The following is a 57,671-nucleotide window of genomic DNA, read 5'->3' as shown; positions in this document are numbered from 1 at the left end:
AACCAAGATTAAAAAAAGAAATAAAACAGATTCCAATTAAAGTCAGTAGTGGTGAGTCATAAAAGTTAAGGCGTAAAGGAACCGTGAAATGGGAGAACATAAACAAAACTTATCGTTTCAGAACACAGCCTACTCTGATGCGGGACAGATTGCCTATTTAAAAAAAGTTTGTACAGATGACTTGGCTAAAAACTTTCCAGATCTTCCACCAATGACCCCAGGCATTACCATATGGGCTCTCTTTGGTGAAACAGGTTATCCTATCATTTTATCCGATGAACGCTCTATCGCTCTTGCTGGAGCCAATGAGCATGAACTACAAATTGTAACTCTGCACTAGATTTCCTTACGAGAAAAACGGAGTTCTTTATAAATTCTATTCGTTTTTCTCATAAAGGGTATAATGATATAAGACATTGATTTATATTCATAATTAATTTTTTACAACTGGAATGAGAGTCCCGAAAATCATAAGGTTCTCTCATTTGAGATCTTCTTATGTTAAAACAATTAAAGTCACTTGATGTCATAAGCAAGGAGAGCCATGTGGATAAAAACACTTGAAGAAAGGAATAAAAATCTCTCTTTTTAATTGTCTTAATTGCCAAGGACTTCGCAACATTGGGGATGAGTAAAATGTATGATGGTGTTTGTTTTCTTCTTCATAAGTGGTGAGGATGCTTCTCATAAGTTTATATTATTCACGAGGGCTGTTATACCTTTATGGGCGCTGTCATGAACTGAGTTCGAGCGCAGTGAGAAATGTTTCTTTAAAACGAATGCGTAAATTGGCAATACAAGTGTATTTTGTTTGGTGTGTTTTGTTCTTCCTAAGGGGGTAACTCCATTGAAGAGTGTGAAAAACAAAAGTATGAGACAGCGCCTCATCATTATTTAAAAGATATTACTATGGAAGCTTTTGAAAGGTGTAAAGCTGAATTGTAAGGAGATGATAGATTTTTACCACGATGCCTTTATATTCTTTCCAATTTCAGAAATTACGCAAATAGATAGACGCAATATAGCCATCAAATCTGGCATACAAAAATCTAGAACAGTTCATACTGCACTGAATCGTCTTGACATTTTTCTCAAATATAGAGTTATGCAGAGATGAGATGTTGATTGATAAGGAATAGAAAAAACAAAAGCTTTATGAGGAAGTTGATGCAAATCTTTTAATTTTGTGCTTCAAATGTCTCAGTCCAAGGTATTTTTCTCTTTTGAATACTAAAGCTCTTGTTTTTATAATGAAGTTACAGCACAACAAGAAAAATGGAATTATTTGAGGGGAAAAAAATAATGCCTTCTTACCGTTCAAGAATATCGACTCACGGGCGTAATATGGCAGGAGCCCGCGGTCTTTGGCGTGCAACAGGGATGAAAGATGCAGATTTTGGTAAACCCATTATTGCGATTGCGAATTCTTTTACACAATTTGTACCAGGACATGTCCATTTAAAGGATCTTGGGCAATTGGTTGCACAACAGATAGCCGTTGCTGGTGGTGTTGCGAAAGAGTTTAACACTATTGCTGTAGATGATGGAATTGCGATGGGGCATGATGGAATGCTTTATTCTTTGCCTTCACGCGAAATTATTGCTGATTCTGTAGAGTATATGGTTAATGCACATTGTGCGGATGCACTTGTCTGTATTTCTAATTGTGACAAAATTACGCCTGGTATGTTAATGGCTGCTTTACGGTTGAATATTCCAACAATCTTTGTTTCAGGCGGTCCTATGGAAGCAGGTAAGATTAAATGGAAAGATCAAGATCTAATGGTTGATTTGGTTGATGCCATGGTCGCAGCAGCTTCAGAACAGAATTCAGAAGAAGAAGTTGCTGAAATGGAGCGCGCTGCTTGTCCTACATGTGGTTCTTGTTCAGGAATGTTTACGGCCAACTCTATGAATTGTTTAACGGAAGCATTGGGGCTTTCGCTTCCCGGAAATGGATCAATGCTAGCAACACATGCAGATCGACGGATGCTTTTTGAAGAAGCTGGAAAACAGATTGTTACATTGGTTAAGCGTTATTATGAAGAAGATGATGAAACAGTTTTGCCACGCTCTATTGCTTCACGCAAGGCTTTTGAAAATGCAATGACCGTTGATATTGCCATGGGAGGATCAACCAATACAGTACTGCATCTTTTAGCAGCGGCGCAAGAAGGTGAGGTGGATTTTACCATGGCGGATATTGATCATCTTTCACGTCGTGTTCCTGTTTTATGCAAGGTTGCTCCTTCTGTTGCGAATGTGCATATGGAAGATGTTCATCGTGCCGGTGGTATTATGGGGCTTTTAGGCGAATTGGATGCGGCGGGACTCATTGATACGTCAACTTATACGGTTCACGCAAAAACGATGAAAGAAGCTTTGTACCGTTGGGATGTAAAACAAACCAATGAACCAACAGTTCGTGCATTTTATCGTGCTGCTCCAGGTGGCATTCCAACCCAAACCGCTTTTAGCCAATCTAGTCGCTATGAGACTCTTGATCTTGATCGTGAAAAAGGTGTGATTCGCGATAGGAAACATGCTTATTCACAAGATGGAGGATTGGCAGTTCTTTATGGAAATCTTGCAAAAGATGGCTGTATTGTAAAGACAGCAGGTGTTGATCAGTCAATTTTAACCTTTAAAGGTCCAGCAAGAATTTTTGAAAGCCAAGATTCAGCTGTTTCAGCTATATTAACGGATAAGATTAAAACAGGTGAAATTGTTTTAATCCGTTATGAAGGTCCTCGTGGTGGACCTGGAATGCAAGAAATGCTCTATCCAACGAGTTATCTCAAATCTAAAGGATTGGGCAAGGTTTGTGCACTTGTTACGGATGGACGTTTTTCAGGGGGGAGCTCAGGGCTCTCGATAGGACATATTTCACCAGAAGCTGCTGAAGGAGGAGAAATTGCGTTGGTAGAAGAGGGGGATATCATAGAAATTGATATTCCAAATCGTAGCATTCATATATTGGTTGATGACATTGAAATGAGGCAGCGTCGTGCTAAGATGGAAGCAAAAGGAAAAGGTGCTTGGCAACCGGTTGAGAAGCGTCAGCGTAAAATTTCAAAGGCTCTCAAAGCTTATGCAGCGATGACCACATCTGCTTCAAAGGGTGCAGTTCGTAATATTTGATGAGATAAAGGATGCGTTTTAAGAGACATCTCTCAATGCTCCCAAGCGCATTTTGCGACGGTACCTATGAATGGTATAACGATAAATCCATTGAACAGCCCCATCTTTACGCTTGAGAAGAAGCAAGCCGGCACCATCACACACTTTGCCAGCTCATGGATGTTGCTACAATCCTTGGGGTTCATAAGAGGCATTTGTATTATAGTTTTTCCCACACACTCATCCCGCTTGTGATGTGCAAGCAAGTGATTTTGATTGGTTTAAGATAAACAGGCTTGAAATGAAAGAATCTTACGATATTTGGGGGGGCTAATTCAAGTTCAATAACGCTAAACTTTAATTATAAATCAATGTATTGACTTATAAAAGAAAGATAGTCCTCTAAGAGATTTTTTGGTATCTTTTGCACGATATTCTAAGCGGATAAGTTTATGAGCTTATCAGGATATTTTGAGTTATCGTAAGTATGATTAAAAGGCGATGCATAAAATTTATAAAAGCTGCTGCGGATTTTTTTTAGTAGTTGTGTAAGACAGGTGAGGTCGTATCAAGCGCTTTTCATATCATATTCTAGTTTTATGCAAGGTTATGATCTCTTATTACTCATCTTATGAAAGATATTTATTGTACTGGTGATATTATTTTGTTGGGCTATAAAACACTGTCATTGAGACGTGGGATATAAGAAAGCTTTCAACATTTAAGTGTTTTTAACGTGAGTTGTGAATATTCTTAGGCTTGTTTGTCAAGTCCTTGTGTAAGTTAATTACATGAGTGGGAAGCTTAAGAGGAAGCCGCTAGAATTGGGACTGTTTACAGATCAAATTCGAGTGGAAATCTTCGTCGTTTAAGGTTGGGAAGGATTTCAAAAGCTTTTTTTAGGAAAATAAAATGCAATTAGAATATCATTGATATACTTAATTATATGATTCATGTGGAAACAGTAAAAGAGTTCTTTATCATTTGAAATATAAAGAAAAAGCGTAATTCATTAGACATGCATGTTGGCAAGGTGGAGGAGAATTCAAGATAATCGTTGCAAAAAATGATTGTCTTGTAAAAAGAATCGATGTGGATCAATTTTTTTGTATAAACGTCAAGATTGATCTAAGGAAATATGAAATATAATGCATAGGATTTTTCCTCTAGATGCATTCTACTTATCAAAATATATTGCGTAGAAAAGCAATAGGAATAAGGTAAACAAATATTTGTACCAAAACATATCAAAAAAGGACACTTTATTTCCTATTAAGAAAGCTTATTTAATAAAAAATAACATCTGTTTTCTATAGGGGGGTACTCTCTTCAAGCTGTTTGAGGTGGTAAATTGTTTCTAAAGCTTGCTTAGGAGAGAGTTCATCAGGATGGATATTTTTTAAAGCTTCGTGAAGAACACAATGTTTGTTTCTTTCTTCATTGACGGGAGATGTTGCTTTAAGAGAAAAGAGGGGTAAATCATCAATGAGTTTATGCCCTTTTCCAGCCATTTCACCTTGTTCTAGTTGATGGAGGACATCTGTCGCTCGTGTAATAACGGCTGGGGGAAGTCCAGCAAGCTTTGCAACTTGTACACCATAGGAACGGTCAGCAGCTCCTGGTATGACCTCATGAAGGAAAACCACATCACCATCCCAATTTTTGACTTTCATGGTTACATTATGCAGTCTATCAAGTTTTTCGGTAAGCGCAGTCATTTCATGAAAATGGGTAGCAAGAATAGCACGACAATGGTTAACTTCATGGAGATATTCAACGGCTGCCCAAGCAATAGATAGTCCATCAAAGGTTGATGTTCCACGTCCTATTTCATCAAGAATAACAAGGGAGTGGTGACTTGCATGGTTGAGAATCGTTGCTGTTTCCACCATTTCCATCATAAAGGTTGAGCGCCCTCGTGCAAGATCATCGGAAGCACCAACACGGCTAAACAGGCGATCAACGACGCCAATATGCGCTGAAGTTGCTGGAACAAAGGACCCCATTTGTGCCATAATAGCAATGAGAGCATTTTGCCGCAAAAAAGTTGATTTTCCTCCCATATTAGGTCCAGTTAAAAGCCAGATTGCTGCATACTGTTGATTTTTTTGTACAGAGAGATCACAATTATTGGCAATAAAGGGTTCTGCGGCTTGTTTGCGGAGTGCTTGCTCGACGACAGGGTGGCGTCCTGCTGTAATATGAAAGGTCAGTGAATGATCAATTTTAGGGCGGCAATATCCTTGTTCTTCAGCAAGATGTGCTAGAGCGACAGAGACATCTAAAATGGCAATTGCTTCAGAGGCTTTACGAATAAAGTCAACTTGTTCGGTAATTTCCTGAACGAGAATATCAAAGATTTCTAATTCAAGCGTCAATGCATGGTTGGCAGCATGGGCAATACGGCTTTCAAGGTCAGCAAGCTCTGTTGTCGTAAAACGCATAGCGTTTGCCATTGTTTGGCGATGAATAAAACGTGCTTTAGCCTGTGGATTATTTGTGAGAGCAGATGCTTGTGTACTGGTTACTTCAATGAAATAGCCTAGAATATTATTATGCTTTATTTTAAGCGTCTTAATATCTGTTTCTTGGGCATATTGCGCTTGAAGTTCAGCGATAACGCGGCGAGATTCGTCACGTAAAGCCCGCATTTCATCGAGCTCTTTATGATAATTGGAGCGAATAAATCCCCCATCACGTTTAAGCAGTGGGAGATCATCAGCTAATGCTTGCTCTAAATGAATGTATAAAGCTGTGGGTAAGTTTGAGAATATCTGCTGTACATCACTTATTTCTTGAGGTAGGAGCTCATTATTAAGGAGTTGATGCAGTTCACGAATGATTTCAAAACCGCGTTGGATTGTCGCCATATCACGGGGGCCTCCTCGTCCAAGAGCCAAACGTGAAACGGCGCGGGGCATATCTGGTCCCCCTTTTAAAATAAGCTTTATCGCTTCTGCAAGAGAAGGATTACGTAGAAAAAAATCGATAGAATCCAAACGCGTATCAATCGCTGAAGGAGTGGTGAGGGGAGCAATAAGGCGGTCAATAAGAAGGCGTGACCCTCCTCCTGTTACAGTGCGATCAATCGCTTTTAATAAACTTCCATCCCGTTGACCTGATGTCGTACGAATAAGTTCAAGGCTTAATCTGGTTGCAGCATCAATAAAAAGAGTCGCACTTTCATTTTGGCGCTCAGGCTGCATGAGGGGAGGACGATGCGTGATTTGTGTTTTTTCGATATAACGAATAGCCGCCACAATTGCAGAGAGTTCGGAACGTGAATAATCGGCAACACCCTCAAGAGTTGAGAGTTTAAAATAATTGCAAATATCGCGTTCAGCGGTGAGTGCATCAAAGAGACAAGCAGGTTGAGGTGAAACGATACGATCAAGAACATTAAAAAGCGATTTGTGAGATTTATCATGAAAAAAGGAATCAGCAACAATGATTTCTTGTGGATCCACACGCATAATATCTGCCAAAAGTTTTTCTTGGCGGCTTTCTGTTACACGAAATATGCCTGTTGAGATATCAATCCAAGAAAGAGCAAACTCTTCTCCATCACTGGTTTTTATACGGGAAAGCGTCATCAAATAATTTGCACGCGTTGGATCAAGGAGTTTTTCTTCTGTTATTGTTCCAGGTGTTACAAGACGAACAACATCACGCCGAACAACAGACTTTGAGCCACGTTTTTTCGCTTCAGCAGGATCTTCTATTTGTTCACAAACAGCAACACGATAACCACAAGCAATGAGTTTTTGCAAATAATCATCTGCCGCATGAACGGGAACACCACACATAGGAATATCTTGTCCTAAATGTTTTCCGCGTGCTGTGAGTGTGATTCCTAAAGCCTGAGCCGCTTCAATTGCATCATTAAAAAATAATTCATAGAAATCCCCCATCCTGTAAAAGAGAAGGGAATCATGATTGATGGCTTTGATTTCTATGTACTGCTCCATCATAGGTGTAAGACGTTCTTGAGAGGAAGCAGATGAGGAGGCAGGCTGTGGAATTAAATTATTTTTATGATTGTTTTTTTTATCCATTTGTACGAGGCCTGTTTCCTTTAAGTGAAGTTTTTACTCTTTTTTGTTTACTTCGATATTTATTTATCTCTAAATTGCAACGTATCATCAGATTTGCTAAGGCAAGAATAGCGATTTCTAACATATGAATCAAATTTAATAACTATACGCATTATCAAGCAAAATTTACACTGTTTTTGGAGAAAATAAAGTGAGATGAAAAAGAGCGAGCAGGATCAGAAAATGTCTCAAACTGTTTACAGTGCGAGCGAAAGAGAAGCTCTAGATTTTCATAGTCGTGGTCGACCAGGAAAGCTTGAGATTGTTGCAACAAAGTCTATGGCAACACAGCATGATTTAGCACTTGCTTATTCACCAGGTGTTGCAGTTCCAGTTAAGGCAATTGCTCAAAATCCAGCACTCGCTTACGATTATACAGCAAAAGGCAATCTTGTTGCTGTTATTTCAAATGGTACAGCTATTTTAGGGTTAGGCAATTTAGGTGCCCTTGCCTCTAAGCCGGTCATGGAAGGCAAAGCAGTGCTGTTTAAGCGTTTTGCGGATATTGATTCCATTGATTTAGAAATTGATATAAATGATACGGAAAGTTTTATCAATTTGGTGCGTCATTTAGAACCTTCTTTTGGTGGAATCAATCTTGAAGACATTAAGGCACCTGAGTGCTTTATGATTGAAAGCCGCCTACGCGAGGTGATGAATATTCCTGTTTTTCACGATGATCAACATGGTACAGCGATTATTGTTGCTGCGGGTGTTCTCAATGCTTTGACTTTAACAGGGCGCGATATGCAAAACACGCGGTTAGTCTGTAATGGTGCTGGTTCTGCTGGGATTGCTTGTATTGAACTGATTAAAGCAATGGGCTTTCGTTCTGAAAATATCATATTATGTGATACAAAGGGCGTGGTCTATGAAGGTCGTAAAGAGGGAATGAATCAGTGGAAATCTGCGCATGCTATTCGAACGGATAAACGTACGCTTATGGAAGCAATGGAAGGAGCAGATATATTTTTCGGGGTTTCTGCTAAAGGTGCTCTTACCCCTGAAATGGTAAAATCCATGGCGCCGCAGCCGATCATTTTTGCTATGGCCAATCCCGATCCAGAAATTACGCCGGAAGAGGTTATGCAAGTGCGTCATGATGCTATTGTTGCAACAGGGCGTTCCGATTATCCAAATCAGATTAATAATGTTCTCTGTTTTCCTTATATATTTCGTGGTGCGCTTGATGTGCGTGCAACAGTTATTAATGAAGACATGAAGATTGCTGCGGCAAGAGCTCTTGCTGATTTAGCGCATGAGGAAGTACCTGACAGCGTTGCAGAAGCTTATCGTGGAAAGCGATTAAAATTTGGTCCTAATTATATCATTCCCGTTCCTTTTGATCCGCGTTTGTTCACAGTTGTTTCAATAGCGGTAGCAAAAGCAGCAATGGAAAGCGGTGTTGCACAAAAGAACATAGATGATTTAGAGGCCTATGAGCGTGATTTAAATGCGAGGCGTGATCCTACTTCTTCGATAATGCGTGGGGTTTATAACCACGTTCGTCAAGCGCCAAAACAAATTGTTTTTGCAGAAGGTGAAGAAGAACAAGTTATGCGGGCAGCCGTTTCTTATGTTCATCAAAAATTAGGACAAGCGATTTTGGTTGGTCGGGAAGAGCAAATAAGAGAAGCAGCTGTTATCGCTGGAATTGATTTGGAGCGTGAAGGTATTTCTATTATAAATGCCAAGCTTTCTTGCCGTACAGATGCTTATGCGAATTATCTTTATAAAAAGATGCAGCGTCAAGGCTGGCTGTTGCGTGACTGTCATCGTCGTATCAATAATGATCGCAATTATTTTGCTGCGTGTATGGTGGCACTAGGAGATGCTGATGCAATGGTTACAGGGGTGACACGCAATTATGAAACAGCGTTGATCGATATACGTCGGGCAATTGATGAAAAACCAAAAGAACGATTGATTGGTATTTCAATGGCCATTTGCCGTGGCCGAACTGTGTTTATTGCCGATACAGCTGTTTATGAAAATCCTAATGCTGAAGAATTTGCTGATATAGCGGAACAAACAGCTTCGTTTGTGCGTGGATTTGGATATCAACCACGGGTAGCATTTTTAGCATTTTCTACGTTTGGCTACATGAAAGGGCAGACGACGCAGCAAATTCAGGATGCAATTAATATTTTGCACGAACGCAAGGTTGATTTTGAGTTTGATGGAGAAATAAGCGCTGATGTGGCGCTCAATTCCAAATTGATGCAGCAATACCCATTTATGGGATTAACAGAGACTGCTAATATTTTAGTTATGCCTGGATATCACGCGTCTTCCATTGCCAGCAAAATGTTACAAGAACTTGGTGAAGCAACCATCATTGGTCCTATTTTAATTGGATTGGAAAAATCTGTCCAAATTGTACCATTTAGTGGAAGCGATACAGATGTTGTCAATATTGCAATGCTTGCGGCTTATCATGCCGAAAAAGTCATCTAAAGGAAAAAAAGCCCCTAATATACCAATAATATATCAAGGGGCTTTTTGATAGCAAAAAAAATAAATTTTTTAAGAGGGCTGTATTTGACTGTCCTTTTGTTCTTCAGAAAGACGCTTTTGGAAGAGTGCTGCAAAATCAATAGGGTCAATCCACAAAGGTGGAAAACCACCACTTTGAGTAGCATCAGATATAATTTGGCGAGCAAATGGAAATAAAAGACGGGGACATTCAATAAAGACCAGTGGCATAACATGTTCTTGTGGAATGTTTTTAAGGTGGAAAACACCACCGTAAATCAGTTCTACATGAAATAAGGTTTCAGTGTCATCATTGGCTTTAACGGAGAGAGACAAAACGACATCATAATTATCATCACCAATTGGGTTAGCATTGACGTTAATATTGATATCAATTTGTGGTGACTTTTCACGTGCACGCAATGAACGAGGAGCACCAGGGTTTTCGAATGATAAATCTTTTAAATATTGAGTTAATACAGCAAAAACCGGCTCTCCACCACTGTTATTCATTTCACCTTCGGCCATACGACGAACCTCTCTCATTATAATATGTATATTTATTTTAGATCTAAAGACCAGATTGGTTATCACGCCTTGCAAAAGGTTGCAAGAAATGCGCTCTTTATCTTGAATATTTTTTTAGTTTGTTACAGATTTTTTAGGCATTTCAATGGTTATCATCATTTTTGCGCCATGGAGATTCTGTCGTATCATGAATTGTGTAATCTTCTGCGTTAAGGTCAATTATTTTTTCAGAGTCATTTTTTCTTTTAGTATTTTGATTCATTTTGTTTTTTAATGATGAAAAGAAATGCCAAACAACAGAGCGAATTGGTTTAATAAGAAGTAATATTCCCAAGAGATCAGTTATAAAGCCGGGAAGAATAAGTAAAATCGCACTGAACATAATGAAAGCATCATTGATAATATTATTTTCTAATGTGCGTCCTTGGATAAGTTCAGTTTGTATGTTTTTTAAAAGGCTAATCCCTTGAATTCGCAATAAAACAACCCCAACTATGGTTGTGAGAATAACCAGACTCAAGGTTGCTAAAATACCAATTTCTTGACCAACAAAGATAAAACCAGCAATCTCGATTAAAAGAATGCAAAGAAAGATAACAACAAAAAAACGAGGATTTATAGAATAAAGTTTTATCACATGAAAATTTCCTTCTGGATGAGTAGGGGGAGAAATTCTTAAGAGAACTCCGTTTAAATATAAAATCTATAAAAATATTTGAATGATAAGATTCCTTATTTTACATATTTATTGATAAATGGTATTGACTGCAATGTTTATTAGAGACTTAATCTTTGGAGATTGACAGCGCCTATGGAATTTGACGTTATACTTGTCATCGCTCTTGTTATTATGGTTGTTATTTTTGTGCAACTCCGTAATGTATTAGGGAAACGAATTGGGTTTGAAAAGCCACCCTTTGATCCTTATTCACGACGTTCTAAAAAACAAGATGAGACAGAAACGACAGATAATATTGTTTCGTTCCCTCATCAGAAAAATTCAGAAAAAGGCAATTTTAGTGAAATTGATGAAATTGCACCAGAGGGAAGTATTTTGAATAAAAATTTGCGAGCACTGCGTAAAATTGACCCGCATTTTTCTCCTCAATTTTTTATAAAAGGTGCACAAATTGCTTATGAAATGATTGTAACAGCTTTTGCCAAAGGTGATCGCAGTCAACTAAAAAGCTTGCTTTGTCAGAATGTTTTTGAAAACTTTTGTACAGCGATTGAACAACGAGAAAAAAACAAAGAAAGAATAGAGTTTACTTTTGTTGGAATTAATAAGATCGAGTTTGTCTCGGCGGCAATACAAGAAAAAGACGAACTTTTAACGATACGTATTGTCAGTGAGATGATTTCTGTTACTTATAATGAACAGGGCGAGCGTATAGACGGTGATCCTGATGCTATTGTAGAAATCAGGGATATTTGGACTTTTGTTCGCAATAGTTTATCATCAGATCCCAACTGGAAGCTTTTTGCTACAGAAAATGAAAATTAAAATACTTTTTGTTTTTCTTCCATAAGCATTCAATGATTTATGAGAAATTAAAATGTCCTCAAATAAATGGAGACAAAAAAGAGATTTATTGGCTTCACAAGATCGCCTTTTATGGGAGATGGTTTGTCGTACGATAACACCGCTTCATGGTAAGATTCTCTCTTCTACTTCAGAAACTATTGCAAATATTAATGATAAAAAACAGCCTGTAACTCAAATCTCCTTATTGTCTCAGGAAAATCAACAACCCTCGACAATTATTAAAAGAGAAAAGAGGGCAGTTACACAAGCACAAAAGGATCATTTCTTTGATCATGTTGCACATCGTAAAATTTCCCAAGGTCGTTATCCTCTTGAGGCGCGTCTTGATCTCCACGGTTATATGCAGGAAGAAGCTTATTTTTTCTTAAAAAAATTTTTACAATCCTCTCAGCAGAGAGGATTGCGTTATGTTCTTGTGATTACAGGAAAAGGACGATCCGTTGGGAGCGATGGAGCTTTGTATAGATTTGTTCCGTATTGGTTATCAACACCAGCTTTTCGATATTATGTCCATGCGTTTGAAAAAGCAGCGCGTCAACATGGCGGTGAAGGTGCGCTTTATGTTTGGTTGCGCCGTTCCGTATTGTGAAAAGCAATGTGATGTTATTGTGGTCGTTTTAGGTTCAATATTGATTTTATAAGATATCGTATATTACAGGTTATAGAAAAGACGTGATAATATACTGATTAATAATGATAATTAATTATTTTCATATATTGCGCAAAAGCCTTAAATACAATATCCCTTTATTTTTTAATTTTCTTATAAAGGCTTATAAAGACCATTGTTTTACACTCTCTCATTGCCTCATGCTTTTGTTTTTACAGATTTAATGTGATAACAGCACTCACGAAAAACAGAATGTTTCAGGCAGAACATACTTATACTACATATTCACATGCTTATTAAAAAAATATCTCCTAATATTTTCAAATTCATTTTATGGAAGGGCGTGTAAAAAGTAATCTCCGTGAGGTGTACAAAATTCATTGTACACCACCATCTTTACACTTACATATAAAGTGCAAGGTTGGATATTCTAACGTGATTTACCACTTCCCAATATGGCGATAGCCCTTGAATCCTCCTTAGTACTTGAGAAAGTTTATAAGCGGTGTGTCTTTCTTTAAGTGTTTTTACTCTACACGGCTCTCGTCTCGTTTGTGATGTGCAAACGAAAGATTTTTATTAATTCAATATAAGAAGACTTAAAATGAGAGAGTCTTATCATATTTGCGGATCTAATTCAGGATGTAAAATGATAAATTGTTTTATAAATCAATGCATTAATCTATTAAGTATATGAAAAATAAAAACATGAGAAATTAAGAAACTACGTTCTTCAAAAGATATTGCTACTATGGATAGTTTTAAAAACTGTATAACTGAATTAAAGAGAATCGTGAAAATAAACAACAATAGACATTTTACAACACATAGCCACACACTCGCATCAAAAGATACAATTTACGATGAATGCTTTCATGAAGAAATTTTTTCATTCATTAAAGAACAAATTTCTTTCTCATAATAATTCAATAATTAAAATTTAATAACGAAGCGCAGAAGGCGTAGAATACGAGATTCAATCGGAGGATATTACACTCTTATCCGACGTCTTTCAGATATTGGTTGAAATGCTAGCTTAGCGTGAAAGGCACAATAAGGGCTATTTTCATCAGAATCTGCACCACAAAAATGAAAATCTGCTGATAATGGATCGCCAACCGGCCATCTACATGTATTTTCACTCAATTGTAGAAGATTAAGTTGACGTGATATAGGCACAACTACATTGGATTTTGTGGATATATCAACTTCTTTTACATCTTCCACTACAAATTCTGTCTTTAAAGCGGTTTCTTCAATACTTACAGCTGATGTGTTTATTGGCGATACCGTGGATGTGTTGCGACGCACACGTGGAGATGATGGGCTGCTGCTTCCCACGGGAGTTTTTTGCGCACGCGTGCTTCCTTGTGCTGTCTTACCACGTCCTGGTAACTTTAATCGATGTACTTTGCCGATGACTGCATTTCTGCTGACCCCACCTAATTGAGCAGCAATTTGACTTGCACTTAATCCTTCACTCCAAAGCTTTTTAAGAAGCTCAACGCGTTCACATGTCCAACCCATACCAGCACTCCATTCCGATTACGTCACTAAGATGCTCTCCCCCGTTGCATCTTCAAATGTTTAAATAATGTTTTCATTACGCTGAATGAAAGAACTTTACACTCTACGTGAGCATAAAAAAATCATCCAACCTGTGGATTTACAAATCAAAACACATCATCTTGCTTATTATATTGTAAATTACAATATGCACTCACTCTATGACAAGAGTCTTTACCTCTTGAAGAGTTTATTTAGAATGTTTTCCCCAACTTGCAAATCAATCATAGGTTAAACTTTCATTTTTGTTTAAGGTTTTTTCCAAAATGCTTATTTGTAGAACCTTCATTGACTTTTTTTCAATTGGTGTAATGATCTATTCCATAGGTGTAATCATTAATCGCAATGAAAGTTGAAAGCACCGTAACGAAATGTACCATGTTGTTTTATTTATAGTGTCGCTTTGTATATATATTGAAAAGGTTAAAATATAAAGGAAATTATGATGGACACCATCTCTGTACAACCACTTTATGAATGCTTCGCACGACGAAATTTGCATTTTGAACAAGGGCATGGTGTATGGCTTATTTCCGATAAAGGAGAACATTATCTTGATTTCACATCTGGCATTGCTGTTAATGCATTAGGGTATTCACATCCAAAATTGGTTGATACACTCAAAATACAAGCTGAAAAGCTTTGGCATGTTTCCAATCTTTTTCAATCTCCTGAACAAGCAGCTCTTGCTACGCGGCTTTGTGCAAATAGTTTTGCAGATAAGGTTTTTTTCTGCAATTCAGGCACTGAAGCATTAGAATGCGCATTTAAAACAGCGCGTCATTATTACTATGCCGCTGGTCATTCAACACGCATTGAAATAATTACTTTTGAAGGGGCATTTCATGGACGTACACTTGCAGCACTTGCTGCGACTGGGCATGAAAAATATCTTGAAGGCTTTGGACCTAAAGCTGGTGGATTTATTCAAGTCCCTTTTTGTGATGAAACCGCTTTGCGTAACGTTATTAATAAAAATACCGCCGCTATTCTTATTGAACCTATTCAAGGAGAAGGAGGAATACGAACGGTCCCTCATGAATATTTAAGATTTTTGCGCAAAATATGCGATGATAATGGTCTGTTATTGATTTTAGATGAAGTCCAAACGGGTGTAGGACGAACAGGAAAGCTTTTTGCCTATGAATGGAGTGATGTCACGCCTGATATTCTTACCCTTGCAAAAGGACTAGGAGGTGGATTTCCATTAGGTGCTTGCCTTGCAACGGATAAAGTTGCAAAAAGTATGACACCTGGGACGCATGGATCAACCTTTGGAGGCAATTTGCTTGGAATGGCTGTAGGAAATAGTATTCTTGATATTTTGTTAGAGCCAAGTTTTCTCAACCATGTTCAGCGTATGGGGGATAAATTAAAAAATGGACTTTTGCACATTCTCAATATCTATCCTGATATTATCTGCGCTGTTCAGGGGATGGGGCTTATGATGGGCATTCAGTGTGTTGTGCCTTCAAATCTCGTTGTTAATGCCTTGGAAAGTGAATATCTCTTAAGTGTTGCTGCCAACAATAACGTTGTGCGCTTATTGCCTCCTCTTATTATCAAGGAAGAAGAAATAGATGAAAGTTTGCGTCGTATTGAAAAAGCAATTTCTTATCTTTCGAAAATAAATAAGGACAGACAAATATCACACACATGACAAATGCTCTTCGTCATTTCACGGATTTATCCATTTTAACGCCAGCAATGGCACGTGCATTAATCGATTATGCAAAAATCCTTAAAGCATCTTTTAAAGCAGGAAAAGGTTCAAAACCTTTTATAGGTAAAACGCTCGCGATGATTTTTGAAAAACCATCCACACGAACCCGTATTTCATTCGATATCAGTATGCGCCAGCTTGGGGGAGATACAATCATGCTCACGGGCTCAGAGATGCAGCTTGGTCACAGTGAAACTATAGCTGACACGGCTCGAGTTTTATCCCGTTTTGTGGATATCGTGATATTACGAACAACAAAACATCAACGTATGCTCGAATTGGCACAATATGCACAAATTCCTGTCATTAATGCCCTTACAGATGATACACATCCTTGCCAAATTTTAGCAGATATCTTAACCTATGAGGAACATAGAGGGCCAATTGCTGGCAAAATATTTGCATGGATGGGAGATGGTAATAATGTGCTCCATTCCTTAATTGAAGCTGCAGCTCTTTTTGGTTTTCATTTGCGTGTTGCCACACCAAAGGGCAGTGAACCACAAGAACAATTTGTACATTGGGCACGTGAGCGGGGAGCGCATCTTATGCTAACCCATAATCCCCAAGAAGCGGCTCAAGATGCTGATTGTATTATGACCGATACATGGGTCTCCATGGGACAAGAGTTTCGTGCTCGCAGTCATTCTATTTTTCAGCCTTATCAAGTAAATGAAGCTCTCATGAAATTAGCAAAACCGGATGCTCTTTTTATGCATTGTCTTCCTGCTCATCGTGGTGAAGAAGTGGTTGATTCTGTGATTGATGGACCGCACTCCGTTGTCTTCGATGAGGCTGAAAATCGTCTTCATGCTCAAAAAGCAATTCTTTCTTGGTGTTTACAAGATGCATTTTTCTCTCCACAATAGCCTCCCTACAACAAATTATATAAAAAAGGTAAAGCTATGAGTGAACAAGCTAAGGATGAAGCCTCTCTCAACAACAACTTCTTGCATGAAGATGATAGTGTTATTCCCTTTCAAGTTGAAGAACTTGATATCCGTGGACGTGCCGTACAACTTGGGGAAACTTTAAATTCTATTCTCACAAGACATCAATACCCTGAACCGGTTTCTTATCTTCTAGCAGAAGCTTTACTTTTAACGGTTCTGATTGGAACTTCTCTAAAACTTACGGGAAAATTTATTCTACAAACCCATTCCGATGGACCGGTTAATATGTTGGTGTGCGATTTTTCGCCTCCTTCCAGTTTACGTGGATATGCTCGTTTTGATAAGGAACAGCTTAAACAAGCCATAGACAATGGTCAAACCTCTTCAGAAATACTTTTAGGAAAAGGAACTTTAGCTTTCACAATTGATCAAGGTCCCCACATGCAACCCTATCAAGGGATAGTTGCATTAGAGGGATCAAATTTACAAGAAGCTTCTCGTATTTATTTTGATCAATCAGAGCAAATTCCTACCGATATTCGTTTGGCTGTTGCCATATTAATTAATCGTGATCAACAAGGAAAACCGCAGAAAAGTTGGCGAGCTGGAGGTATTTTGACCCAACTTTTACCCCAAGAATCGTCTCATCATAAAATAGATGCTCCTCATCAAAAGCGAGAAGAAACGAAAACTCATACCCAATTGGATAACCAATGGCAGGAAGCTAAAATACTCATGAAAACGATTGAAAGTTCAGAATTAACAGATCCCCAAGTGGGTAGTAAACAGTTATTGTTTCGTCTTTTTCATGAACAAGGTGTTAGAGTTTTTAATTCTTTTTCTCTTGTCGATCAATGTTCTTGTTCATGCGAAAAAATTAAAGGAATCCTAGAAGGATTTCCTATTGATGAACGCAATAAAATGGTTAAAGATAACCATATTTCAGTCACATGTGAATTTTGCTCAAAAACGTATCGTTTTACACCGCAAGAATTTCTAGAAGAAAAAACATAATCAAATATTTTTCATAAAAAATGATGATTGCAACAAAAGCCTATTTTATTTGCGTCATAAAAGTTTACGCATAAGCTCATATGAACTTCTAGAATATTTCTTGTTTTAGAGTTTTTTTAGTGTATACGAGTGATCTTTCTGTTGAAATCAGTAATTATGTCATAGAGTGCTTAAAAAAGAGTTCTCTGTAAAATATATTTCCTCTTCTCGAAAAAGCTTCTTTTGTACTTTTTACATCTCAAAAGTTTATTTCTTACAATGAATTCTTTTATAATGTTCATTGATAAATTGATTATGTACTCATAACTTATCTTCTCTGTTAAATGAGACTTTTTGATTGTAGTCATATTTTCTTACTCGAATTTATCTTATTAAGACTCAATAAAGCTTATTAGTTATAATCATAAGGGAAATTATCGAGAGAATAAGAATGTATAGATTCAATATAGGCTTTATGGAGTCTATTACGAACAGATAAGTGTAATGGGAATAAATATAACAATGACGCTGCAAAAAAGCAGATTTATTATTTTATAAAGATGAGAATAGTGGTGAAGTCCCCTCATAACAATGTGTATTTCAGATAAAAAAGCGGAGAAAAAATACTATATGATTTTGAAAACAATAGTTTGTTGCTGTCACTAAGCTAACGATGGTTCTATAGCAATATTGTTTTGTCCAAATAATCAAAACTAAAGCTCCCAAACAGATATTTAATCGCTAAGGAAAAATGAAAACTACTTAAAATTTTTGTCATATTTTGGAGGTTTGTTCTACAGATATTTCTTTACATATGTTTTTGAATCAACAATGATAATACTCTTGTCAAATTTTTCTAAGAAGAATAAGTGGCCGTATAAATAAAATAGCAATACATAGCATGATAAAACGTTATGTTTTTACAAACCTCCATTATTTTTCTTCTGTCATAATCGCTTGTTCAATTTTTGGTAGAATTTTTTTTTGATAAATTTGCCATGTTAAGGGACCAACATGTTTGGCAATAATAATACTCTCTTTATTCAAGAGAAAGGTTTCTGGTGGTCCATACACCCCCCAGTCAATAGCTGTATATCCTGAATCATCAAAGCCAATAAATTTAAAAGGATTACCAAAACTGTTTAAAAAGCGCAGGGCATTTGCTTTGTTATCTTTATAATTAATGCCAATTAGATCAAAACGTTTATCTTGTGCAATTTTCATAAGAAGAGGATGCTCTTCGCGACAGGGTAAACACCAAGAACCCCAAAAATTGACCAATGTGACACGTCCTTTAAACTGTTTTGAATTGAGATAACTTTCTTTATCAAGAAGAGGAAGATAAATATTGGGAGCAGGTTTTTCAGCTAATGCGTTTGGGAGAAGAGAAGAATCTTGAAGGTGTTTTTTATCCATAAAGTTGAAAAAAAACATCATGAGAAGAAGAAAAAGCACAAATGGTCCAAAAAAAACAAGCAGAACAGGCAAAGATATATTTTTTTTAAGTTTTGGAGGGATGTTTTTCATTATACTTTATCTTTTTGTGACAGCTCTTTTTTGTTTAGCTGTTGGAGAATTTTTTTTTGGTAGAGGGCTTTGCAAAGAATATATCCAATAAGACATAAGAGGGATATTGCAGAAAGCACATAGCTTAAAACAACAATTTGCTCGTGTTTAAGGGTGCTCAGGAAAAAATCAATTTTCTGAGATAGATTTCCTAAAAGTCCGCTGTGGATGCCATTTAGGTCGAGCATAATGAAGCGCCTATTGTTGTGCACGACGGGATTTTTTTATCTGAAGTATTTGGATATAACGATGATTGATTTCATTTCGCATAGCCATCAAATAGAGCGTAATAAACATAAAGATGAAACAAAAGAGCATTGTTATAAGGGGCCATAACATAGCATTGTCGATTGTTGGTCCTCCAGCGCGTAACAATGATGCGGGTTGATGCAATGTATTCCACCAATTAACAGAAAATTTAATAATAGGGATATTAACAAATCCAACAAGTGTAAGAATTGCAGTAGCGCGCGCGGCTTTTATTGGGTTGTCGAAAGCTCGTCCAAGCAGGATAATAGCAAGATAGATAAAAAGCAGAATTAAAACTGATGTTAACCGAGCATCCCAGACCCACCATGTTCCCCATGTAGGTCGTCCCCAAAGTGCTCCTGTCATAAGAGCCAAGACGGTGAAAATTGCTCCAATGGGCGCCCCACATTTGAGTGCCACATCAGCAAGATGATATTTCCAAATCAAATTTCCTAATGCCGCGGCACTCATCGTTATATAACAGAATGTAGACAACCACGCAAAGGGTACATGAAGGTACATAATCTTAACAGTAATCCCTTGTTGATAGTCATCAGGGGAATGCATCACAAGAATCAATCCAAAGATAAGAAAACACAATGTTATGCTGGCTAACCAAGGCAAAATCATTTTGCTTATTTTCATGAAATGGGTAAAACTTATAGGGAGTGATCTCATTTTATATGTGCGCATTATTTCATTCATAAAATTCATAATAGGCAGAGTTTTGCTATGCGGCAATCAACTTTTATTATTCTGATAAAAGTTTAAGCGTTATCGCAGCAACAAAAGAGCTAAAGAGACTCAAAAGAAGTGAAAAAGCGCTGAGAAGAGCTAGGGAAGTGAGAAAAGAGGTATTTGGGTTTATTGGGGCTGTAGCAGCGGAAACACCAAAAATCATAATTGGAATGATCCACGGCAAGATAATGATAAAAATAAGCAAAGTACTGTGCAACAATGAGGTTGCGAGTGCAGCGCCTATAGCACCAATAAAAATAATAGCTGGTGTTCCGCATAAAAGGGTAAGTATTGTTGTAAAAGTTATTACTACATCTAAATGAAGCATGAGGGCTAAAATAGGTGTAGCAAAAATAAGAGGAAGCATTGTTCCTACCCAATGGGCAAGACATTTGGTAAAGACAATTAGTGTAAAACTTTGTCTTTGTTCTGAAAGGATAAATTGGTCGAGATTACCATCATCGCGATCGATTTGGAAAAGTTTGTTCAGATTGAGGAGCCCTGCAAGAAGGGCTCCAAACCACAATATACCCGGTCCTATTTGTGCAAGAGTTTTGGGATCTGGTCCAATGGCAAAGGGGGTTATGACAACAACAGCGATGAAAAACAATAATCCTGTTAGTGAAGTAGCTTGTAGCGCTAATAATAGTTTAAGATCACGCCAGAACAGTGCTTTCATTTTATTCTCTTTATTCTCTCCTAGAGAGGTAAAAATTTTTCCAGAGCGATGGTATGGTTTTCTGGAATACCTAGGGAATTATGAGTCGCGGCGATAATCATACCACCTTGATTGAGATGACGCTGGAAAATACGGGCAAGGAGTTTCTGAGCATGGTTATCGAGACCAGATATTGGTTCATCCAAAATCCAAATAGGACGATAGGAGAGTAAAAGACGGGCAATAGCGACACGTCTTTGTTGTCCAGTTGACAGAGTGTTAAAGGGTAAATGTTCAAGATCAGAAAGACCAATATCGGCAAGGGCTTCATGCACAAAGCGTAAATGTTGACCATAAAATTCTGCCCAAAATTGCAAATTATCAATGACAGATAAAAGAGGTTTCATAGCGTTTTGAGGACCAAGGTAATGACAGGCAGTTGCAACAGGGTATGTTTGATTATGGTCTTTAAGGATTATATGACCTTCAGCAGCTTCAAGAAGACCGACAATGATTCGGAGTAATGTAGACTTTCCGATACCATTAGGACCGGTGATTGTCATAAGTTGCTGTGAAAATAAACAAAAAGAAAGACCTTGAAACAGAATTTCCTCGTTTCTGTAAGCAGCTAGATCTTTGCCTGATAACACCATGTGATTGCCTATTTTGTTTTTATTTTCATATTCTTTAGTGCATTATAGAATAAAAAACACATTTTTTATGCAATTGTACCTAGAATAGTTCTAGAAATAGTTCTATAAGGGGTACCTTACATCAATATCTGGTGTAAAATGGTTTCTGGCGCTGATTTCCGCATTTGCCTATGAGCGGGTGGAGGGGGAAATGGATAGCGGAGGTAATTGCGTCTGCGCTCAAGCTGCGACCTTGACTCGTAGTTTGTGTTGTTCATTCCTGGAAATTGGGTGGTTATAGTATGAGGGTGGACAGTCATGACTCAAATTGATAGCTTTAATTGTCGCAGAGTATTAAATGTTGGTGGCAAAGAATATACTTATTATAGCTTGATCGAAGCGGAGAAGAACGGACTTGAAGGTGTTTCTCGTTTACCGTTTTCGATGAAAGTTATTCTCGAAAATTTATTGCGATTTGAAGATGGTCGCACGGTTAAAAAAGAGGATATCCTCAATGTTGCTAAGTGGTTAAGTGACAAAGGAAGTGCCGGGGCAGAAATTGCCTACCGTCCTGCACGTGTTCTTATGCAGGATTTTACAGGTGTTCCAGCAGTTGTTGATCTTTCTGCAATGCGTGATGCTATGGTTAAACTTGGCGGTAACGCTGAAAAAATCAATCCTCTCATTCCCGTTGATCTCGTCATTGATCACTCAGTTATTGTTGATGCTTTTGGCAATTCCATGGCTTTTAAGGAAAACGTTGAGCATGAATATGATCGCAATGGTGAGCGCTATCGTTTCCTTAAATGGGGGCAGCAAGCTTTTCAAAATTTTCGTGTTGTTCCTCCAGGAACAGGGATTTGTCATCAGGTTAACCTAGAATATTTAGCACAATGCGTGTGGACGAAGAAGGAAGAGGGATGTGAGACGGTTTATCCTGACACCTGTGTGGGAACTGATTCGCATACGACTATGGTAAATGGTTTAGGGGTCTTAGGTTGGGGGGTTGGTGGTATTGAAGCAGAAGCAGCAATGTTAGGCCAACCTGTTTCTATGTTGTTACCTGAAGTGATTGGTTTTCGTCTAACAGGGAAACTTAAAGAAGGTGTAACCGCCACCGATCTCGTGTTGACGGTGACCCAAGTGTTACGCCAAAAGGGTGTTGTTGGTAAATTTGTTGAGTTTTTTGGTCCTGGTTTGGAGCATATGACGCTTGCTGATCGGGCAACGATTGGGAATATGGCTCCTGAATATGGAGCAACGTGTGGTTTTTTCCCAATTGATAAGGAGACAGTGCGTTATCTCAATATGACAGGGCGTGATGAAGATCGGATTGCCTTAGTGGAGGCTTATACCAAAGCACAAGGGATGTGGCATGATGAAATGGTGGCTCATCCCATTTTTAGTGATACAATTGAATTAGATATGGGAACCGTTGTCCCTTCTATGGCTGGTCCTAAACGTCCTGAAGGACGTATTGCATTGGAAAATGTTGGGCAGGGTTTTGAGAAGGCATTGGTCGAAGACTATAAAAAAACTTCTGGACAAGGTGAGCGCTATCAGGTCGAAGGTGAAGAATATACGCTGAGTCACGGTGATGTGGTGATTGCTGCGATTACTTCTTGTACGAATACATCAAATCCAAGTGTTCTCATTGCAGCAGGTCTTTTGGCACGAAATGCTGTAGCAAAAGGTCTCAAAAGTAAACCATGGGTAAAAACTTCTCTTGCACCTGGTTCACAAGTCGTTGAAGCCTACCTTCAAAATTCAGGTCTGCAAAAAGATTTAGATGCGTTAGGATTTAACTTAGTAGGATTTGGGTGCACAACATGTATTGGAAATTCTGGCCCTTTGCATCCAGCTATTTCCAAAACGATTAATGACAATGGTATCATTGCAGCTGCGGTTCTTTCAGGAAATCGTAATTTTGAAGGGCGCGTTTCTCCTGATGTGCAAGCGAATTATTTAGCTTCACCACCGTTAGTTGTTGCACATGCGCTCATTGGGACAGTGTGTAAAGATTTAACCAAGGAACCTCTTGGTGAAGATTCAGATGGTCAACCGATTTACTTAAGAGATATTTGGCCAACTTCTCAAGAAATACAGGAATTTATCGAAGAAAATGTTACGCGTAAAGTTTTTGCTGAAAAGTATGCAGATGTCTTTAAGGGAGATGAAAATTGGCAAAAAGTTCGGATTCCTACAGGTTCTACCTATTCTTGGGATGAGCAATCCACCTATGTACGCAATCCACCTTATTTCGATGCTATGCAGAAAGCTCCTGATGTCTTACCAGATATTAAGGATGCACAGATTTTAGGTTTATTTGGTGATAAAATCACGACGGATCATATTTCTCCTGCTGGTTCTATTAAGGCAGCTTCTCCTGCTGGGAAATATTTAATGGATCATGGTGTTAAAGTGGCTGATTTTAATCAGTATGGAACGCGTCGTGGGAATCATGAAGTTATGGTGCGTGGGACCTTTGCCAATATTCGCATTCGTAATTTCATGTTAGGGGAAAATGGTCGAGAAGGAGGTTATACGGTTCATTATCCGTCAGCGGTAGAACAAACCATTTACGATGCAGCAATGGCGTATAAACAAGAAGGTGTTCCGCTCGTTGTTTTTGCAGGTATTGAATATGGCAATGGATCATCACGCGATTGGGCTGCCAAAGGGACCAATCTTCTTGGTGTCAAAGCAGTGATTGTGCAGTCTTTTGAAAGGATACATCGCTCTAATCTTGTTGGTATGGGCATTGTCCCTTTTGTCTTTGAGGAGGGGCTAAGTTGGAAATCTTTAGGCTTAAAGGGAGATGAAAAGGTGACAATTGAAGGGATTCATAACTTGAAACCTCGTCAAAAGACTGTAGCGAAAATTACTTTTTCTGATGGTACGGTAAAAACCGTTCCATTATTGTGCCGTGTTGATACTGAAGATGAGCTAGATTATTTGCATCATGGTGGAATTTTGCAATATGTCTTACGTAAGTTAGCCGTTTAAATTCTTTTGTTTGTTAAGAAATATCTATTATTAAGCTATAAAGTTGCGGATCAAAGAGTTTAGCTTCGTTTTTTTATGACTATCTTTGAAAATCTAATTGACGTTAGCTTTGGGATTGCGCTATAAGCCACACAGTTATAGGCAGCTTTATAGTTTTGCTTGGGTTGGATTTATTTATATTGGTAGAGTTGTTATTAGGACTCATTTTACCAAGGTGTTGAAAGAGAGATTATATTTATGGCGAATACACCTTCTGCTCGAAAAGCGGTGCGCAAGGTTGCGGCGCGCACACAGGTTAATAAGGCCCGCCGTTCACGCGTTCGTACTTTTATACGTAAGTTTGATGATGCTTTAGCGGGTGGCGATAAAGCATCTGCAGAGATTGCATTTAAGAATTTTGAGCCTGAAATTATGCGTGCAGTTTCTAAAGGGGTTTTTCATAAAAATGCTGCTGCGAGGAAAGTATCACGTTTAGCTAAACGCTTGAAGGCTCTCAGCGTTTAAGCTTTTTTTCCTTTAATTGAGAACAAAGCCAGTATCCATGAGGGTGCTGGCTTTTTGTTTATTATTTCAAAAGGTTTCTATTGAAAATAAGAATCGATAATGATTCTCCACTTGAAAAAGGAGAGAAAGTTTATAGGGGGAGGTATGGTTATCCACAAGCTTTGTGGATTTGTACAGAGTCTTTTTTGTCAAGCATTTTATTTTTTTTTTTAAATCTGAAGAGATTCTTTAATTATTGGTAAATTTAGAGAAAAAAAATGAATTGAATCAATATTTTTTTCAGTCCTCATTAATATAAGCATTTTTTTCGGGTTTTTTGATTTTATTTTGACCTCTTGCATTTTACCTCTGCTGTTTTGTATGGTTCTTATGAAGACTAAGAAGCATGAAGGGGTCACATCAGCGCATTATTCTGTATTTTGTTGAATACAAGATGTTTTGATTTAGGTTTTTCGAAACTTTTGTGTTGGAGAGGTTTCTGGCGGTTTTTTAGTTTTCTTAATGGATATGTTTACCATTTTAGAAGGGTGGGTCATATCATGAGTGCAAATAAATCTTATTGGTCATCTTTGTTAGTGGGGTTGTGATGAGGCTATCCTAGGGGAGGGTGAGTAATCTTATTTGGGGTAGGGCGTTTTGCCTTCGCTAGATTTATTTTAGTTGTTTGGCAGGACAAAATTTTATTTTTATCAGGATGGAAGATGGTGGATAAATTGAACTCTAAAGCTAGTTCCTTTAAAAGGGTTTCGGTAAATATCCTGTCGGCAGAGAACATAATAAAGAATAGGATGACGGAAAGTGATGAGAACGTTTGTAGAAATGCTTCTATAGGGCATTCTATTGTTTCAGAGGAGGAAAGTGCGGCGGCTTTTGTCCGTGTTATGGCGCAGTTAAAGGTGCAGGTTGGTGTTGAGGCTTATACCAGTTGGTTTGGACGTGTGAAGCTTGCTGAATATAGTCATACTCTTGTAAAGCTTTCTGTTCCTACTGCTTTTTTACGTTCATGGATTAATAATCACTATGGTTCTCTTTTGACTCATTTATGGAAACAAGAGAATTCAGCAATTATTCGTGTTGAAGTTATTGTTCGTGGTATGGAACGCGTTTCAAGAGATGTCGTTTGTAAAAGAAGTGTTCCTCCTGTTGTGCTAGAGGAGCAGGCGGCTTCATCTTTTGTTGAGAGTTGTGCAGAGCATTCAGTTAAGAATTCTCAAACGGGGGTTTTTGGATCTCCACTTGATTCTCGCTATACTTTTGAAAGTTTTGTTGAGGGGGCTTCTAATCGTGTTGCTTTAGCGGCTGCACGTTCAATTGCGGAGGGGCATAAAAGCGCTTTGCGTTTTAATCCTCTTTTTATTCACGCATCTGTTGGTTTGGGAAAAACACATTTGCTTCAAGCGATTGCGGCTTCTGCATTGAAGCGTTTAACATCTGCACGTGTTATTTATTTAACTGCTGAATACTTTATGTGGCGTTTTGCAACAGCTATTCGTGATAATGATGCTCTTTCTTTTAAAGAACAGCTTCGCGATATCGACCTTTTGATTATTGATGATATGCAGTTTTTGCAGGGAAAGTCGATACAACATGAGTTTTGCCATTTGCTTAATATGTTGCTTGATAGTGCAAAACAAGTTGTTGTCGCTGCAGATCGTCCACCAGCAGAATTAGAATCGCTTGATCTTCGCGTTCGATCTCGTCTTCAAGGAGGAGTCGCACTTGAAATTGAAGCACCAGATTATGAAATGCGTTTACAAATGTTGCGCCAGCGGTTAAAGGTGGCACAACAAGATGATGGCATGATATCAATCTCTGATGATATCTTGGAATATATTGCCAAAACGGTTTTAGGGTCGGGACGTGATATTGAAGGAGCATTTAATCAGTTGTTATTTCGTCAATCTTTTGAGTCTAATTTATCTTTAGAACGGATTGATGAGTTATTAGGTCACTTGACACGTCCTGGAGAACCTAAGCGAATTCGGATTGAAGAAATTCAGCGTACGGTAGCGCGCCATTATAATGTTTCTAAACAGGACTTGTTGTCTAATCGCCGAACACGTACGGTTGTGAAGCCACGGCAAGTTGCGATGTATTTAGCAAAAGTATTAACTCCTCGCTCATTACCAGAAATTGGACGCCGTTTTGGTGGGCGTGATCATACAACAGTTTTACACGCTGTGCGTAAAATTGAAGATTTGGTTTGTGGTGATCAGACCTTAGCTAAGGAACTTGAATTGCTTAAGCGGTTGATTGGAGAACAGGCTGTATAATGTTTATCGTTTCTTTCTTTGGAGAAACTTTAAAGGATTTAATAAAAGGATTTGTTTTTTCTTATGCAGTAGTGGCTTGTCATTTTAAGAGAGGTTTAATAAACTCTATTAGGCGATTCTTTAAAGAGGATCTGTCGTTTTAATTCTAAAGAATTCTTATAGTTTTTGGTAAATCATACGAGGCTTTTATGCGCATTACAGTTGATCGCAGTCAATTTCTCAAGTCTCTAGGTCGTGTTCATCGTGTGGTAGAGCGCCGTAATACTGTTCCTATTTTATCGAATGTGCTGATTGATGCAGAAAATGGTCGTGTGCAGTTAAAGGCAACAGATATTGATTTAGAGGTTACAGAATCTTTTACGGTAAATGTTGAACAAGCTGGAGCAATAACTGTTCCAGCACATTTGCTTTATGATATTATTCGGAAACTGAGTGATGGCAGTGAAGTTGTATTATCCGTTGATGAAAATCAAGCAAGTACAATATCTGTTGTTTCGGGTTGTGCACATTTTCAGCTTCAATGTCTTCCGAAGGTAGATTTTCCAGAGTCACTTCCTGGGCAGTTTGGTTATCGCTTTTCTCTATCGGCATCAGGGTTAAGGCGTTTACTTGATTGTACACAATTTGCTATTTCTACTGAAGAAACCCGTTATTATCTTAATGGTATTTACTTCCATGTTGTTAATGATGGTGTTTTGAAACTGCGTTTGGTTGCAACGGATGGTCATCGTTTGGCACAAGTTGAGATGGAAGCTCCTTCAGGAGTTGAGGGAATGCCCGGTGTTATTGTTCCCCGTAAAACTGTAGGAGAGTTGCAGAAACTTCTTTCAGAAGAAAATGATGGTGATGTATGTATAGAGCTTTCAGAGACAAAGATTCGTTTTTCTGTGGGTTCTGTTATTTTTACATCAAAGTTAATTGATGGAACATTTCCAGATTATCAGCGCGTCATCCCTCTTGGAAATGATAAAGAATTAATTGTTAATAGGCAGGGTTTTTCTTCTGCAGTTGATCGTGTTTCAACGATTTCAAGTGATCGGGGGCGTGCAGTTAAGTTAACGATTGAGCATGGACAGTTAAAGCTTATCGTTAATAGTCCTGATTCGGGCAGTGCAGAAGATCAATTATCAGTAACTTACACATCTGAACCGCTTGAGATAGGGTTTAATTCACGTTATCTTTTGGATATCGCTGGGCAGCTTTCAAGCAATGAGATGGTTTTTATGTTGGCTGAGGCTGGAGCACCGGCTCTGATTCGTGATAATGATGATGCAGATGTGCTCTATGTGCTGATGCCTATTCGCGTTTAGGGGCAATTGTTTTGCAATGCATGGCGAGTCGTGTGCACAAAGTGGCAGTGAGGCAGCTGAAGCTTTTACGTTATCGCAATTATTCTTTTTTTAATATTCATTTTTCGGGTCAGCATGTGGTTTTTACTGGCCATAACGGTGCTGGTAAGACGAATCTTTTAGAGGCGTTATCTTTTCTTTCTCCTGGTCGTGGTTTGCGACGTGCTGCTTATTCTGATGTTAGCTTTGTAGAGGGCGGAGGTGAAGGATTCGTTGTATTTGCACGTCTTGAATGTGCTCTTTATGGTGAAGTAAAGATTGGTACAGCTTTGGAGGTTAGCGATAACAGTCGAAAGGTCCATATTAATGGTGTGAATGAACCAGGTGATTGCCTAACAGATTATTGTCATATTAGTGTCCTAACACCGTCCATGGATGGTCTTTTTACAGGTCCTTCACTTGAGCGCCGTAGTTTTTTGGATCGTATGGTTTTAGCGATTGATCCCTTGCATAGGCGTCGCATAGCCGATTATGATAGAGCTATGCGTGCACGTAATCGCTTATTTTTGGATGGAAATGAAGATTGTGCTTGGTTTGATGCTTTAGAAAAGCAAATGGCAGAATTGGCGACAGCTATTTCTGCGGCGCGTGTTGATGTTATTCGGCTTTTAAATGACATGTTTACACAAATGCCGTCTCATATACCTTTTCCACGAGCTTTTTTGCAAATTGATGGTTTTTTAGAAACAGCTCTTAGTGAAATATCAGCAACTGAAGTTGAAGAACAATTTTGTGATCAATTACGGCATAATCGCGCAATGGATCGTGCTGCTGGTCGGACGTTAGAAGGACCACATCGTGCAGATTTGCAGGTTTTTTATGCTGATAAGAATATAGCAGCAACATCTTGTTCAACAGGTGAACAAAAAGCGCTGCTGACAGGTTTAGTTTTATGTCATGCACGTCTAACAGGTATGATGTCGGAAAGGGCTCCCATTCTTCTTCTTGATGAAATGGCTGCTCATCTTGATTCGCATCGACGTGCTGCTTTATTTGATATTCTTGATGATTTAGCTGTGCAAACATTCATGACAGGAACAGATCGTGTTTTATTTGATGCCTTAAAAGGACGCGCAGAATTTTTTGAGATTAAGAATGGAGCTTTATTGCTGTAAAAAACATGCTAAATATCTTTCTAATAAGTGATGACTCTGAAAGAAAAGGCTTGCTATGTCAGAGATAATAACGATTTTAAATGGTCCTAATTTAAATTTTCTAGGTCAACGTGAGCCAGGAATTTATGGAACTGAAACTCTAGAAGGTATTGAAAAAAGATGCAGAGAATGGGCAAAAAAAAATGATATCATAATAAATTTTTATCAAAGTAACTGTGAAGGGCAATTAGTAGCATGGATACAAGAAGCAATAGAGGCAAGTTCTGGATTGATCATTAACCCAGCGGCTTACAGTCATACATCTGTTGCACTTCTCGATGCCCTAAAAATGTTTTCAGGGCCGAAAGTAGAAGTTCATTTATCTCATATTTATCAGCGTGAAGCTTTTCGTCACCATTCTTATACATCTGCAGGTGTAGACGCTATCATAACCGGGTGTGGAGGTGATGGATATCGGTTTGCACTTGAGTATATTGCAAAACAATTAAGCAAAATAATTAAATTGTGATAGGTAAAGAGCAAACGTTGGATAAGAGTAGTATTGGCATTGAATTCACTTGATAATTATTTTCAAATCTGTACAATATTAAGGTGTTATATTATGACAATTTTTAGTGCGTATGACGGGGGTAAATGAAGATGAAAAGCTTTGTTAGACAATTAGAGATGCTTGTGATTTTAGGGGGAGCACTGCTTTTGTCTGGTTGTAAAATTGATGTTATACAGCCATCAGGTTATGTTGCACGTCAACAGTTAATTTTGATTGTTGTTTGTGTGGCTGTTATGCTTTGCGTTGTCATTCCAGTAATGGTGAGTGTGGTATTTTTAGCTATAAAATATCGTGCATCGAATGTGAAAGCGGACTATTCTCCTGATTGGGCGCATTCAAATAAAATTGAAGCGTTGATGTGGAGTATTCCCATTGTAATCATAATGGTTTTAGGTTCATTAACAACTTATTATACCTATAAGCTTGAGCCTACAAATCCCCTTCCAGTAGAGGTGGTGGGTGAAGGAAAGCCATTGCAGATTGATGCTGTAGCTCTTGATTGGAAGTGGCTTTTTATTTATCCTGAATATGGTGTTGCATCGATTAATGAAATTTACGCGCCTGAAGGACGTCAAGTTTTATTGCAATTGACGTCAGAGAATTCTGTCAATGCCTTTTGGGTTCCCAAATTGGGTACGGTTCTTTACGCTATGCCGCAGATGAATGCTAAGTTGCATTTGGTCGCTGAAGAACAAGGGGTATTCAAAGGGACCTCAGCAAATTACAGTGGTGATGGTTTTTCGGGTATGCGGTTTAAGTGGCATTCTGTGTCTTCGCGGGATTTTGAGGATTGGATTGTAAAAGCTCGGGCTAATGGTCGAGTACTTGATCGTACATCTTATCGTCAACTTTCTATTGCGCCTCGTATGGGTGATATTGCTGCGAAGGAAAAAGATGCTGAAGTTCGTTATTTTGCACCTGTTGAGAAGCGGCTTTACTATCGTGTTGTTAATCGATGTGTCGATGAAAATACGGTGTGTAATGAAGATTTAATGAAACGTGCTGCTGCTCAGACGCTATGGGGTGCACTGTGTTCAGTATTTGATCCTGATGTTATTTAAAGGGTCAATAGAGAAAGAGCCCTTTTAATATTTTTAATATAAGGTTTCTTTTAAACTTAAATTTCATTTGAAATGGGTTGAGAAATGTTTGGAAGACTTACAGATCCTACGGCAGGTGCTTTTCATGCGCTTGCACATGAACCGATCGTTTTGTATACATGTATTGCGATTGTTTTGGTTGGTTTAATTGCTGTCGTTGCTCTGACAGCGCTTGGGTGGTGGGGAATTTTATGGCGAAATTGGATTACAACTGTTGACCATAAGCGCATAGGCATAATGTATATAGTTCTTGGAATTATTATGCTTGTTCGCGGTTTTGCGGATGCACTTATGATGCGAACGCATCAAGCTTTAGCTCTTGGGAGTGAAACAGCAGGTTATTTACCTCCTGAGCATTTTGATCAAATTTTTTCGGCGCATGGTACGATCATGATTTTTTTCATGGCTACGCCTATTTTATTTGGTCTTTTTAATTATCTTATACCGCTTCAAATTGGTGCGCGTGATGTTGCTTTTCCCTTTGCAAATAATCTGGGTTTTTGGATTACGGCAGCTGGGGCGATTTTGATTAATATATCCCTAGGTGTTGGTAATTTTGGTCGTGGTGGTTGGTTGATGTATCCACCTTTTACAGAATTACAAACGAGTCCAGATACAGGGGTAGATTATTATTTATGGTCTCTTCAGCTTTCTGGTATTGCAACAACAATGGGATCAGTGAATTTTATTGCAACGATGATTAAAATGCGTGCTCCTGGAATGACAATGATGAAAATGCCTATTTTTTGTTGGAGCGCTTTTGTCAGTAATGTTCTTATTGTAGTTATTTATCCTGTCTTAACTGTTGCTTTTGCGCTCTTGGCATGTGATCGTTATTTGAACATGAATTTCTTTACTAACGTTGGTGGTGGAAATCCAATGGTGTGGATTAATTATGTTTGGGTTTTTGGTCACCCTGAAGTGTATGTTTTGGTTGTTCCTGCTTTTGGCATTGTGTCTGAAGTTGTCTCAACTTTTTCTTCAAAACGCCTCTTTGGTTATACTTCCATGATATGGGCCATGGTGGTTATTTTGATTCTTTCGCTTCTTGTTTGGGGACATCATTTCTTTACAATGGGTGGTGGTGAAGCTGTAAATACCTTCTTTAGTATTGCTACGATGATCATCGCAGTTCCAACAGGTGTAAAAGTCTTTAATTGGCTGCTCACGATGTATAAAGGTCGGATTCGCTTTGAGCCTCCAATGCTTTGGTGCATGGGAATGATCTTTACGTTTGTTGGTGGTGGGTTAACTGGTGTTTTATTATCTATTGTTCCTGCAGATTGGCAGTTTCATAATTCGCTCTTTTTGATAGCGCATTTCCATCATACAATTATTGGAGGTGTGGTTTTCGCTTATTTAGCAGGGCTTGCTTTTTGGTTTCCAAAAGCTTTTGGTTATAAACCAAATCGCATACTAGGTATTGCATCTTTCTGGTGTTGGTTTATTGGTTTTTACCTTGCGTTTTTCCCTGTTTATGCGCTTGGTTTAATGGGTGCAACACGTCGTCTCCAGCATTACATGGAACCTAGTTGGCAGCCGATGTTTATTATTGCTGCTCTAGGTGCTTTTATTATCTTGCTTGGTATCCTTTGTTTTGTGTTACAGGTTGTTTTGGCGATTTGGTATGGTATTAAGCATAAAGGTCACCTACCGGTAACGTTGAATGATTCTTGGGGTGATGCACGTACACTTGAATGGTTTACCTCTTCACCGCCTCCTGCCTACAATTTTGCCCTCCTTCCAAAGATACAGTCTGATGATGCTTATTGGAATATGAAGAAAAGTGGTTATCAACGTCCGACAAGTGGATTCACAAAAATTCATATGCCGTCGAATACATCGGCTGGAATTATTGCGGGATTCTTCTTATTAGTTGTTGGTTTTGCACTTGTTTGGCATATTTGGTGGCTTGCTGCTGTTGGACTGATTGGTTTTATTGCAACGCTTGTGTGTCATTCATTAACAGGTGATCATCATGGTTACTATATTCCAGCTGAAGAAGTGCAAAAAACTGAAGATGCCTTTACGGCTGTTCTTAAAGAACAAGGAGTGACAGTATGAGTGCTGTAACAATGAATAACGCGAGTACTATAGATGAACTTCACCACGATAGTAGCTCGGTAATGACGTTTGGTTTTTGGGTTTATATTCTTTCAGACTTAATCCTGTTTTCGACACTGTTTTCAAGTTTTGCTGTTTTTTCTGCTTCTTATGGTGGTGGTAAAGCGGGCAGTGAGTTTATAGATTTAAAGTTTGTTTTGGTTGAGACTGCTTTCTTGTTGTTTTCATCCGTCACTTATGGCTTTGCAATGGTACAAGCACATAAAAATAACATCAGTGGTGTGCGTTTATGGATGGCTATTACCTTTGTATTGGGGTGTTGCTTCATTGGTATGGAACTTTACGAATTTCATGAACTTTTGAGTGAGGTTTTTTATTTCGATCCAAATGCTTATGCGGGTATTGATCCTGCAACAGGTTTACAGCTTTTTGGACGGGAGATACTTTCTGCTTATTGGTCAGCATTTTTTGCTTTGGTTGGCACCCATGGTCTTCACGTGAGTGTTGGTCTTCTTTGGATGGTCGTGATGTTTTGTCATCTTCGTCGTAATGGTTTGGATCAGGATAATAAAACACGTTTAGCGTGCCTTTCCATTTTTTGGCATTTACTTGATATTGTATGGGTTGGTGTTTTCACCATGGTTTATCTATTAGGAGCGTTGTGATGAGCATGCAAAATGAAACACATGGTCCCAGTACTGGTTCCTATTTGGTCGGTTTTATTCTGGCTGTATTTTTCACCTTGGGTTCTTTTATTCCTGTGATGTATGGAATGATGGAAAGTTGGGCAGTCAGTACAAAAGTTGCATATCTTATTGGGATGGCGATTATTCAGATTGTAGTACAAATTGTTTTCTTTTTACACTTGAGTTCTGGTCCAGATGCCAAGTGGAATTTAAATGCGTTATGGTTTGCTGCTATTTGTGTTTTTATTATTATTGGGGGTACATGGTGGGCTATTTCTCATTTGAATTATAATATGATGGGTGGCTCAGGACGTGTTATTGAACCGGAAATATCAAGTAGAGATGGTTCTTCAGTATCTGAGCCGTTATCAAACAAAGATATATCCGTAAGAAAACAGCCAGAAAAGATACAGGGCTCAAAGGTTTCGATGGAGCAAGGTGTAAGTACGCAAACTTCTGTAGATCAAGCACCTGGTTCAGAAATGCCCATGGGGCAGGGTCTAAGTACGCAAACTCCTGTAGATCAAGCACCTGGTTCAGAAATGCCCATGGGGCAGGGTCTAAGTACGCAAACTCCTGTAGATCAAGCACCTGGTTCAGAAATGCCCACGGGGCAGGGTCTAAGTACGCAAACTCCTGTAGATCAAGCACCTGGTTCAGAAATGCCCACGGGGCAGGGTCTAGGTACGCAAACTCCTGTAGATCAAGCACCTGGTTCAGAAATGCCCATGGGGCAGGGTCTAGGTACGCAAACTCCTGTAGATCAAGCACCTGGTTCAGAAATGCCCATGGGGCAGGGTCTAAGTACGCAAACTCCTGTAGATCAAGCACCTGGTTCAGAAATGCCCATGGGGCAAGATCAAAATACGCAGCAGTTTCCTGTGGAGTAGTTGTTAGAAATATCTACGGAGATGATGCGGCATGTATCAGCTCCGTAGAAGAAATTCGTAGGATATAAAGCAGGAGATAAGTACAAGATATCAGTGGAATGAGTATTATTATTTTGAATATACTTTTAATTTAAAAGAGAAAGTCTGTGGGGTATTTAGTCAATCTTTAATTTTTGAGACAAATAGCTATCTGTAGAATATACAAAAAGTGATGTTTGTAAAATTTTACTACAAAGAAAGAGAATGTGCGCAACAAGTTTTTATATTGTGTGAGATAAAAAAGCTATGAAGCAGTAATATTTTTAGATTTAAAGAATTTATATTAAAGATAGCATTAAAATTATTTGTAATAATAATATGCAATTGAAATCAAAAATTTAGAGAATAATTAGAAAATTTAATGAAAACCGTTGCAATGACAGTTATAGGTGCTGGTTCTTTTGGTACTGCATTAGCGATAGCTCTTGCCCGTAATGGTCATAATGTTTTACTTTGGGGATATAGTCCTCAACATATCAAAGAATTACAGGAACAACGTTGTAATCAAGTATATTTACCCGATATTCAATTTCCTGAAAATTTATTACTTGAAGCTTCCCTTGAAATTGCAATAACGGCAAGTCACAATATATTAATCGCTGTTCCAAGCCATGTATTTCATCAAGTCTTGTATAATATTCAGCCTTATTTAGATCAGCATTCACGCGTTATTTGGGCTACAAAAGGTTTAGAACATGGGACTGGACGTTTCTTACAAGAGGTTGCTCGTGAGATTTTAGGTGAAAAAATTCCTTTAGCTGTTTTTTCTGGACCAACTTTTGCTCAAGAACTAGCTATTGGTTGGCCTACTGCAATGACGATAGCAGCTTCTGATGTTGAGTTTGGTAAAGAATTGCAGCAACTTTTTCATTGTGACAAAAGTTTTAGAGTTTATAAAAGTTCAGATATGATTGGTGTTCAATTAGGGGGGGCAGTCAAAAATGTTATTGCTATTGGTGCAGGAATATCAGATGGCATAGGTTTTGGGGCAAATGCACGAATAGCTCTTATCACACGAGGACTAGCTGAAATCAGTCGTTTAGGGGGGGCTATGGGTGCTGAGCTTGCCACATTTATGGGAATGACAGGCTTAGGTGATCTGGTTTTGACATGTACTGATAATCAGTCGCGTAATCGCCGTTTTGGAATACTTCTTGGTAAAGGAATAGATATAAAAGAAGCAGAAAAACAAATTGGTCAGGTTGTGGAAGGATACTTAAATACCAAGGAAGTACATACGTTGGCGCAGCGTATTGGGGTAGAAATGCCCATTGTAGAACAAATTTATCAAATTCTCTATTGTGGTAAAAACATAACTGAAGCGGCAAACACATTACTAGGCCGCGCCCTCAAGGACGAAATACAATGATATCCTGTTTATTAATAATTCCAATCGTAAAAAATAGAAACATGCTATGATAGACATATAAAATAGATTGTATTAATGGTTGTATAAGGCAGTCATATTCCAGCAAATTATAGATTCATATCATTCGATTCTTTATGAAACATGGCTGAAATATAAAAGTTTTTGCTTTTGTCTAAGAGCTATCTCTTTTAAGATAAATTATCGTTTCCACTTACACATGTTTATGTAATGTAATGAACAAGATACTTTTATTGTCTCTTAAATTCATCTCACAATGATATTTGCAAACAGAATAATACAAGACTCATTAGGTAGAAGCATCTTATTTATGTAACGTATAAGCTAAGAATATTGGGGAAGGGATATTATGAATCTCTGTTTTTGTAATTTTTTAAAACAAGAAGACAATCTAATTTGGGAAGAAGATGAAATTTTAAAGCTGAAAATCAGTTCCCATTTCTACAATCATTTTTAAATTCAGTTTTATGCTATCTTAAAGCAATATCTTTTAAATAATGGAGATTATCTCACACTTTTATTTTCTCATTTTCTAATGAAAGCATTTCTCTGATGTATCAGGTAAAATAGAACGCCAAAAAAACACGATTGCTGTTGCATACTCACGTGCTTGTTTTAAAGAGACCTCTCTTAAAATTCCCAAGTCCAATTTGCGACGGTGACCGTGAATAGTGTAACGATAAAGCTATTGTGCGCATCCCCATCTTTACGTTTATGAAGGAGGAAGACGAGCATCATTACACCTCCCAATGTTGAGACAGCTCTTGGCACTTGAAGCTGTTCAGTAGAGATATTTAAGCCTTTTATTCTCTCACATGTCAATTTTGTTTTTTATATGCAAGAAATGATTTTTGGAATTATAACTTTGAAAGTCTAAAAAAATATTATTGTACTTGTTTGTGGCTGTCATTTAAGCTGAAAAATAATGTGATTATAAAGATAAAAAATTGATTTATATGAATAATTCATTTTATTTTTGTATTGAGTTAATTAAAAATATGCGTTTTCTTGTCACAAGCGGGTTAGTATGTGGATAAAAATTATTAAAAATACTTCTAATGAATCATCTCAAGTGTCAAGGGTTGTTTCAACATTAGAACATGGCAAGTAAAATGACAGTGTCAGTTTGTCATCTGTATAAACATTAAAATGGTGGTGAAAAAAGGATTTTATGTACTTCACAGGGATTTTTATATGTTTTACAGGTACCATTGTGAAATGGAATGGCGTGCATTGAGAGATATCTTTAAAAAAAATGCATGAAAGAGCAACAGCTATAGTATTTTTAGGCGTTCTATTTTAACTGATACATTAGAGAAATGCTTTCATTAAAGAATGAGAAAAATAAAGGTGTGAGGTAAAGCGTAACCTCCATTATTAAAAAAACATTGATGTAGATGCTTTTAAAATCGTAAAGTCTCATTAAAGAATAATAGTAAGATTAATGATTGATTTCTTTACGCCTTCATATTCTTCCTAAATTAGATTGTATTTGCGTTTCAAGAATAAATCAAACGGTAGGAATATTTTTTTCAATTTGCTATACAAAAGCTGAAACTAAGGGTTTTAATAATTCTCTAATCTCTGTTTCAAACTGGGGTGGCATGAGGGTTGGATATTGATTTATAAACAATGGCAAAAGCGTATGCTTTAGTAAGGTAAATAACGTCATAAAATACACACTTTATCAACCATGGATTGAAGAAATATTCCGACTTTTATAAAATATTTTGCGAAACAAGGCATAGTACATCTGGTTTTGTGTTCACTTATTCTTACAAACATTTGCACATATGCCTTACGTCATATTATTATAAGTCAATACACTTTATATAGCTGAGAACGTACTCAATACCCGACTAAAGCACTATGTACATGATTGATTTTATTTTTTAGTGCAATGAAATAAAAATTATCCTTCTTGGGAATCGTCACTTTTTTTTAGTTCTTCAAGTATTGGCATAGACATGATGTTATAGCCTGAATCAACATAATGGATTTCACCTGTAACGCCTGATGATAAATCAGAGAGTAGATAAAGAGCAGATTTTCCAATTTCATGAATATTCACGGTACGACGTAATGGGGCATTACGGCGTTGATGTGAAAATATTGCCCGTGCAGCTGCAATACCATTACCTGCTAAGGTTCTAACAGGACCAGCGGAAATTGCATTGACGCGGATATTTTGAGGACCAAAGTCCGCTGCTAAATAACGCACCATAGCTTCTAAAGCTGCTTTAGCAACACCCATGATGTTATAATTAGGCACAACTTGCTGTGAAGCACCATAGGTAAGAGTTAAAAGTGTTCCTCCATTGGGCATAAGTTTACCCGCGCGCTGGGCAATTTCAGTAAAGGAATAAGCTGAAATAACCATCGTGCGTTGAAAGTTTTCACGTGTTGTGACATCAACGTAACGCCCTTTTAGCTGATTTTTATCTGAAAAACCAATGGCATGGACAATAAAATCAATTGTTTTCCATTCTTTTTCAAGTTGCTCAAAGACGTAATCAATATTTTCACTTTTCTCAACGTCACACTCTAGCACTAATTTGCAGCCAAGTTTATCTGCTAGGGGATGAACACGTTTTCCAAAAGCATTTCCTTGATAAGTCAACGCTAATTCAGCTCCTGCTTGTGCGAGCTGACAGGCAATGCCCCAAGCAATTGAATGGTCATTCGCAATTCCCATAATAAGGCCGCGTTTGCCCTCCATCAAACCTTTCATATTATTCTCCGTAAGACCGTACTTTTTTCAATTACTAAGAACTTTTGTTTATACATAACGTTGGAAAACAAGCGTTGCATTGGTACCGCCAAAGCCAAAAGTATTTGACAATACGGTATTCAGTTGTTGATGATCACGTCGTTCACGAACGATAGGCATATCAGCAAAAGCTGGATCAAGTTCTTCAATATGGGCACTTTCACAAATAAAATTATGATTCATCATTAACAATGTATAGATTGCTTCGTGAACACCTGCTGCTCCCAGGGAATGTCCTGTTAGAGATTTGGTAGCGGAAATAGGAGGGCATTGATCACCAGCTCCAAAGACACGACGGATAGCTTTTATCTCAGGAGGGTCACCAACAGGAGTTGCTGTCGCATGGGGATTGATATAATCAATTTTATTATTGACTGTTGCAAGGGCCATGCGCATGCATCGTTCTGCTCCCTCTCCTGATGGGGCAACCATATCATGTCCATCGGATGTTGCACCGTATCCAACGATTTCTCCGTAGATTTTTGCACCACGTGCTTTAGCAAGTTCTAAATCTTCAAGAACTAAAACGCCAGCTCCTCCAGCAATGACAAAACCATCACGATTAACATCATAAGCGCGTGAAGCTTTGTGAGGGGTGTCATTATATCTGCTGGACATAGCGCCCATGGCATCGAATAAAACAGAGAGTGTCCAATCCAAATCTTCGCAGCCACCAGCAAAGATGCGCTTCTGTTTACCATATTGAATTATTTCGTAAGCATTACCAATACAATGATTGGAGGTAGCACAAGCTGAAGAGATTGAATAATTGATCCCTTTTATTTTAAAGAAAGTTGCTAATGTTGCAGATGCTGTAGAACTCATCGCTTTAGGGACAACAAAAGGTCCAATACGTTTTGGACCTTTTTGGCGTGTAATGTCAGCAGCTTCTACGATTGAATGTGTTGAAGCACCTCCAGAACCCATAATAATACCCGTGTGTTCGTTCGATACTTCATGCGGTTCTAGACCTGCATCAGCAATTGCTTGATCCATAGCGATGTGATTCCATGCTGTTCCACGCCCATGAAAACGGAGAGCACGTCGATCTACGAGTTCTTCTATATTAATATCAGGTTTGCCATAAACTCTGCTACGAAAGCCTAATTCAGCATATTGAGGTGCGTAAGAAATTCCGGATTTTGCTTCACGTAAACTAGTTAAAACAGCTCCAGGATTATTTCCAATTGCGGAGACAATTCCCATTCCGGTTACAACAACTCGACGCATTCATACCTCCTCGTTCCATACAGAATAGTGAAAAGTTTTTTCTGACGGAAACAATGTTCAATCTTCTTTGAATAAAGCAACGCGTAAATCGTTTGCCTTATAAATAGTCTCTCCATCTGCTTTTAGCCACCCATCAGCTATTCCTAAGACTAAATTTCCACGTCGAATACGCTTAAAATCTATTTCATATTCAAGAATTTTGGTTTGTGGAGTTACCATCCCTGATAACTTTACTTCACCTGTTGATATCGCTCTCCCTTTTCCTGGTTCGTTTAGCCAACCAAGAAAAAAACCTGTTAATTGCCACATACCATCCAGTCCGAGACATCCTGGCATAACGGGATCGCCTATAAAGTGACAATTAAAGAACCACATGTCTGGTGTAATGTCAAATTCGGCGCGAACCATTCCTTTATCGTATTTACCTCCAGTTTCACTAATTTGAGTGATTCGATGAATCATCAACATTGGCGGTGCTGGCAATTGCGCATTACCTCTACCAAACATTTCGCCGCGAGCGCAGCTTAGAAGCTCTTCATACGTGTAGCGAGACTTTTGTTCAGCCATTGTTACTCCATTTATTTGCATATATCTTTAATTTCTGCGCTTTTCCCAACCTACTTTTAGAGCAAATTTTAAAGAGAGGGAAATGGTTTTATATCATTTTTAATGACAAAAGCCTTTTTTTATGTATTCTACATAGGTAATTATTTAAAAATGGAATACAAGATTACACCATACTATTCCCATTTTTTTGTATTTTGATCTTATTTAGCAGGAATATATTTGAGTTTGTAATATGTCAGTGAGTGCAGACAATTTAGATATGAATGAAGAGCAACAGTCCACAAAAGAGTGTAGAAAAGTTGTGCAATATTATTCCATTTCTATGTTAGAAAAACGTTTGCGTCAAAATGGTCTGCGTCCAACACGTCAGCGGTTGGAACTTGCACATATGATTTTTTCTCAAGGAAATCGTCATATTACTGCTGAAGAGCTCTATGAGGAAGCGGTGAGGGCAGGTGTACCTGTGTCTTTAGCAACGGTTTATAATACACTTCATCAATTTACGGAAGCGGGATTATTACGGATTATTGCCGTAGAAGGCTCAAAAACTTGGTTTGATACCAATACCTCTGATCACTACCATTTTTATATAGAAGGCGAAAATCGTATTCTTGATATTCCTTATAATTTGGAAGAAGCTCCCATTATTAGAAATTTGCCTAAGCCACCAGAAGGTATGGAAATTTCACATGTTGATTTAATCGTGCGATTGAAACCAAAAAATCAATCTTGTGATAGGCAGTGAGGATATTCAATGAGGAATAAAAATTAAACTTGTTGAGTTTGAGCATTCACCAGCCTTTTACTTTTTCATCAGGATAGATTCCCCATAACTGGGGTTGTTGAAGCCATCCGCGTGTATTATTAATGTTTAGTTCGCACCATTGTCCATCACATTGGCGGATATTACCAATGACGTTAGGTTCTACTTCCGCCACAAGTTCTGCGTTGTCGGTGGGTTTTTTTCGTAGCATCAGCCTTTTTGTTTTATCTTTTTGCCATGGAATAGTTATAGCAGTTCGCTTTCCCGATAAAAGCGATTGATACACCCACCCCTCATCGCCTTCTGCATCACGAATTTTGCGCCATTGATCATATTCTTGGATGATTTCAATAGGTAACCCCTTCTTTTGGTAGGTAAAAATGATAGAATAGTTGCTTCCTGGTCCGACGCGTACATTAACACGGGTAGGTTTAATCGAAGCAAATCGCGGAAGTGGTAAACCACTGGGCCCTAAATTTTGATTAAATGTTTGTGCATGCAACAAATGAGGTGAAACTAATACAATGACTGTTGCTATTAAGATACATGATGCGAGTATTGAAACGCGAAACCAACGAGAACTTTGCACACCGAACTCCTTTATTTCATCATATATTGGAAATTTAAAATCTGAAAGATAAGACTGGAAACTGATAAAAAGTATGACACACTGCTCGTTAAAGAGATCTAAACGATGAAAAAATTGCTACAAAAATATCAAAATAAGGAAAACAAAAGGTTTGTATTTCTTAGTGCTTATCTTGTTTATGAGGGGGTAGATATAAATAAACATTGGATTTTTATGTAGCTGTGCGCGTGATAAAACAGTAAAGTGTACAGGAAATTAGGGCTAAAGTATTGCATCTCTTTTCTAAGTTTGTTTCTCGAAGTAAAAGTGCATGTATGCATATTATGAACAAAGAGCTGTTCAGTAAAGGGATTATTGTGTGGCTTGAAAAGAGTTTTGAATGAACAAAATAATACGGTAAATAAAAACAGTTAAGCGTAAAAATATGAGCAGCATTGTAGAGTAGATTGATATATGAAGGGCTAACAGGATACTTTTTCGTGATAATCCACTTTATAAAATTTGCTACATTATAATTTTATGCCATGATAATGCTTATTCGTATGGTAGATAAGCTGGCTCCATCGTTCTATTTACCAGCTTTCAATGTTATGCAGTTCCTATTATTTATGGTGTTCATAAGAAGCCTTTTTGTTTTTTCTTAAATAGCTTTTATTCTATTTGCATACGAATCCCGCTTATGATGTACAAGAAGATAATCTTGATTGATTCAATATGAGAGGGTGTATGATGAGAGCTTTACGGTATTCATAGTTATTATTTAATATGAAAAACGCTTATTTATAATAATAAATCAATATGTTATACATTTTTAATCGTTATTTAAATTGTAAAAATATTTTCATAAAAAATGATAAGATAAGGCACATATTCACACATATTAAAATCACAGTGGTTTCTTTGTTTATTGTCAATTTTCTTTTATACTGAGTTAGAGAAAAAGAAAATTAAATGAAATATTCAGGGGAAGGTTTGCTCGATACGCTATGAGGTGAATAACATAATTGATGAGGGGAAGAAATTTATCAAGAAAAACCAAGCTGTAATGCAGTGGTTAAAATTCTTCCCTTTGTAAAGGGATAAAATCAAGAGATATCGAAAATTATGGAATCATTTCGTTATATAAGTGAAGGGAACGAGGATTATGTATTTGATATCATATCTCTACACATACATAATCGCATATTGCAATAGTGATTTGTGCTTTGCAATATAATCTAGAATTTTCGAAAGATGCAGAATATTTTAATAGAAAAAAAGAAAACCAGCACGTGAGCGGTACATAAGAAAGAGCTATTTGAGAGATGAAAAACTATAGCAAAATGCCATTACAAAATATCCAGTACTCTCTCCTTAATTTTGTACAGCAATAAGTCGATTTAAAGAACCGAACTGCAGCCTTGTTATGCAGTGCTTGAAATGCCGAAGAGTGGAGTAAAAATCACTGCATTTATAGACCCAAAACACCCATTATGCTCAGATAATTCTAAATACTATAACACACGCCTTATGAGAAAAACTCATTTACAATATTCTATAAGTACAAAATTTCTGATAGCCTATTTACACTACAATTCATGCCATTTTGATAACGCATACACAAAAGCATATTACTTCACTGCAACAGTTCGTCCGTTACTAACAAAACCTTCTCTTTGTGCACGCTTACGAGCAAGCTTACGTGTACGACGAATAGCCTCAGCTTTTTCACGAGCACGCCTCTCAGATGGCTTCTCATAATAACTACGCATTTTCATTTCACGGAAGATACCTTCACGCTGCATCTTTTTCTTCAACGCGCGGAGCGCTTGATCAACATTATTATCACGAACGAGTACTTGCACTATTTATCCTGCTTTTTTCAGTGTCACAAATAATAGAAAAACCTACGTCCTTTTAAAGGCATATCCAAAAGAACAAGCGCTTATATCATATAAATAAGACATTTGTCTATATCGCTTTTAAAAATTCTATTTTTTTTGTAATAAAATGCTTTTTATAATGAATGATAGAGTTCATGATTATAAACTCATGAAAGTCCTTGTATTTGATCATTTTCATCAAGATGAATTTTTTCAGCCGTGGGATAATGGGGTAGTCCAGGCATGGTCATAACATCTCCGCAAATGACAACGATAAAGCCGGCTCCCGCACAGAGACGAACTTCTCGTACGGGAATTTCAAAATCAACAGGCGCACCATATTGCTTGGGATCAGCAGAAAAAGAATAAGGTGTTTTTGCCATACAAATAGGGTAGGCGCCAAAACCTTCTTTTTCCCAAGATTCAAGTTGTTTGAGAATAGGGGCTGAGATAATGGCGCCACGCCCACCGTATAGCTTTGTTATAATACAATTAATTTTTTGAACGAGGGGAATATCATCTTGATAGAGAATCTTAAAATGAGATTTTTTTTCTTCAATCAAGGTAACGAGTTCTTGTGCAAGTTCTATAGCGCCTTTCCCACCTTGTTCCCAATGCTTACAGATAATAGCTTTGTGTCCAGTTGTTGCAACTATTTTCTGTAATGTTTTTATTTCGGCATCGCGATCGCTGTCAAAATGATTGATAGCCACAACACAAGGAATACCGTAGTGCTTCATATTTTTTATGTGTCGTAAAAGATTAGCTGCTCCTTTTTCTAAAGCGGTGATATTTTCTTCTGTCAGGTTATTTTTATCCACACCACCATTCATTTTTAATGCACGAATAGTTGCGACGATCACGGTAGCATTTGGTACAATACCTGCTTGCCGACATTTGATGTCGAAAAACTTTTCTGCTCCAAGATCGGCTCCAAATCCTGCTTCTGTGACAACATAATCAGCGAGTTTTAAAGCAGTTTTTGTTGCTATAACTGAGTTGCAGCCATGAGCAATATTAGCAAAAGGTCCTCCATGAACGAGAACAGGGTTATTTTCAATTGTCTGTACGAGATTGGGTTGTATAGCATCTTTTAGAAGAACTGCCATTGCACCTTCTGCATTAAGATCAGCAACGGTGATGGGCGTTTTATCATAACGATAAGCAACAATAATTTTCTTGAGTCTTTGTGTAAGGTTTTCTAAATTTTCAGAGAGACAAAGAAGCGCCATAATTTCTGATGCAACAGTAATATCAAAACCTGTTTGGCGTGGAAAACCATTTGTTATGCCCCCCAATGAAATGACAATATCGCGCAATGCACGATCATTCATATCAAGAACGCGTTTCCAAACAATGCGACGTGGATCAATGTTTAGAGTATTTCCCCAATAAAGATGATTATCTATCATTGCGGCAAGAAGATTATGAGCAGCTGTAATAGCATGAAAATCACCGGTAAAATGTAAATTAAGGTCATCCATTGGAATGACTTGCGCATAACCACCACCAGCAGCACCGCCTTTTACACCAAAACAGGGACCTAAAGATGGTTCTCTCAAGGTAGCTATTGTTTTTTTACCAATAAGATTAAGAGCATCACTTAGTCCAACTGTTGTTGTTGTTTTGCCTTCTCCGGCAGGTGTGGGATTGATAGCTGTGACAAGGATAAGTTTACCATCTGGATTTTTATTAAGCGATTTTATGTATTCAGAAGAAATTTTAGCTTTATCATGGCCATAGGGAATGAGATTTTCATGTGAGATACCAATTTTTTGTGCAATTTCAATAATATGTTGCTTTTTAGCAGTGCGAGCAATTTCAATATCAGTTTTAGGCATGGAAAAATTCTTTAAATTCAGCTTTTATTAATGTTTGAAATCTGTACCCATGGATTAATTAGAAAAATTCATAGAGAACAGAAAAATATTAAGATATCATAGAAATCGATGATATGCCATGCAAGAGATAATGCTAAAGAAGCACAAGAAGAGTTTTATTGTTTTTTAGGAAAAAGAATCTTTTTGCTTTTAAGCAGTAAAAATACGTTTAATTCAATTAAAAATATTGCGAAAAGAAGCTTTGGTTTGCAACAAATGCTGATGATATTAATGGATACCATAAGTGTTTCATAGTAGTATGTTCGAGAAGTAGTTTATTTATTCTTTCCAACAACACACTGAAAAAGCTTCACATGGTGGTAAACCGGAATTTATGGCGGCACATCTGAAATCCCTCTTAAGATGGGACTGCTAGGAATAAAATATCTAGAAACATTCAGTTATGGAACAATTAGAAATAAGCACGTAAAAATTACCTAACTGAGTAGAGAGTATAATCCGGAAGAGACCAAAAACAAGCGCATAGATTGAAAAAAGAAAACAACAACATACGCTACTCATGTAATCGCTACGATTATAAGCTAATAAAAGCACCTTAGAGCTGAATTGAAGGACTCATAACATTTTATTCTAGCAAAATGGCTAAAGAAACGCCCCACAACAGAATGAAATAACAAAATACAAAATAATAGATCACAAAATAAAGAATTTAAAAAGTCTGACTTTATAAGTAAGATATTGATAGATGATAAGTAAGATATTGATAGATGGCGCACCCGAAGAGATTCGAACTCCTGACCCCCAGATTCGTAGTCTGGTGCTCTATCCAGCTGAGCTACGGGTGCATACATTTCAATTTTTTACATTGTCTAAGACAAAGGGTTCCTAATCGTTTCATTAAAGAAATGCAAGTGAAACTTGAGTCGTCATAAAAAAAATCTCTTTTTTTTATGATATATTTTAAAAAAGGATATAATATATTATGGCTTCAGTTGGTTTTGATATGAACATTTTTTTGTCATGACCATACAAAGCAATATGAACGATAGTTAACTTGACGTTTTAATCTATGAAAGATAGTCAAGCAGAGATGAGATGTGTTTTTTGCGGTGGGGTAAGATATATACACCCGCTGTTGGGTTTTTGTGTAAAACGCCGATATTACTGTTGAAAACTATTTCAGATGAACATGACACAGCAAGGGCGGATGTATGGCGTTATTAAAAAAGATCTTTCCATTAGTGTTTTTAATCGTTGTTTTAACGGTTACTTATTGGGTTGGAAAAAAGAGTGCAGACCAACCCATTTCTATGGTGGATAAAACAAGAGTATCGTATAAAGATTCAAATGGAAAAATGAGAAAACCACCGGTAAAGGTTGTCGTTGATCTTGTAAAAAATCAAGATTTTTATGAACAACTTAACGTTCTAGGGAGTGGACAAGCACTTGCAGAAGTCGAGCTCACCCCTTTATCTCCAGGTGTTATTGATAAGCTTTTTGTGTCAGCTGGTACAAAAGTACAAGTAGGTGATGTGATTGCAAAGCTTGATTCTAAAAAAGAGGAAATAGCGGCTGCAAAAGCAAAAGTACAACGTGATAATAATGCGTTAACGCTTTCGCGCATTCTTAAATTACGTGCTAGCAATACAGCAACAGAAGTTCAAGAAATTACAGCACGCTTAGAGTTGGATAATGCAAATTTAGTTTTGCGTAATGCTGAATTAGATCTCGATCGGCGAACAATTCGTGCACCGATTCCTGGAGTTGTTGGTATTTTGCCTGTTGATGCGGGGAATAACGTGACCCTTAATACTGTAATAGGCCGTATTGAGAATAGAGAACGTATTTTGGTCGACATATGGGCTCCTGAACGATATGTGTCGCGCATCCATAAAGGAGATGAGGTAACGGCAACATTAACTGCGCAGCCAGACAAATCTTTTGTTGGTCATATTTATGCGATTGATAATATCGTTGATCCAGAAAGTCGCACACTTCATGCTCAGGTTGAAATTAATAATGAAAAAGATACGCTTATGTCTGGTATGTCTTTTTCTGTTGCCTTGCAATTTCATAGTGGTTCTTTCCCTGTCGTTAATCCTCTTGCGGTTCAATGGAACAGTAAAGGGTCATTCGTTTGGCGTGTGAGAGAAGGGAAAGTAGAGGCTATACCCGTATCAATTATTCAGCATAAAGCAGATCAAGTTTTCGTAAAAGCACCCCTAGAAAATGGTGATCAAGTTGTCATTCAAGGAGTACAAATGCTTTATCCAGGAAGTAAAGTAACGATTGATGATCCAAAGTCTCATCAACAGCAATTACCAGCAGTTTACGGAACGGATATACAATGAGCCAAGAATTGAGCACAAAACAGCCGATGTCACAGGTCGAGCAAGGTGGTCTCATTACCTTATTTATTCGCAGACCGGTTTTTACTTTTGTTTTAAATGCTATGATCATCATTGCAGGATTTGCAGCATGGTTAAATGTTGATGTAAGAGAATTACCTGATGTTGATACTCCCGTAACAACGATTGTGACGGTGTTTTCTGGTGCGTCGGCAGAAACAATTGATCGTGAAGTTACAAAAATTATAGAAGATGCTGTTTCTCGTGTTTCAGGTGTTAAGACGATTTCTTCAACGTCTTCTTTTGGGCGCTCCCGTGTGCAGATTAATTTTAATGTTGGTGTTGATTTGAATGTTGCAGCATCTGATATTCGTGATGCCCTGTCTCGCATTACGTATACTTTACCGAAAGATGCGGATTCGCCTTTGATTATTAAAGCAGATTCCAATGCTGCTGCCATGATGTATTTGGTTGTGACGTCACCAACAATGAGTGTTGATGATTTAACCACGATTGTAGACGATCAGATTGTTGATGCAATTTCCGCTGTTGATGGTGTTGGTGATGTACAGGTTGATAGCGCTCGCACAAAGATTTTTCAGATTGATATAGATCAAGCAAAACTTGCAAGTTATGGATTAACCGTAGCAGATGTTTCTCGTGTTCTTGCTGATATGACAACGGATGTGCCAGTAGGATCATTACGCAATTCTACGCAAAATTTAGTTGTGCGTGCTACTGCACGTTTAACAACACCAGAATCTTTTGAACAAGTTGTTTTAAAACCTCATGTACATCTTGGTGATGTTGCGCATGTCACTTTATCGCCGGATATAGAAAAGGTTATTCTCCGTATCAATGGAAAGACAGGTATTGGATTAGGAATTGTGCGTAAAGCACAATCCAACACTCTTAATATTTCTGAAGGAGTGAGAACCGTTGTTGATAATCTCAAAAGTATTGTTCCTTCTTCTGTACATATAGACGTTATTAATGACGATGCAGTTTTTATTAAAAGCGCTCTTCATGAGGTTGAAGTTGCGTTGGTTATTGCTATTTTGAGTGTTATCTTGGTCATTTTTCTTTTTCTCAGAGACATTCGTGTAACGCTGATACCTGCTGTATCTCTTCCTGTCGCTTTGATTGGTACCATTGCAGCTATTTATCTTGTAGGATTTTCATTAAATATTCTCACATTTTTAGGACTTGTTTTAGCAACAGGGCTTGTTGTGGATGATGCTATTGTTGTTCTTGAGAATATTGTTCGGTGGCGCAACATGGGTTTAGGGTCTAGGGCTGCGGCGGTGATAGGAACACGTGAAGTATTTTTTGCTGTTTTAGCAACAACATTGACTTTAGTGGCTGTGTTTGTTCCTATTTCCTTTCTTCCTGGGCAAGTTGGAGGTCTTTTTAGAGAATTTGGTTTTGTTTTGGCAATTTCTATTTTGCTTTCTTCAGTTGTTGCCTTAACGCTTTGTCCCATGTTGGCTTCGCGTTTTCTCAAAGAACATATTGAGGAGAAAGAGGAAGAGTCCCATCATTTTGCTTTTTTATATAAATTAGGTACTTTTTTTCATAAGGCATATACTTACAGTTTGCATAAGTGTTTAGAAAAGCCTTGGGCTGTTGTTTTTGCTTCACTTATTTTTGCGGGTCTTTGTGTTGGAGGCTATACGAAATTACAACAGGAATTAACGCCAGCAGAAGACAGAGCTGTGATCTTTTTGGTTATTAATGGACCACAAGGTATTTCAACACAATATTTGAACGAGCAAGTAGAGCAAATTGAAGCAAGTCTACAGCCATTACGTGATGCAGGGGAGATTGCTAACAGTTACTCTATTGCGGGTGCTGGTGGTTCACCCAATACTGCTTTTTTGATTTTATTGCTTTCGTCTTGGGATAAACGTTTACGGAGTCAGCAAGAAATCGTGAAAGATATTAATGAAAAGGTTAAACAGTTTCCCGCAGTTTTTGTGTTTGCTGCGCAGGGAAATTCTCTGGGTGTGAGAGGAACTGGGCAAGGATTACAATTTGCAATTCTTGGCAATGATTATGCAACATTACAACCCATTGCTGATAAGCTGGTGAGTACTTTACAAGATGATCCGCGTTTTATTCGCCCACGTCTTACTGTTGATGCAACACAACCGCAATTTTTCATTGAAATCAATCGAAAAAAAGCCTCCGATTTAGGGATTGATATCACCAATTTGGGCGATACATTACAAGCAATGTTGGATGGTAAAAAGATTGGTTCCATTAACGTGGATGATCATTCTTACGATGTTAAATTGATGTCGCGTAAAAATTCTATGAAGAGTCCTAGTGATTTAGAAAACATTTTTTTAAAGACCAAAGACAATCGATATGTTCCTTTATCGGTTATTGCACGTTTACATGAAAAAGCTATCTCGCCCCAATTAAAACGGGAAAAACGCATGAGTGCTGTTATTTTAAGCGCAAATCTTGCTCCAGGTATTGCTTTAGGGGAAGCTTACCAAACGGTACAGAAAATTGCATCTCCTTTGTTATCGAAAGGAACCTATGTAGTTCCCTTAGGGGAAGCTGAAACGCTTAATGAAACATCCTCCGGTTTTATGATTGTTTTTGGCATTGCCTTTTTGATTATTTTATTGATTTTGGCTGCTCAGTTTGAAAGCTTTATTTCAGGATTTATTATCATGGCCACTGTCCCATTAGGGATTGGTTGTGCTGTAATTGCTATGCTATTGAGTGGTGTGAGTCTTAATATTTACAGCCAAATTGGATTAATTTTGTTAATTGGCGTTATGGCGAAAAATGGTATTCTTATTGTTGAATTTGCAGATCAATTACGTGATCAGGGAAGAAGCGTGCGTGAAGCCGTAGAAGAAGCAGCAAACATTCGCCTTCGTCCAGTTTGCATGACAATGATTTGTGCCATTTTAGGAGGTATTCCTTTGGTTTTAGCCAAAGGTGCTGGCGCAGAGGCGCGTATAGCTTTAGGTTGGGTTATCGTTGGTGGTTTAGGTTTAGCAACTATTTTTACGCTTTATGTTACACCGGTTGTTTATCTTTTTTTAGGGCGTTTTATAAGACCAAAAGCAGAAGAAGCTATATTATTAACAAAAGAACTCAATAAAGTTAAATGATGTATCGAGTGGAAAAGATTTAAAAGTTTATTCTTGTAAAAATATCATCTTCGAATCTTATTTTTTACTTTTATATTCCTTAGTTTTTATGTGAACAGTAAAGATAGCGAGCAATAAAGGAGATGCTTTCTGCTTTGTTATTGTTTGGGCATAGATTTCATTGTCAATAACTGTATAGGATCAGCTTATGGGAGATAGCTTTTCGATTCGAAATGAAAAGGCTTTTGAAGCCGCATTAAATGCTTTAAGGAGCCATGCCGCAAAGGATGGGGTCTATGATATTCGTCGACATTTTTTAGCAGATGAACAGCGTTTTTCCCATTTTTCTCTCAGACTTGATGATCTTCTTTTCGATTTTTCAAAATGTGGGATAACATTTAAAACATTGCAACTTTTAGATGATTTAGCTGTTGCAGCAGATGTGTTAGGACGGCGTGATGCAATGTTTTCTGGTCAAGCGATTAATACAACTGAAAAACGCTCAGTTCTTCATATTGCATTACGTTTACCTGCTGACGAAATTTTCATGTTGGATGGCCATGATCTTATTCGCGATATTCAAGATGTTCTTGAAGACATGGAAAGATTTTCTGAAAAGGTACGTGATGGAAGCTATCAGGGAAGCAATGGAGAGAGAATAAGTGATATTGTAAACATTGGTATTGGTGGATCTGATCTTGGTCCTGCAATGGTTACATATGCTTTAAAACCTTATCATGATGGTCCACGTTGTCATTTTGTTTCTAACGCTGACAGTGCTCATATTTCTGATACTCTCTCTATTTTGAATCCAGCAACAACGCTGTTTGTCATTGCTTCTAAAACTTTTACAACGGCTGAAACAATGGTAAATGCTCAAGTTGCACGTCAGTGGATTTGTTCACATTTAGGAGAAGAAGCCATTTGCACGCATTTTGTTGCTGTTTCGAGTGCGCTTGATAAAGTGGCAGAATTTGGCATAGATTCGACAAGAGTTTTTAAATTTTGGAATTGGGTTGGAGGGCGTTATTCAATTTGGTCAGCCATTGGGCTTGTTGTGATGTTTGCAATAGGTGGTCGAAATTTTCGCCAATTTCTCAATGGTGCTTTGCAAATGGACCAACATTTTAAAACTATGCCTTTGCATAAAAATATTCCTATTCGTTTTGCTCTTTTAGGGTTTTGGCATCGTGTTATTTGTGGTTATTCATCACGCTCTATTATTCCCTATGCGCAGCGTTTAATACATTTTCCAGCTTATTTACAACAGCTTGATATGGAATCAAATGGTAAGCAAGTCTCGCTGGATGGAAAACCATTAAGTTTTTCAAGTGGTCCAATTGTTTGGGGTGATTCAGGCACAAATAGTCAACATGCTTTTTTTCAGCTTCTGCATCAAGGAACAGATGTTATTCCTGTAGAATTTATTTTATTTATAAAAGGGCATGAGAAAAATTTACATTCTATGTATGAGATGTTGCTAGCAAACTGTTTAGCACAGTCAAAAGCCTTGATGAAGGGGCGTAGTATTGAAGATGCTCAGCATATCTTGATAAAAAATGGAGTTGATGAACGTGAAGCAGGTTATTTAGCTCTTCATAGAAGTTTTAAAGGAAACCGTCCCAGCATTACGCTGGTTCAGGATTTATTAACACCTTTTGCACTCGGTCGTCTTATTGCGCTTTATGAACATCGTACTTTTGTTGAAGGGATTTTAATGAATATTAATTCATTTGATCAATGGGGTGTTGAACTTGGTAAAGAATTAGCAAATGAGTTACTACCAATTCTTCGTGGAGAAAGTAAAGCGGATAATCGTGATAGTTCAACATTAGGGTTGCTAGCACATATTCAAGTAAGACGTGCAAAATAAATATAATTTTACAGTAGTTTTTGTACTAACTAAGCAAAAGTAGAATGAGAAAGAAATATGAGATAATTCTTTAATTTTACTATGCGTTCTCTTATTATCTGGATTAGATTTATGTAACAGAAAATCAAAAAAGTGCAAAAATTGTAAAAATGAGAATTTATTCGCAAAAACGATAAAGACCTTTGAGAGGTCTTTGAAGACCCTTTGAGAACACCTTTAAAACTCTTTGAAAAAAAATGAATTGGTACAAAACCTAGTGGCAAAATATACAAAACCTGTGTAGTTTGACACTAGGTTTTGTACTAAGTGGGAAAAGGTGGGATTAGGTAGGAATACGTGATAATTTGTTGTTTTTATGTATAAAATTTAGCATTAAATGCGCGTTTTGTCAAAATAGATTTTGACACCTAAAATTGTAAAAAAGAGCGAAAAATAGTGAAAATCAGAAAAAAGAGCGTTTTCATAGTAAAAATGAGAGAAGGCTTTGAAAGGTCTTTGAAAACCCTGTGAAAAATTTTGAAAAGTCTGTGAAAGCCCAGAAAACCGCCTTTGAAGACCCTGTGAAAAAAATCAATCCAAAAGTTCAATTGACTCCAAAATCAGCCCCAAATAACCAAAAAAGCAAAAAAGATTTCCATATATAAGTGGAAATCTATAAAATTTAGTAAAAAGTATTTTTTATCAATAATTTATATAAATTTTTTAATGTAAAAAGATTTCCACTTTCATTTTTCATATTAAAGAGGCATTAAGCCGTATCTTGTGTAGTTTCTGGATGTGCATTTTCAGCCTCTATTTGACGCTTTAAATGCAATTTTAGAAGAGGTAAAATAAGCTCGACTTCTTCCGTGTCGTTGATGTTTTGAACAAGCTCTTGCAACTTTATACAAAGCTCTGCCGCTAATTCCGCTATATCTTCAGGGGGGAGTTTTATATTTGCATCGCGATAGGTTGTATAAGCTATGCGACCAAGCTTTTTCATGAGACCAGCAGGTATGGTGGGTGCTTTAAAACCAGCTGCTTTCGCCTTTGCCATGTCACTAAACATTTCGCCTTCACCCGTAACGAGCCAATGAGGATTAATGTTATAGGCTGTATAATAGGCGTTAATTACTGAGGATGGAGGCTCATGTGCTCCGATTTCATAATTGGCAAGGGTATTGCGTTGTAAATTAAGGCGTTGAGCAAAAGCACCGCGTTCTTCGTTTCCGAGTATTCGTCTTATTTCACGCAACCGTTTTGCGAGTTCTGTTTGTGGTTCTCTTTCAGGGCGTGCCAAAAATGCTCCTTATTCATATTTAGGTTAGCTTAAATTACAGGATTTTAAAAAGAGCTTCCCCCATTCATCTTAGAGAGGCATTAAGCCGTATCTTGTGTAGCTTCTAGATGTACTCTTTCAGCCTCTATTTGACGCTTTAAATGAATTTTAAGAAGAGGGAAAGTCGCTTCGACCTCTTCCATGTCGTTGATGTCTTGAACAAGCTCTTGCAGTTTTTTATAAAGTTCTGCCGCTAATTCCGCTATATCTTCAGGGGGGAGTTTTATATTTGCATCGCGATAGGTTGTATAAGCTATGCGACCGAGTTTTTTCATGAGACCAGCAGGGATAGTTTGTGGTTTAAAACCCGCTGTTTTCGCCTTTGCCATGTCACTAAACATTTCGCCTTCACCAGTGACAAGCCAGTCTAAGGATATTCCACAGCGATCTTTATATATTCGCAGTATAGATGCAGGAGGCTCTCGTAAACCCGTTTCATAATTGCGCATAGTCGTTTCGGGAATATCAAAATGTTTAGCAAATTGTTTGCGCTCTGTAAAACCAAGGGTGTGTCGTATTTCACGCAATCGTTTTGCCAGTTCTGTTTGTGGTTCTTTTTCAGGGCGTGCCAAAAAAATCACTCCAAATAACATTTGGGTATTTACAAAAGCCTATTTAGGCTGTATACCTATAATTACCGCCCGATATAGAGGGCAGATATTTTACAATTAACCCCACAAAAAACGGATGTGGGAGCATCCGTTTAAAGCAGGAGCGAAGTTTATGACTATCACACAAGTATGGGATCGCCATAGTATTTTAGCTGAGCTACGCCGCCGTAACATGACCTTGGCGGAGCTCGCGAAAGCTTATCAACTATCGTCATCCAGTGTTCAACATATCTGGACACGGTCTAACGAGAAAGCCGAACGTGCTATTGCCGATTTTATCGGTTTGCCCGTTGAGCAGGTTTTTAGCGACCGCTACCCCAAAAGTCGCCGTCGCATTTTTAAAGCAGCAAAACATGCCAACACAGATTCGGCAACACAGTCCGCATTGCGCGGTAATGCTGCTTGAACTTCGTTACACGGCTTTGCGTGTGTCATACGCATTTGCCATGAATTTATTACCATAAGATGAAAAGGTTTATCAATGTCTAAAGATCAATACGAAATAGGCAAGATAAATTGCATAGAGTTGCATCATAGAACAGCCGTTTGGATGGCTTGGTTCTGGCGATTAGGGGGTAATCATATTGTTTTTATAGGGGGTGGTTATGGTTGCTGCTTGTAATTTATGGACCCCAGAAGCCAGAAGCGATATCATTAATCCTTATTCAGAAGTTGAACGTTTGGAAGCTATGCTTGCCTGTTCTTTTAAGGCGGTGAGTAGTGGATTTAAGCATCTGCCGATCCGGTATGTTATTGACCCCCCGCATGGCTTATTTGATGCGATATTAGCGCGGCAAATTGCTATTCATATTTTGCATTATCAGTTTGAGGTACCGCGGCGGCGTCTTGTTGCCATGCAAGTACGGCAGCAGACTGCTATCTTTCTTGCTTTGCAAGTGATTAATCAGCGTTTGGAAGAACCCGTTTTTGCGAAAGCTTATCGAAGATGGGCGGGGCGTGCGATGGATTTATTCTTTAAAGAGATCAGAAAGGCGGGGGCGTGATGGCACAGTTTCAAAAGCTTGCTCTTGATGTGATTGTGGTGCCGGAGCGTATACGCCCTGTGGATGATGAGCATGCCAAGGCACTTGCACAATCAATGGCGCGGGAGGGATTGATGAATCCAATTACGGTGCGCCATACGCCCAATGCTAAAGAGGGTAATTACACGCTGATTGCTGGTGCACACCGGCTGAGGGCTGCGGAGCTTTTGGGCCATAGTGACATTGATGCCGTTGTGGTGCAGGCGGATAAAGAGAATGCTGCGCTTTTAGAAGTTGCGGAAAACCTCTTTCGCAATGAATTATCAGTGATTGATCGTGCGCTTTTTGTGCAGACTTACCGTGAATTGTGGGAAAAGAAGTATGGGGAAATTAAGCGTGGTGGGGACGGTAGTAATCAACATAAAGTCAAAAAAGAGCAATTCGGTCAAGTTGACCGAATTGCTCAAAGGGACAGCAATGCAACTTCAGAGCACCATGAAACTGGGTGTGAAGGGGATGAAAAATCAAAGGATCAAGTTGATCCTTTGATCGGTGATGAGAAATTGGGACAAGTTGGTCCTATTTCTAAAATGAGCAATAGTGCAAACATTGCACAATTGCATGATGAAGAGCAATTGGGTAAACATTACCCTTTTGCTGAACATGTGGCAGATCGTATTGGTTTATCGAAACGTGCAGTGCATTATTTAACGAAAATTGCTCAGCATTTACAGCCGGAGTTGCGGTCTGTTTTGCGGGGGACGGCATTGGCGGATAATCAAGCGCAATTGTTGAAATTAGCCAAGATGGAGCCGGTTGCGCAACGGCGGGTGGCGATTGCTTTGCAACAGGTTGATGGGGATTTACGGCGGGCTGTTGATTTGGTCAATGGGGTTAATACGCCGCCGCAAATTAATGAACAGGAACGGATTTTTGCTCAGTTATTGGGTGTTTGGCAAAGGGCAGATGCGCAGACAAAGGCGCGGTTTTGCGCTTATCTTGCAAGAGAACGAGGGGAGGAGCAGGCATGAAGAGGCATGGTTGCGGGCAGCTTGATTTTTTCCAAAAGCCGGTTTTTCCCTGCCGCGAACCCGTTGCGCAGATTGATTTAGGGCGGTTTCGCTCACGCATTAAGCGTGCGATGGTGCGGGCTTTGAGAGAATGTCGGCATGAGCGCAGTGTGATTGCGGAGCGTATGGCGCATTATTTAGGGATTGGGTGTTTAAGTAAGGCCAGTTTGGATGCGTATGTGGCGGAAAGTAAGCAGGTGGATATTTCCCTGCCGCGGTTTAAAGCCTTTGTGCGGGCGACAGAGGCATTTTGGCTCTGGGATGAGGTGGTGAGTGAAGATGGATTGTTGCTGTTGCAAGGAGATGAGGCGCGTTTAGCAGAGATTGCGCGGTTGCAGCAGGAACAGCGGGAGATTGCAGCGCGATTGAAAGCCATGCG

At 38.1% G+C, this 57,671-nt stretch carries 44 protein-coding genes, 1 tRNA gene and 3 pseudogenes (1 of these 48 running past the window's edge); 29 read left to right on the top strand and 19 right to left on the bottom strand.

Going from position 1 to position 57,671, the window contains the following annotated elements; genetic code table 11:
- The 3 genes from ACFINA_RS00240 to ilvD all read left to right on the top strand — a co-directional run.
- Positions 1-62: the 3' end of an Hsp20 family protein gene (locus tag ACFINA_RS00240; RefSeq protein ID WP_375606171.1), read on the top strand. It extends 370 nt beyond the left edge of the window; the window shows 62 of its 432 coding nt (coding positions 371-432); its start codon lies off the left edge, out of view; its stop codon occupies positions 60-62.
- Between the two features lie 26 nt (positions 63-88).
- Positions 89-340, top strand: a complete 252-nt coding sequence (locus ACFINA_RS00235; RefSeq protein ID WP_375606172.1) for a DUF1150 family protein — start codon at positions 89-91, stop codon at positions 338-340.
- Between the two features lie 962 nt (positions 341-1,302).
- Positions 1,303-3,141, top strand: coding sequence for a dihydroxy-acid dehydratase (gene ilvD, locus ACFINA_RS00230; RefSeq protein ID WP_375614905.1), 1,839 nt, complete (start codon positions 1,303-1,305; stop codon positions 3,139-3,141).
- A 21-nt stretch (positions 3,142-3,162) separates the two neighbouring features.
- Here ilvD and ACFINA_RS00225 read toward each other — a convergent pair.
- Positions 3,163-3,285: pseudogene (locus ACFINA_RS00225) on the bottom strand (integrase); the annotation flags it as partial.
- A 1,145-nt stretch (positions 3,286-4,430) separates the two neighbouring features.
- Positions 4,431-7,175, bottom strand: coding sequence for a DNA mismatch repair protein MutS (gene mutS, locus ACFINA_RS00220; protein WP_375614904.1), 2,745 nt, complete (start codon positions 7,173-7,175; stop codon positions 4,431-4,433).
- 195 nt (positions 7,176-7,370) lie between these two features.
- On the opposite strand from mutS, the gene ACFINA_RS00215 reads away from it, so the two are divergent.
- Positions 7,371-9,671 (top strand): NADP-dependent malic enzyme, encoded by a 2,301-nt coding sequence (locus tag ACFINA_RS00215; protein ID WP_375606175.1) that lies wholly within the window; start codon positions 7,371-7,373, stop codon positions 9,669-9,671.
- 69 nt (positions 9,672-9,740) lie between these two features.
- On the opposite strand, the gene secB is transcribed toward ACFINA_RS00215, so the two are convergent.
- Entirely contained in the window at positions 9,741-10,217 is a 477-nt protein-coding gene (secB, locus tag ACFINA_RS00210; protein ID WP_375606176.1) for a protein-export chaperone SecB, read from the bottom strand.
- Between the two features lie 142 nt (positions 10,218-10,359).
- Complete coding sequence (locus tag ACFINA_RS00205; RefSeq protein ID WP_375606177.1) at positions 10,360-10,854, bottom strand: FxsA family protein; 495 nt, start codon at positions 10,852-10,854, stop codon at positions 10,360-10,362.
- A 174-nt stretch (positions 10,855-11,028) separates the two neighbouring features.
- Here ACFINA_RS00205 and ACFINA_RS00200 point away from each other — a divergent pair, with 174 nt between their 5' ends.
- Both ACFINA_RS00200 and ACFINA_RS00195 read left to right on the top strand, forming a co-directional pair.
- Entirely contained in the window at positions 11,029-11,721 is a 693-nt protein-coding gene (locus ACFINA_RS00200; protein WP_375606178.1) for a Tim44/TimA family putative adaptor protein, read from the top strand.
- Positions 11,722-11,773: 52 nt separating this feature from the next.
- A complete protein-coding gene (locus tag ACFINA_RS00195; RefSeq protein ID WP_375614903.1) occupies positions 11,774-12,352 on the top strand; it encodes a Smr/MutS family protein in 579 nt (192 codons plus the stop codon).
- A 1,011-nt stretch (positions 12,353-13,363) separates the two neighbouring features.
- Here the strand turns inward: ACFINA_RS00195 and ACFINA_RS00190 are convergent.
- The gene (locus ACFINA_RS00190; RefSeq protein ID WP_375614902.1) at positions 13,364-13,900 is read right to left on the bottom strand and encodes a GcrA family cell cycle regulator; all 537 of its coding nucleotides are present in this window, start codon (positions 13,898-13,900) and stop codon (positions 13,364-13,366) included.
- Between the two features lie 484 nt (positions 13,901-14,384).
- On the opposite strand from ACFINA_RS00190, the gene ACFINA_RS00185 reads away from it, so the two are divergent.
- From ACFINA_RS00185 to ACFINA_RS00175, 3 genes are read left to right on the top strand one after another with little or no spacing between them, the layout of a single operon-like run.
- A complete protein-coding gene (locus ACFINA_RS00185) occupies positions 14,385-15,599 on the top strand; it encodes an aspartate aminotransferase family protein (RefSeq protein WP_375606227.1) in 1,215 nt (404 codons plus the stop codon).
- Entirely contained in the window at positions 15,596-16,531 is a 936-nt protein-coding gene (gene argF, locus ACFINA_RS00180; protein ID WP_375607862.1) for an ornithine carbamoyltransferase, read from the top strand. Before ACFINA_RS00185 ends, argF begins: the two co-directional genes overlap by 4 nt.
- Before the next feature lie 36 nt (positions 16,532-16,567).
- A complete protein-coding gene (locus ACFINA_RS00175) occupies positions 16,568-17,569 on the top strand; it encodes an Hsp33 family molecular chaperone (RefSeq protein ID WP_375614901.1) in 1,002 nt (333 codons plus the stop codon).
- Between the two features lie 912 nt (positions 17,570-18,481).
- Here ACFINA_RS00175 and ACFINA_RS00170 read toward each other — a convergent pair.
- From ACFINA_RS00170 to ccmA, 5 genes and pseudogenes are all read right to left on the bottom strand, one after another.
- Positions 18,482-19,075: a DsbE family thiol:disulfide interchange protein gene (locus ACFINA_RS00170; protein ID WP_375606183.1), complete on the bottom strand. Its 594-nt coding sequence runs from the start codon at positions 19,073-19,075 to the stop codon at positions 18,482-18,484.
- Positions 19,050-19,302: pseudogene (locus ACFINA_RS00165) on the bottom strand (hypothetical protein). The gene ACFINA_RS00170 and the pseudogene ACFINA_RS00165 overlap by 26 nt, the downstream one beginning before the upstream one ends.
- Positions 19,290-20,068, bottom strand: a pseudogene (locus tag ACFINA_RS00160) (heme ABC transporter permease). The pseudogenes ACFINA_RS00165 and ACFINA_RS00160 overlap by 13 nt, the downstream one beginning before the upstream one ends.
- A 46-nt stretch (positions 20,069-20,114) precedes the next feature.
- Entirely contained in the window at positions 20,115-20,780 is a 666-nt protein-coding gene (gene ccmB / locus ACFINA_RS00155; protein WP_375606184.1) for a heme exporter protein CcmB, read from the bottom strand.
- A 20-nt stretch (positions 20,781-20,800) separates the two neighbouring features.
- Positions 20,801-21,412 carry a heme ABC exporter ATP-binding protein CcmA gene (gene ccmA / locus ACFINA_RS00150; RefSeq protein WP_375606185.1) on the bottom strand — a complete coding sequence of 204 codons (612 nt, stop codon included), beginning with the start codon at positions 21,410-21,412 and terminating at the stop codon, positions 20,801-20,803.
- Between the two features lie 297 nt (positions 21,413-21,709).
- Here ccmA and acnA point away from each other — a divergent pair, with 297 nt between their 5' ends.
- From acnA to gpsA, 11 genes are all read left to right on the top strand, one after another.
- Positions 21,710-24,397: an aconitate hydratase AcnA gene (acnA, locus tag ACFINA_RS00145; protein ID WP_375614900.1), complete on the top strand. Its 2,688-nt coding sequence runs from the start codon at positions 21,710-21,712 to the stop codon at positions 24,395-24,397.
- A 237-nt stretch (positions 24,398-24,634) separates the two neighbouring features.
- Positions 24,635-24,901, top strand: a complete 267-nt coding sequence (rpsT, locus tag ACFINA_RS00140) for a 30S ribosomal protein S20 (RefSeq protein WP_273790272.1) — start codon at positions 24,635-24,637, stop codon at positions 24,899-24,901.
- A 701-nt stretch (positions 24,902-25,602) separates the two neighbouring features.
- A complete protein-coding gene (dnaA, locus tag ACFINA_RS00135) occupies positions 25,603-27,174 on the top strand; it encodes a chromosomal replication initiator protein DnaA (protein WP_375614899.1) in 1,572 nt (523 codons plus the stop codon).
- Positions 27,175-27,362: 188 nt separating this feature from the next.
- Positions 27,363-28,484 carry a DNA polymerase III subunit beta gene (dnaN, locus tag ACFINA_RS00130; protein WP_375608947.1) on the top strand — a complete coding sequence of 374 codons (1,122 nt, stop codon included), beginning with the start codon at positions 27,363-27,365 and terminating at the stop codon, positions 28,482-28,484.
- A 20-nt stretch (positions 28,485-28,504) separates the two neighbouring features.
- The gene (recF, locus tag ACFINA_RS00125; protein ID WP_375607852.1) at positions 28,505-29,638 is read left to right on the top strand and encodes a DNA replication/repair protein RecF; all 1,134 of its coding nucleotides are present in this window, start codon (positions 28,505-28,507) and stop codon (positions 29,636-29,638) included.
- A 55-nt stretch (positions 29,639-29,693) separates the two neighbouring features.
- The gene (gene aroQ, locus ACFINA_RS00120; RefSeq protein ID WP_375608945.1) at positions 29,694-30,146 is read left to right on the top strand and encodes a type II 3-dehydroquinate dehydratase; all 453 of its coding nucleotides are present in this window, start codon (positions 29,694-29,696) and stop codon (positions 30,144-30,146) included.
- A 131-nt stretch (positions 30,147-30,277) separates the two neighbouring features.
- On the top strand, positions 30,278-31,249 hold the full coding sequence (gene cyoA / locus ACFINA_RS00115) for a ubiquinol oxidase subunit II (RefSeq protein ID WP_375606229.1): 972 nt from the start codon (positions 30,278-30,280) through the stop codon (positions 31,247-31,249).
- 84 nt (positions 31,250-31,333) lie between these two features.
- Positions 31,334-33,352, top strand: a complete 2,019-nt coding sequence (gene cyoB, locus ACFINA_RS00110) for a cytochrome o ubiquinol oxidase subunit I (protein ID WP_375607850.1) — start codon at positions 31,334-31,336, stop codon at positions 33,350-33,352.
- Positions 33,349-34,017, top strand: coding sequence for a cytochrome (ubi)quinol oxidase subunit III (locus ACFINA_RS00105; RefSeq protein ID WP_375606191.1), 669 nt, complete (start codon positions 33,349-33,351; stop codon positions 34,015-34,017). Before cyoB ends, ACFINA_RS00105 begins: the two co-directional genes overlap by 4 nt.
- The gene (gene cyoD, locus ACFINA_RS00100; RefSeq protein ID WP_375614898.1) at positions 34,017-34,928 is read left to right on the top strand and encodes a cytochrome o ubiquinol oxidase subunit IV; all 912 of its coding nucleotides are present in this window, start codon (positions 34,017-34,019) and stop codon (positions 34,926-34,928) included. The genes ACFINA_RS00105 and cyoD overlap by 1 nt, the downstream gene beginning before the upstream one ends.
- A 400-nt stretch (positions 34,929-35,328) precedes the next feature.
- Positions 35,329-36,336 (top strand): NAD(P)H-dependent glycerol-3-phosphate dehydrogenase, encoded by a 1,008-nt coding sequence (gene gpsA, locus ACFINA_RS00095; RefSeq protein ID WP_375606193.1) that lies wholly within the window; start codon positions 35,329-35,331, stop codon positions 36,334-36,336.
- Positions 36,337-38,266: 1,930 nt separating this feature from the next.
- Here the strand turns inward: gpsA and fabI are convergent.
- Genes fabI through fabA form a run of 3 tightly spaced genes read right to left on the bottom strand, consistent with a single transcriptional unit; the run spans position 38,267 to position 40,921 of the window.
- Positions 38,267-39,085 carry an enoyl-ACP reductase FabI gene (fabI, locus tag ACFINA_RS00090; RefSeq protein WP_375606194.1) on the bottom strand — a complete coding sequence of 273 codons (819 nt, stop codon included), beginning with the start codon at positions 39,083-39,085 and terminating at the stop codon, positions 38,267-38,269.
- Positions 39,086-39,133: 48 nt separating this feature from the next.
- Entirely contained in the window at positions 39,134-40,354 is a 1,221-nt protein-coding gene (fabB, locus tag ACFINA_RS00085; protein WP_375606195.1) for a beta-ketoacyl-ACP synthase I, read from the bottom strand.
- A 57-nt stretch (positions 40,355-40,411) separates the two neighbouring features.
- On the bottom strand, positions 40,412-40,921 hold the full coding sequence (gene fabA / locus ACFINA_RS00080; protein ID WP_375606196.1) for a 3-hydroxyacyl-[acyl-carrier-protein] dehydratase FabA: 510 nt from the start codon (positions 40,919-40,921) through the stop codon (positions 40,412-40,414).
- 232 nt (positions 40,922-41,153) lie between these two features.
- On the opposite strand from fabA, the gene irrA reads away from it, so the two are divergent.
- On the top strand, positions 41,154-41,666 hold the full coding sequence (gene irrA / locus ACFINA_RS00075) for an iron response transcriptional regulator IrrA (protein WP_375606197.1): 513 nt from the start codon (positions 41,154-41,156) through the stop codon (positions 41,664-41,666).
- A 46-nt stretch (positions 41,667-41,712) separates the two neighbouring features.
- Here irrA and ACFINA_RS00070 read toward each other — a convergent pair whose 3' ends face one another.
- The 4 genes from ACFINA_RS00070 to ACFINA_RS00055 form a co-directional block, all read right to left on the bottom strand.
- Complete coding sequence (locus ACFINA_RS00070; RefSeq protein WP_375606198.1) at positions 41,713-42,273, bottom strand: SH3 domain-containing protein; 561 nt, start codon at positions 42,271-42,273, stop codon at positions 41,713-41,715.
- Positions 42,274-43,883: 1,610 nt separating this feature from the next.
- The gene (gene rpsU / locus ACFINA_RS00065; RefSeq protein WP_273717519.1) at positions 43,884-44,117 is read right to left on the bottom strand and encodes a 30S ribosomal protein S21; all 234 of its coding nucleotides are present in this window, start codon (positions 44,115-44,117) and stop codon (positions 43,884-43,886) included.
- Between the two features lie 185 nt (positions 44,118-44,302).
- On the bottom strand, positions 44,303-45,976 hold the full coding sequence (locus ACFINA_RS00060; RefSeq protein ID WP_375606199.1) for a formate--tetrahydrofolate ligase: 1,674 nt from the start codon (positions 45,974-45,976) through the stop codon (positions 44,303-44,305).
- Positions 45,977-46,744: 768 nt separating this feature from the next.
- Positions 46,745-46,821: transfer RNA gene (locus ACFINA_RS00055), tRNA-Arg, on the bottom strand.
- 366 nt (positions 46,822-47,187) lie between these two features.
- On the opposite strand from ACFINA_RS00055, the gene ACFINA_RS00050 reads away from it, so the two are divergent.
- From ACFINA_RS00050 to pgi, 3 genes are all read left to right on the top strand, one after another.
- Positions 47,188-48,327: an efflux RND transporter periplasmic adaptor subunit gene (locus ACFINA_RS00050; protein ID WP_375606200.1), complete on the top strand. Its 1,140-nt coding sequence runs from the start codon at positions 47,188-47,190 to the stop codon at positions 48,325-48,327.
- Positions 48,324-51,458 carry an efflux RND transporter permease subunit gene (locus tag ACFINA_RS00045; RefSeq protein WP_375607841.1) on the top strand — a complete coding sequence of 1,045 codons (3,135 nt, stop codon included), beginning with the start codon at positions 48,324-48,326 and terminating at the stop codon, positions 51,456-51,458. The genes ACFINA_RS00050 and ACFINA_RS00045 overlap by 4 nt, the downstream gene beginning before the upstream one ends.
- A gap of 187 nt (positions 51,459-51,645) precedes the next feature.
- Positions 51,646-53,310: a glucose-6-phosphate isomerase gene (gene pgi, locus ACFINA_RS00040; RefSeq protein ID WP_375614897.1), complete on the top strand. Its 1,665-nt coding sequence runs from the start codon at positions 51,646-51,648 to the stop codon at positions 53,308-53,310.
- A 748-nt stretch (positions 53,311-54,058) separates the two neighbouring features.
- Here the strand turns inward: pgi and ACFINA_RS00035 are convergent.
- Positions 54,059-54,589 carry a helix-turn-helix transcriptional regulator gene (locus ACFINA_RS00035; RefSeq protein ID WP_375614896.1) on the bottom strand — a complete coding sequence of 177 codons (531 nt, stop codon included), beginning with the start codon at positions 54,587-54,589 and terminating at the stop codon, positions 54,059-54,061.
- 80 nt (positions 54,590-54,669) lie between these two features.
- Positions 54,670-55,200: a helix-turn-helix domain-containing protein gene (locus ACFINA_RS00030; RefSeq protein WP_375614895.1), complete on the bottom strand. Its 531-nt coding sequence runs from the start codon at positions 55,198-55,200 to the stop codon at positions 54,670-54,672.
- A 151-nt stretch (positions 55,201-55,351) separates the two neighbouring features.
- Between ACFINA_RS00030 and ACFINA_RS00025 the strand changes: the two genes are divergently transcribed.
- From ACFINA_RS00025 to ACFINA_RS00005, 5 genes are all read left to right on the top strand, one after another.
- Positions 55,352-55,645, top strand: coding sequence for a helix-turn-helix domain-containing protein (locus ACFINA_RS00025; RefSeq protein ID WP_375614894.1), 294 nt, complete (start codon positions 55,352-55,354; stop codon positions 55,643-55,645).
- Positions 55,646-55,720: 75 nt separating this feature from the next.
- Positions 55,721-55,861 carry a hypothetical protein gene (locus ACFINA_RS00020; protein WP_375614893.1) on the top strand — a complete coding sequence of 47 codons (141 nt, stop codon included), beginning with the start codon at positions 55,721-55,723 and terminating at the stop codon, positions 55,859-55,861.
- Entirely contained in the window at positions 55,845-56,243 is a 399-nt protein-coding gene (locus tag ACFINA_RS00015; protein WP_375614892.1) for a hypothetical protein, read from the top strand. The genes ACFINA_RS00020 and ACFINA_RS00015 overlap by 17 nt, the downstream gene beginning before the upstream one ends.
- Positions 56,243-57,253 (top strand): ParB/RepB/Spo0J family partition protein, encoded by a 1,011-nt coding sequence (locus tag ACFINA_RS00010; RefSeq protein WP_375614891.1) that lies wholly within the window; start codon positions 56,243-56,245, stop codon positions 57,251-57,253. The genes ACFINA_RS00015 and ACFINA_RS00010 overlap by 1 nt, the downstream gene beginning before the upstream one ends.
- Positions 57,250-57,671, top strand: a 422-nt coding sequence (locus ACFINA_RS00005; protein ID WP_375614890.1) for a hypothetical protein, incomplete at its 3' end; no start/stop codon positions are given. The genes ACFINA_RS00010 and ACFINA_RS00005, both read left to right, overlap by 4 nt.

It is taken from the genome of Bartonella sp. AC10YNML, from assembly GCF_042196825.1.
Taxonomy (GTDB): domain Bacteria; phylum Pseudomonadota; class Alphaproteobacteria; order Rhizobiales; family Rhizobiaceae; genus Bartonella.
This window is presented reverse-complemented; position numbering and strand designations above follow the sequence as displayed.

Excerpts from the sequence above, each read along its gene's own strand:
- cyoB (WP_375607850.1), top strand. The coding sequence starts at position 31,334 with ATGTTTGGAAGACTTACAGATCCTACGGCAGGTGCTTTTCATGCGCTT.
- ACFINA_RS00010 (WP_375614891.1), top strand. The coding sequence starts at position 56,243 with ATGGCACAGTTTCAAAAGCTTGCTCTTGATGTGATTGTGGTGCCGGAG.
- ACFINA_RS00185 (WP_375606227.1), top strand. The coding sequence starts at position 14,385 with ATGGACACCATCTCTGTACAACCACTTTATGAATGCTTCGCACGACGA.
- gpsA (WP_375606193.1), top strand. The coding sequence starts at position 35,329 with ATGAAAACCGTTGCAATGACAGTTATAGGTGCTGGTTCTTTTGGTACT.
- ACFINA_RS00170 (WP_375606183.1), bottom strand. The coding sequence starts at position 19,075 with ATGAAAAACATCCCTCCAAAACTTAAAAAAAATATATCTTTGCCTGTT.
- ACFINA_RS00060 (WP_375606199.1), bottom strand. The coding sequence starts at position 45,976 with ATGCCTAAAACTGATATTGAAATTGCTCGCACTGCTAAAAAGCAACAT.
- aroQ (WP_375608945.1), top strand. The coding sequence starts at position 29,694 with ATGTCAGAGATAATAACGATTTTAAATGGTCCTAATTTAAATTTTCTA.
- recF (WP_375607852.1), top strand. The coding sequence starts at position 28,505 with ATGGCGAGTCGTGTGCACAAAGTGGCAGTGAGGCAGCTGAAGCTTTTA.
- ACFINA_RS00015 (WP_375614892.1), top strand. The coding sequence starts at position 55,845 with ATGGTTGCTGCTTGTAATTTATGGACCCCAGAAGCCAGAAGCGATATC.
- cyoA (WP_375606229.1), top strand. The coding sequence starts at position 30,278 with ATGAAAAGCTTTGTTAGACAATTAGAGATGCTTGTGATTTTAGGGGGA.
- ACFINA_RS00050 (WP_375606200.1), top strand. The coding sequence starts at position 47,188 with ATGGCGTTATTAAAAAAGATCTTTCCATTAGTGTTTTTAATCGTTGTT.
- fabA (WP_375606196.1), bottom strand. The coding sequence starts at position 40,921 with ATGGCTGAACAAAAGTCTCGCTACACGTATGAAGAGCTTCTAAGCTGC.
- cyoD (WP_375614898.1), top strand. The coding sequence starts at position 34,017 with ATGAGCATGCAAAATGAAACACATGGTCCCAGTACTGGTTCCTATTTG.
- ccmA (WP_375606185.1), bottom strand. The coding sequence starts at position 21,412 with ATGGTGTTATCAGGCAAAGATCTAGCTGCTTACAGAAACGAGGAAATT.
- acnA (WP_375614900.1), top strand. The coding sequence starts at position 21,710 with ATGACTCAAATTGATAGCTTTAATTGTCGCAGAGTATTAAATGTTGGT.
- dnaN (WP_375608947.1), top strand. The coding sequence starts at position 27,363 with ATGCGCATTACAGTTGATCGCAGTCAATTTCTCAAGTCTCTAGGTCGT.
- argF (WP_375607862.1), top strand. The coding sequence starts at position 15,596 with ATGACAAATGCTCTTCGTCATTTCACGGATTTATCCATTTTAACGCCA.
- pgi (WP_375614897.1), top strand. The coding sequence starts at position 51,646 with ATGGGAGATAGCTTTTCGATTCGAAATGAAAAGGCTTTTGAAGCCGCA.
- fabI (WP_375606194.1), bottom strand. The coding sequence starts at position 39,085 with ATGAAAGGTTTGATGGAGGGCAAACGCGGCCTTATTATGGGAATTGCG.
- ACFINA_RS00235 (WP_375606172.1), top strand. The coding sequence starts at position 89 with ATGGGAGAACATAAACAAAACTTATCGTTTCAGAACACAGCCTACTCT.
- ACFINA_RS00175 (WP_375614901.1), top strand. The coding sequence starts at position 16,568 with ATGAGTGAACAAGCTAAGGATGAAGCCTCTCTCAACAACAACTTCTTG.
- ACFINA_RS00190 (WP_375614902.1), bottom strand. The coding sequence starts at position 13,900 with ATGGGTTGGACATGTGAACGCGTTGAGCTTCTTAAAAAGCTTTGGAGT.
- ACFINA_RS00020 (WP_375614893.1), top strand. The coding sequence starts at position 55,721 with ATGTCTAAAGATCAATACGAAATAGGCAAGATAAATTGCATAGAGTTG.
- dnaA (WP_375614899.1), top strand. The coding sequence starts at position 25,603 with ATGGTGGATAAATTGAACTCTAAAGCTAGTTCCTTTAAAAGGGTTTCG.
- ACFINA_RS00195 (WP_375614903.1), top strand. The coding sequence starts at position 11,774 with ATGTCCTCAAATAAATGGAGACAAAAAAGAGATTTATTGGCTTCACAA.
- rpsT (WP_273790272.1), top strand. The coding sequence starts at position 24,635 with ATGGCGAATACACCTTCTGCTCGAAAAGCGGTGCGCAAGGTTGCGGCG.
- ACFINA_RS00215 (WP_375606175.1), top strand. The coding sequence starts at position 7,371 with ATGAAAAAGAGCGAGCAGGATCAGAAAATGTCTCAAACTGTTTACAGT.
- ccmB (WP_375606184.1), bottom strand. The coding sequence starts at position 20,780 with ATGAAAGCACTGTTCTGGCGTGATCTTAAACTATTATTAGCGCTACAA.
- ilvD (WP_375614905.1), top strand. The coding sequence starts at position 1,303 with ATGCCTTCTTACCGTTCAAGAATATCGACTCACGGGCGTAATATGGCA.
- fabB (WP_375606195.1), bottom strand. The coding sequence starts at position 40,354 with ATGCGTCGAGTTGTTGTAACCGGAATGGGAATTGTCTCCGCAATTGGA.
- ACFINA_RS00105 (WP_375606191.1), top strand. The coding sequence starts at position 33,349 with ATGAGTGCTGTAACAATGAATAACGCGAGTACTATAGATGAACTTCAC.
- mutS (WP_375614904.1), bottom strand. The coding sequence starts at position 7,175 with ATGGATAAAAAAAACAATCATAAAAATAATTTAATTCCACAGCCTGCC.
- secB (WP_375606176.1), bottom strand. The coding sequence starts at position 10,217 with ATGGCCGAAGGTGAAATGAATAACAGTGGTGGAGAGCCGGTTTTTGCT.
- irrA (WP_375606197.1), top strand. The coding sequence starts at position 41,154 with ATGTCAGTGAGTGCAGACAATTTAGATATGAATGAAGAGCAACAGTCC.
- ACFINA_RS00025 (WP_375614894.1), top strand. The coding sequence starts at position 55,352 with ATGACTATCACACAAGTATGGGATCGCCATAGTATTTTAGCTGAGCTA.
- ACFINA_RS00045 (WP_375607841.1), top strand. The coding sequence starts at position 48,324 with ATGAGCCAAGAATTGAGCACAAAACAGCCGATGTCACAGGTCGAGCAA.
- ACFINA_RS00200 (WP_375606178.1), top strand. The coding sequence starts at position 11,029 with ATGGAATTTGACGTTATACTTGTCATCGCTCTTGTTATTATGGTTGTT.